Origin of the sequence: Archangium violaceum Cb vi76 (assembly GCF_000733295.1) — a bacterium.
Lineage (GTDB): Bacteria > Myxococcota > Myxococcia > Myxococcales > Myxococcaceae > Archangium > Archangium violaceum.
Window position 1 is genome coordinate 1 of the sequence record NZ_JPMI01000300.1, and the last position, 57,671, is coordinate 57,671.

The window sequence follows — 57,671 nt, forward strand, 5'->3', positions numbered from 1 at the left end:
TCCCGTCCTTGCTGGCCGTGGCGATGCGCCTGGCGTCGGGACTGAAGCTGGCGGACCACACCTCCGCGGTGTGGCCCGAGAGCACGAGGAGGCGTCTGCCCGTGGCCGCATCCCAGAGGCGCGCCGTGCCATCATTGCCGGTGGTGACGATGCGTGTTCCATCGGGACTGAAGGTCGCGCCCAGCGTGGAGCCGGCATGCCCCGGCAGGGACAGGAGGAGCCTGCCCGTGTCCGTATCCCAGACGCGCGCCATTCCATCATCACCGGTGGTGACGGCGAGCGTCCCCGCGGAAGTGAAGTCCGCCGCGGTGCCGGGCAGGGTGATGGAGACCTTTCCGGAGGCATCCCAGAGGCGCGCCGTGCCGTCGAGGCTGGTGGTCACCACGGTCCCGCCATCGGGGCTGAAGCTGGCGCCCAGCACCGCGTTGGTGTGCCCCGAGAGGGTGGTGAGCAGCCATCCGGAAGCCACATCCCAGATGCGCGCGGTGCCATCCTCGCTGGCGGTGACGACGCGCGCGCCATCCGGGCGGAAACCCGCGTCCACCACGGGCCCGGTGTGCCCCACGAGGGTGGCGAGCAGCCTGCCGGAGTCCGCGCTCCACAGGCGCGCCGTCCCATCCAGGCTGGCGGTGACGAGGCGCGTGCCATCGGGGCTGAAGCTGGTGCCCTGCACCTGCGCGCCGTGCCCCGAGAGGACGGCGAGCTGCTCGCCGGAGTTCGCGTCCCACAAGCACGCCGTCCCATCCTCGCTGGCGGTGACGAGGCGCGTGCCATCGGGCGAGTACCGCGCCTCCCAGACCGCTCCCTGGTGTCCCGAGAAGGTGACGAGCAACCCGCCGGTTTCCACGTCGCGGATGCGCACCGTGCCCTCCTTGCTGGCGGTGACGGCCCGCGTGCTGTCGGGGCTGAACATGGCGAAAACCACCTCCTCGGGACGCTTCGCGAGGAGCCGGAGCGGCCTGCCCGAGGCCGCATTCCAGGTGCGTACCGTGCCATCACGGCTCACGGTGATGACGCGCTTGCCGTCCGGGCTGAACCGGGCATCCCAGACCGCGTCCGTGTGCCCCGAGAGGACGGCGAGGAGCCCGCCAGAGGCCACGTCCCAGATGCGCGCCGTCCCATCCAGGCTGGCGGTGACGGCGCGGGAGCCCTCGGTGTCGAAACGGGCGCTTCCCACCGGGCCGGTGTGTCCCTTCAGGGTGACGAGGAGCCGTCCGGAGGACACCTCCCAGAGGTGCACCGCGCCCTCGCTGTTGGACGCGATGACGCGTGAGCCATCCGGGTGGAACGTGGCCCGGCTGACGAGGTTGGTGGTGCCCCGGAGGACCATCAGGGCCGGCTCGAGCTGCCACGCGGACAGGGCCCTCGCCACGTGCTCCGTAGGGGAGATGAGGTAGGCCTGCTGGATGAGGAGGAGGCTGCGCTGCGGGTCCTCCTTGAGCCCCAGCAAGGCATTGGCCGTCAGCTCACGCGAGAGGGCCACGTCCCGCTCCTGCCGCGCCTCCCTCCAGAAGGAGACGATGCCCACCGAGCCCATGGTGAGCACCAGGGCCAGCACGCGCAGCCGCTGGGTCGCCCTCCGGGCCACCCGGGCCCGTGCCGCCTCGGCACGCCTGCCCGCCTCCGCCACCCGGGCGAGCTGCTGCGTGCGTTCCATCTCCTCCCGCCGGCGGCGCTCCTCCGCGCGCTTCTCCTCGTCGCGGCGCTCCATGCTCGCATCCAGGAAGTCGCGCTCGCGCTCGTTCAGCGGTCCAGGCTTCCCCGAGAAGCACTCCTCGGCCTCCAGGAGACGGGAGCCGGTGTACAGGTAGCTGGCGTCCCGCTGGTGCTCCGCCCACTCGTGGGCCGCATCCGTCAGCCGCCGGTGGACGCTCAGCACCCGGCGGTTCTCGTCCAGCCACCCACGCAAGGTGGACCACGTCTGGATGAGGATCTCGTGCGCCACCTCCACGCTGCTCTCGTTCACGATGACGAGCCGGGCCTCGGGCCCCGACAACACCTGGAGGACATGCTCGACCTGGGCGGAGGGCGTCTCGGGGAAGCTCAGCTCGGCGCGCGGGATGCGCCGCCGGGTGTCCGGAGTGCCCTCGCCCAGCGCCGTCAACCGCAGGAAGAGCCTCTTGGCGATCTCCCGCTGCGGCGGGCTCAGTGCCTCGTAGCAGGCCTGCGCGCGCCGCTGGAGGGCTCCGGCCACGCCTCCGCTCGTCTCGTAGGCGGACAGGGTCAGCCAGGCACCGTTGCGCGCCCGCCACAGCTCGTAGAGGGCATGCTCGAGCAGGGGCAGCGAGCCGGGCGCCTGGGACACGTCCTTCAGGATGGCACTCACCAGCCCCTTCTCCAGGAAGGCGCCCACGACCTGCGCGGGCCGGATGATGGCATCCCGGAGCGCCTCCGGCCCCATGCTCCCCAGCAGGACCTCGTGATCCTGCAGCAGGGTCCGCAGCGCGGGCACGCGCAGGCAGCGCTCGAAGAAGTCCGCGCGCAGGGTGATGATGACCCGGATGGTGCCGCCTCCGTGCTCGACGGCATCCCGCAGGTTGTCGATGAGGGCCATCGCGGACTTCGAGAGGTTTCCGTCCGGGGAATAGGTGAAGAGCTCCTCGAACTGATTCACCACGAGCAGGAAGCTCCCCGGTTGGTCGGCCGTCAGGGTCGCCACCACGGTCCGCAAGGCATTGCCCTCCGAGGCCAGCCGCTCGTGGATCGCATCCGCGGTGTCCAGGCGGCTCTCGGCGGGCCCCAGCGTCGCGAGCTGGTCCGCGAGTCCCCGGAGGGGACGGCCTCCCGGAGTCATCGTCCGGCAGCGCGGCGGGGCGTCGTCTCCCTGGCCGAGCCGCTCGAGGCGCGGGAGGACTCCGCCGAGCACCAGGGAGGACTTGCCCACTCCCGAGGCCCCCACCACCGCCAGGAAGGCGGAGCGCTCGAGCCGGGCGAGCACCAACTCGATCTCCGGCTCGCGGCCGAAGAAGAACCGGGCGTGCCGCTTGCCGAAGGGCAGCAGGCCCCGGTAGGGCGCCGGCTCGTCCGGGAGCAGGAAGGTGTCCTGCTCGGGTGCCTGGCCCTTGATGCCCGCCACCAGGCGGGTGAAGGCGGCGGCATCCTCCAGCCCGGCCCGGAAGTCCACCCAGGTGCGCTGGGCCAGGAAGCCCGTGACATCCTTCGTCCTCGCACCGGGAAGGAGCACGGGGATGACGCGGTACTCGTCCCGGGTGCGCACCGCGTTGGCGAGCGCGACACGCACCTCCTCGTCGTGCCAGGGCGCCACACCCGAGGGCCCGAAGAAGACGGCCACCGCCTGGCTCTCCGCCAGTGCCTCTTCCAGACCGGGTTGCCAGCTCGTGCCCGGCACCAGGTGCCATTTGTCCAGGAAGGGCTGGAGCCCGGCCTCGGACCGCAGACGCTCGGCCAGGGCCTCGACAGAGGCCTTGTCCTGGCTGTTATGGGAAAGGAATACATCGAACATCCCCCGCCCTCATGGCCTTCGTTGTCCATCCTCCAAGGTAGACACACCTTCATCGGGAAGAAGGACAGCGCCCGGCCCCTTTGTGACGACCCCTGGCGAGTGTCCTTGTTGTCTCTCTCCTCAAACATTCCTGGCCAATCATGGAAGCGAGGAAGGCGGATTCCTCATCCCAGCCCCTGCGCGCGAGACCTCTGTCGCGGCCTGGGCGGCGTGGTCATGGCATACATGCTGCTCCTGCTGGTGGCCTGTTGGACCACCAAGAGGAGAGGTGCATGAGGGAATCCATCATCCGTTGTGGACTGGTCGTGGCCTGCATTCTCGCGGGCTGCGGGGGCGGCGTGGAGGAGACGGTGGCGGAGGAGCGGCGGCCGGACGAGCCGGATGAGCCGGTGACAGCGCTGCATGTCCCCACCACCCAGACGGAGCCCCTCCTCATCAAGGCCATCTACCGGGACACCACGGTCCGGACGCTGCTTCAGTTGAGCCTCGTCGAGTCAAACATTGGCAGGCCGCCGGTCTACATTCCCACCTCCAGGCCGCGCCGGGAGCCCAACTCGCTGGACATCCCGTTCATGAACCCGCTCAACGCGCTGAAGTTGAATGGCCCGCTTCCGGGCAAACAGTTTTCGGGCCTGGGAAGAGACTTCAGATCCTTCGACACCGAGTACGCCGATCCCGCTCCCTCCGGGGACGTGGGTCTCGAGCATTATGTCCAGACCGTCAATGACTCTCTCGCGGTGTTCGACAAGAAGGGGACCGGGCTGGTCGCGCCCATGTCCGCCCGTAATCTGTGGCTCGGTACCGTCTGCGAGGCGGCGGCGCTCGCGGACGGCATGGTCCGCTACGATCAACTGGCCGGGAGCGAGCCCGGCCGGGGGCGCTGGATCATCACGCATCGGGGTTTCCTCGCTGCTCCCGTGCGCGAGGAGGACGAGCCGCGGGTCGCGCTCGGGGCCCTGGAGCCGGTCTCGACGGCGGCCATGTCCTCGGGCCCCAGCGCACTCTGGACGAGTGCCGACAAGCACTACCAATGCGTGGCGGTCTCGGAGACGAACGATCCCACCGGCCGTTATCACCGGTACATCTTCGAGTTCGAGGCCTTCAATGACGCTCCGAAGCTGGGGGTGTGGTCCAACGCCTATTTCCTGACGGTCTCCATGTCCCGCCGGGAGGGCGAGGTGCTCCTGCCTCGCAGGGCGAGGATTTGCGCCATGGAACGGGAGAAGATGGTGAAGGGCCAGGCGGCGAGGATGTTGTGTTTCGATGTGGCGAGTCACGCCAAACACTACGCGGACCTGCTGCCCGCCGATCTGGATGGCGAGGAGCCGCCGCCCGCGGGCTCACCCCACTACGTGTTCTCCCTGCGCCAGACGAAGGCCAGGTCCCATGAGTTGTACAATCGGATCGCCGTCTGGACGTTCGAGGTGGACTGGGGCCAGCCGAAGCACAGCTCGCTCACGGGTCCCTTCGAGTTCCGCGTGGAGCCCTTCGAGCAGGGCTTCCTGGTGAGGCAGAGGAACGAGTCGACGAGGCTGAATCCCCTGGGGTACAAGCTGACGGGCCGGGCGCCCTACCGCAACTTCAAGAGCCACCAGTCCATCCTCCTCACCCACTCCATCCCGACGCGTATCGAGGACGGGGAGGCTCGGGGCAGTGGCCTGCGCTGGTACGAGCTTCGCCTGGAGCCGGCTTCGTCCGGCCAGCTGCCCCGTGTCCACCAGTCTGGCACCTATGCGCCGGGTGGGGGCTTCCGATGGATGGGCAGCATCGCCTTCGACAAGGCCGGCAACATCGCCCTGGGCTACTCGCTCTCCATCCCCACCGCGACCCAGGCCAACCCCACCACGCTCCTTCCCTCCCTCGGCTACACGGGCCGGACGAGGGACTGTCCAGCGGGGACGATGGCTCGCGGGGAGATGACGCTCAGGAGGGGGGAGGCCAACCAACGGACGCTGGCCTGGGCAACCAACAGTTCCCTCACCGTCGACCCGGTGGATGGCTGCACCTTCTGGTTCACGGCGCAATACATGCCCCGCAGCCCGTCCTCGGTGAGGGATTGGAGCACCCATATCGGGGCCTTCCAGTTGCCGGGCTGTCTGAACCCGGCCCCCACCTGCCAGTGAAGCGGTGCTCCAGTACCGGAACCTCCCCGGTGCTGGAGCACCCGGTCTTCCGCTCCTCACGGAGGGGCGGAGGCGCCGCTCCGTTCTCCGAGGCTCACGGGTGTCGAGCGGAGCCGCACGTCCAGCGTCGCATCGTCGATGAGGAAGCTGGTGGCACGCGAGGCGTTCTCCTCGCTCTCGAACACGAGGCGGAGGGTCTTCCCGCGGAAGCGAAGCAGATCCACCCGGGCCAGGACATAGTCCGGGCCCGCGTCGAGGTTGCTGTAGCGGGCCAGGGTGGCCACCCCATGGCCGCTGGAGTCGAGCAGCCGCACCCTCAAGGTGTCGCTCGGACTGGAGGCCGCCGTCTCGCTGGTGTTGATGCGCACCCAGAATGCCAGCTCGGCGGCGCAGGCCTCCTCGGGGATGGTGAGCTCCTGGACCAACATGTCGCGGTGTTTCTCGCCGTAACCACCCAGCCAGGCCCGCCAGGCGCCCGTGCGGGCCGGGAGGGCGGGGCTGGTGAGCGAGCTGATGACTCCTCCCGTGGCGCTCCAGCCCGTGAGGCCCTCCTCGAAGCCCGGGTTGGCCAGCCGCTGCCCGGCCGGGCCACAGTCGTGGTTGGCGACGATGACAGACGTGGAGAGCTGGCCCACGTTGCCAGCCGCGTCGTGGGCCTTGATGAGCAACTCGTGGCGGCCATCGGGCACCTCCGTGCTGTCCCACTCGAGGCGGTACGGGGCATGCTCGTCGGTGTCCACCCGCCGCCCGTCCACGTACAGCTCCACCCGTGTGACGCCCACGTCGTCCTCCGCCTCGACGAGGACGTCCACCTCGTCCCGCACGATGGCGCCGCTGCTCGGAGAGAGCAGGGTGAGGGTGGGCGCCATCACATCACAGTCAGCCAGCCGGAACGAGCCGAGGCGGGTGCTCCACCGCGCGTTGACGGGGACCACTTCATCATCATCGCCGCCGCCTTCCCAGGCCACTTCCAAGGGCAGCGGTGTGTTGATGTACATGGACGTGTACCAGAAGGTGCAGCCATCCACCGGATCGACGTTCATGGAGCTGTAGTCCCCCCACCGGGTCCGCTCGTAGGCGGCACGTCCCTTCACCAGGGTGTTCTCGCGGGCCATCTTCCCCAGGAGATCCGAGGCCCGCCGGCCGGTGTAGTGGATGGAGGGGAATCGCTCGCGGCTGGAGAGGGAGTAACCCAGGGCGATGTTGCCCTTCGCGTCGGCGGCGATGCTGCCCATCCAGCGGTAGTGGGAGTCCGGCGCGTAGGTTCCCTGCTGGTACACGGTGGGGGACTCCAGGTGACGGAGCTCGTACCAGCGCATCCCGCCGCGATCCTCGTCCGCCTGGACGGAGTGGGTGAGGAGGACGGACTGATGGCTCTTGAAGTTGCGGTAGGGCGCGCGGTTCATCAGCCTGTCCCCCAGGGAAGCCAACGCGCTGGTGAAGCCTGGCTGGGGAACGCAGGTGCCTCCACCGCACAGCCTGGAGAAGGGCGCCACCGGAATGGAGAGGGGGCCGGTGAGGCTGCTGCTGGCCGGCTCGTCCCAGTCCACGTGGAACCTCCACATCTCCAGCGTGGAGGTCTCGCCCAGCCCGAAGACGGGGTTGGGTTCACCCGGAGGCGGTAGGACCGGGCCGTCCAGGTCGGCGGGGAGCAGCGACACGGAGAGCGTGTCGAAACACTGCATGGCGGCGGGTTCTCCCTTCAACATGCGGGCCCGCTCCAGGGCGCAGACCCGGGCATTGATGTCGCCCGTTCTCGTCTCCATGTTGAACGTCATGTAATAGGCATCCGGCCAGAGTCCGAGCTTCGGGTAGTCGTTGAAGGCCTCGAACTCGAAGGCATACCGGTAGTAGCGGCCGGTGGGATCACCCGTCTCCGACACCGCCACGCATTCGAGAAAGGGTCCGAGGCGGCGCCCTGTCGAGAACTGGGTGACGACCCAGCGGTCGGCCAGATGATCGTAACGAATCACGCCATCACCCTCATTGGTGTTGGCACAGGGACTCGCGAATCCCTCCCACAGCGTACGGGTGGGCACGGGCCCGAACAGGACGCGCCCACGCTTGTCGAACACGGAGATGCCAGCGTTGACGATCTGCATGTAATGATGGGGCCCGACGTCCCCAGCGGGATCCGCCGGCACGAGCATGTCCTGGAAGGGACCACTCGGCCCGAAGAAGTCCTGCCCCATGCCCTCCACGTTGATGATCGGGTCGGAGACCTTCCAGGGGAGCGGCTGGCGTTGGATGAGGGGATCTCCGGACGGTGGGAGCCAGGACGGCGAGGGTGGACGTTGCAGGCGTGGTCTCTCCACGGGCGGTTGCGCGGGAGGCACCGGGAGCTCCCTCAGCGGCTTCGACAAATCCCAGGCGGTGGGTGGGATGACCTGGGCCCCGTAGCGGATGGACTCCTGGGGGGCCTCCCCCGCGGGCGCGACCAGCTCCCCTGCTTCCACCCGCTCTTGCGTGGTACCGCCACAGCCCGCGAGCACGCATGCCGCGAGCAGTCCCTGAATGACTTGCTGCCTCATCGCTTCCTCCCTTGGTTGGAATGGACGAGGCTTCGTCAGCAGCACACGTGCCATGGCACGCGGAGGGGTGGTGTTGATACTTCCCATGCACCCGGGGGTGGATTCAGGGGAAATGGCTTTCCCATGAGCTCCAGACGAGTTCTATGGAAGGGTAGCGGGTGGACGCCGCGCTGGGACACAGCTCAGCAGGCTGGGGTCGCAGGTGACGGCGAAGTCGGGGGGAATGCTCTCGGATTGTTGGCAGAGGCTGTCGTCTGGCTCGCCGGGCGAGTCCTCCGCCTCGCAGGGGACATCCCCGGGCCACATGGCCCAGACCTCGTAGCGGCTGGTGCACCCATCCGCCGTGTACTCCAGGTCCGCGCTCAATTGAGTCCCCGGTACCTCCGGCAACGCCACGAGCCGGACGTTGCTCCAACGATAGACGGCATCCGCGGGGAGCACCCGCAGTGGATCCTCCGGGACGTGCTTCTCCGCGACCGAGAGGGAGGCAATGGTGCAGAAGCCGTCCGCATCCGCCTCCGCCGGCAGCACGCCGAGCGAGTAGGGGAGATGCTCGGGATCCAGCTCATCCGTCGCATCCATGTCGTTGAGTGTCCGTGGCTTGAGTGCGAGGAGTTGTTCTCCCGTGGGCTGGGTGTATTTCTGGAGGCCGAGCAGCTCCCCCGGAAGTCCAGGGCAGGTGTTCGTGCCCACGGGTTTGTAGGTGGCCACCCAGTCGACCCCTTGGAGCGGGCAGCCGAGCGCGGGTGGCCGCGTGGCACAAGAAACGGTGAGGGCCACGGTCATCGCCAACCCCACGAGGTGTCGTGTCATCTGTGGACTCCTGGCGGTTGCTGGCTCGCGCTAGAACGACAGCCGGGCGCTCAACCGGATGGATCGTGGCAACTGGTAGGCGATGGGCTGGCCGAAGTTCGCGTTGAGCGCTCGTGGATCGAGCGGCTCGCCGTCCGGGCCCCGCAGCTCCGTCAACTGCTCCCGCGTCCCGTTCGGGATGGGGCGTACGACCGAGAACGTATAGTTCTCGTCGTAGGCGATGGCCGCCTGGAAGTTGAAGAGGTTGAACACCTCCACGCCTGCCGAGGCGAGCAGGGTCTTCGATAGCCTGTAGGTGACCGCCAGGCGGGTGTCGATCCGGTGGAACCAGGGCAGCCGTCCGGCGGAGCCGCGGGGGAGGATATAGATTTGACCCGGGCCAAACACCTCGTCAGCCCCGAGATGGTTGTAGGGTGCCCCCGAGCTGCCGAAATACGAGAGGCCGAGCTGGAGGCCCAGGTCCGGACCGAAGATGAACTCCCGGGCGGCGAATACTCGAAGCTGGTGCGTGCGGTCCGCTGGCAGCGGGCCCTCGCGGTTGATGGACAGCGCGGGTGAATCGAAGTCGGTGTTGTTGTTCGGATTCAGCTCATTGCTCTCGGTACGGAACAGGCCCTCGTAGTTCCCTCGCAGGGAGGAGAGCGTATAGCTCGCCTGGAGCAGCCACTGCTCCGCGAAGGTCCTCTGGAGGAAGAGGGTTCCCGCGTCGTACGTCCGCGTGGCCTTCTCGAAGTCCTGTCCCAGGCCATATCCCGGATTGCCGATGAAGTACGTCCTCGCTCCATCCCGGCTCATGCTCTCCACGATCCTGTTGAGGGAGCGCCGCGTATAGGAGATGCCGACCCGGAGGTGGGGGATGAGCTCGTACTCCCCACCGGCGATCCACTCGTCCGTGGACTGGGCCTGGATGTCCGGATCCACGAGGGGGCTGCTCCCTCCCTCCGCCCGCCACAGCCGGCTGGGGTCCAGGGGGGATGTCTCCACCTGGTAGGGCAGCCGTGCGCGATCCGCGGAGCACGCCTCCCGCGCCCCGGGTGCCAGGGGATCACAGACCTCCGCGCTCTTGCGCGAGAGCACCCTGGGCTCGATCGGGAAGGTGTTGTCGATGAGGTTCAGGGGGATGTTCTCGAAGTAGCGCGCGTAGCTGGCGAAGAGCCGGGAGCGGCCGGCGCGGGTCGGGTCCACGATGAGACCCAGCCGGGGTGACCACTGGTTGGCGAGCACCAGTTCGCGTTGATCCTGTCCCTGGAACCACTGGACGTCGTAGCGCAGGCCCAGGTTGAAGGTGACGAGGTCCAGCACGTTCCAGCTGTCCTGCACGAAGCCACCGAGTGTCCTGGATCTGGAGAGCGCCCGGTAGGAGTCGAGGAGGTTCACCTGGTCCGGGCCGAGCAGGCGTCCGTACTGGATGGCGTCCTCGAAGTAGTCTCCCTCCGCCGACTCGAACAGCTGGCTGCCGCCGCTCATCGCCCGGAGGTGATCGTAGCGCGTCCACTCCGCATCCAGGCCCGCCTTGAGCACATGCTGACCCGCGGCCTTCACCAGCAGGGTGCCGGTGAGTCTTCCCTGGTACCGGTCCAGTGTCCGCTCGTCCAGGAAGCCCGGGCCGCCGCTGATGTAGCCGAAGGCCGGGCAGAGCAGCGCCGCCTCCTCCGGCGTGGTGCCACAGACGGAGGGCTCCGGCAGCGACTCGAAATCCAGGATCGAGTGCTCGTAGGGGAGGAATCGTTGCCAGCTGACCTGGGAGATGTCCGACAGGCCCTCCCTGCTGCCCGCTCGCGTGCCATCCGAGGCGCGGATGGCGCTCTCCTGGTGGTGCCAGCCCAGCGTGACGTCCAGGAGCAGGTGCTTGTTGAAGAACGAGGAGGCGGACTTGAGCCCCACGTCCAGGCTGTTCCTGAAGCGTTGGGTACTCAGGGCCTCGGGCATCCCCTGGATGACCGACACTTCCGGTGCGCCGTTGTCCGAGAGGAAGGAGAAGCGCCCCGGGCCGCCCGAGGAACCTGGAGTGCCCAGCACCGAGAACGTCACGGTGTGGTTCTGGCCCGCCAGGTACGTCAACTTCCCGATGTACTGCAGGCCCCGCTGGTCCGCGAAGAAGGACTGCTGCGTCCCCTCGATGCGTCTCGTCCTCGTGGTGCCGTCCTCGTTCAGGATGGGCAGCCCGTTCTCGTCGAGCTCCCGCACGTTGAGGTTGCGCTCGAGCTGGTAGCGGGTGAACGAGGGCGCGATGCCCACGTAGAACCAGAGCTTGTCCCGGAGGAGGGGGCCACCCAGCTCGACGCCGAAGTCCCCCAGGTTCCACAGGGACTCCTGGCCGGAGATCGCCCCCACCTCCTGGCGGATCTCCCTGCCTCCGGTGGCGAGCGCCCCCGGTGTGTAGTTGCCGAACACGGAGCCGTGGAATTCGTTGGAGCCGGACTTCGTCACCACGTCGACCACGCCTCCGGTGGCACGGCCGTACTCGGGCAGGTAGCCGCCGGTGAGGACGTTCACCTCCTGGATGAACTCGATGCTCAGCGGTGTGCCATTGACCCCCGTGCTGGGATCGTTCACCGAGATGCCATCGATGAGGTACTGGTTCTCGGGGGACGTGGCGCCGCTGATGGAAGTCCCGTAGGGATCCGTGGTCGCACCGGGCGCCAGCTCCGCCAGGGACTCGAAGGAGCGCGCCGCCCCGTTCTTTCCGCCCGGCGCGATGACGACGATGTCTCGCAGGAACTCCCCGCTGACGTTCACCCCGGTGCTGGTGGAGCCCACGTCGATGGTGGGGGCATGACCCACCACGAGGATCTCCTCGCTCAAGGCCGAGTCGGGGAGCAGCTCCACGTTCACGCGCACCGAGTAGCCCAGCCGCAGGGTGACATCGTCGCGCGAGAAGGGCCGGTAGGCCTCCTTGTCGAAGCGCAACGTGTACTGGCCGGAGGGGAGCTGGGAGATGCGGTACAGGCCGGCTTCGTCGGTGACAGCCACCTGCTCACCCTGGAGACGTGGGGAGCGGGCGGTCACCACCACGTCCGGGACGGGTTGTTTCGTCGTGGAGTCGATGACGGTGCCAAACAGCACCGAGCTCCCCTGGGCCGGGGCCATGCTTCCCAGAAGACAGGTGACCAGCGCCAGGCTCCAGGAGACCACGCTCCGGACAGCCTGATGGGAAACGCGCATGGGCTCCTCCCCCCCCCTCGCGGAGCGGTTGATGGTAGTGGGTCTCCGTACCGTCATCCGGCCCCGGACATCCATCACCCTCACGGCAGACCCGGCGGTTGACTCTCCGACGCCCCCGGCCCGGTGGACGCCACGGGCCGATGGGGGCTCGGACGGACGGGTGGGGAGCCCAGGGGCGGGCGAGGCGCGAGGATGTCCCCAGCGGCACGTTCTAACTTGATGGATGCGCGGGGAGGTGATGGGCCTCGCTCAGCCCGCGCCTCCACGGAGGAGCCTCATGGTGAGCTGGCGCGCTGTCCATCACCGGGGCCGTTCCGGGCGGGCCGAGCCACGGCGGCCAGGCCCCGAGGCTCCCCTGCCGCCCATCCAGACGGGTGCGCTTCACTTCGCGAATGGGCACCCGGCCCGGCGGGTGACGGTGCCTCCCGACGCGGACGCCGCGGGTGTGTTGCGGGCGCTCGGCATCCAGCGCCCCCATGCACTGCTGCTGCTCCTCGGCGGCGCGGACGAGCTGGACGCGGCCCTCGGCGCGCGCGTGGAGCGACTCTTCAACCGGGGGCTCGTCCCCGTCTCCACCGAGGGGGGGGCCCTCCTCCTCGATAGGGGAACGCGTCAGGGGCTCATGGGCTTCATCGGGCGGGGGCTCGCCGAGCGCGGCCATTCCTGTCCTCTCGTGGGGGTGGCTCCCGAGGGATGCGTGCTCCTTCCGGGTGGCTCCACCGGCGGACAAGCGCCCCCTCGCGCTGAGCTCGAGCCCCACCACTCCCACTTCGTGCTGGTTCACGGCGATGCCTGGGGCGCTGAAACGGACATGCTGTTCCGCCTCGCCTCGACGCTCGCGGGCGAGGTGCCCGTGCTCGTCGTCCTCGTGAACGGCGGAAGCACCGCGAAGGAGGAGGTGCTCCGGTCCGTGCGGCGCCACTGGCCCATCGTCGTCATCCAGGGGAGCGGGCGGCTGGCGGACGAGATCGCCACGGCCCTCCAGGCGCCTCGGCTCTCCACGGAGGACCCCCTGCTGGCGGAGATTGTCGGCGAGGGCCGCCTCACGCTGTTTCCCCTGGAAGGGGCCGCTGACGCCTTCGGCCACCTGCTGCGGCGCCACCTCGGGGAGCAGACGGTGCTCTCGTTGGGGTGGCAGCGTTTCGCGAGCCATGACACCAATGCCGCGCGTGCGCAGCGCACCTTCCGCAGGCTCCAGCTCTGGGTGCTGGTGCTGGGGGTCTCGAGCACCGCGGCCGTCCTGTTGAAGACGCAGCTCGTGACGTCCGGTACAGGGACGCCGTTCCTCGCGCGGTTGCTCCAGTCCGCCATCCTCGTGATGGCCGCGAGCATGACCATCCTCGTTACCGCGACGAGCCGATTCAGGGCGGGGAGCAAGTGGATCCACCTGCGCGCCAATGCCGAGGCCATCAAGCGCGAGCTCTACTTCTACCGCTGCCAGACATGTCCTCACGTCGCGCGGCCTCCAGGCCCTCATGCGCGGGAGCTCGTGCACAAGCTGGAGGTTCTCAGCCACCCGTCCACGAGCGAGGAGCCCTTCTTCACTCCGCTCCGCTCCTACAAGGGGCCGCTGCCTCCTCCGGGGGGCGTGGCGCCAGGGGACGATGGTTTCAGCCCGTTGACGCCGGCACGCTATCTCCAACTGCGGCTGGATGATCAACTCGCCTACTACCACCACCGCATCGATGCGCTCGACCGGCAGTGGGTGGCGCTGCAGTGGGCCGTCACCATCCTGGGCGGTATCGGGACGGTGCTGGCCGCCCTCGAGCTGGCGCTGTGGGTGGCCCTGACGACGTCCTTCGTGATGGCGCTCACCACCTACGTGGGCTCCCAGCAGACCGAAGCCAGGCTCACCCGATATCAGCGGGCCGCCACCACTCTGGAGAACATCAAGGCCTGGTGGAGTGCGCTCTCCCCGTCGGCTCAGTGCGGCTACCGCGAATTCGACACCCTCGTCGAGGAGACGGAGCGAGTCATCCAGGGCGAGGTGCATGGCTGGGTGCAGGACATGAAGGAGGTCCTCCTGCGGCTCGATGCCAGGCACGAGCGTGACCCCGAGAAGGCACCCACTCCGTCCGCTCCCATGCATTGACGGGGGGCGGGACGGCCCCGCTGACTCAGCCGCGCTGTCTTCCCAGTCCCTCCCGCTTCAGCAGGGCCCCGAGCAGGGTCGCTCCGAGTGCGATGAGTGCTCCCGCGGTGAAGGGGGCGCTGGCACCGAGGGACTTGTACAGCGCGCCGCTGGCCACCGGGCCCAACGTGCGAGCGAGACCTCCCGAGGATTGTGCCAGCCCGAGGGTCAGGCCCAGCAGCGAGGGATTGGCGGCCTGGGAGGCCAGACTTCCCAGGAGGGGCTGGATGAGGCCGAGCCCCGTGCCGAGCAGGAAGACGGAGGCGATCAAGGCGAGGGGCTGGGCCGCGACGCTCACGCCCAGCATGCCGGCGCAGAGCACCAGGGTGCCGAGCATGAGCAGGCGTACCTCGCCCACGGCCTTGGACAGCGGGCCGATGAGGCCCCCCTGGATGACGAGCCCCAGCCCCCCCACCAGGGCGAAGACGTACCCCACCTCCTTCGCGCCCCAGCCGAGCCGCTCCTGGGCGAGCAGGGCGAAGGCCACCTGGAGTGTCGTCATGGAGAGGAAGACGAAGAAGTAGAGCAGCAGCATGATCCTCAGCGCGCGCTGCCGGGGCGAGCTGTGGAACACGCTCAGCCGCGAGGGGGGCTTCGCCGCGGTGGCGCGGTTCGGATGGGTCTCGGGCATGGCCAGGAGCACGCCGATCGCGCCGAGCAGGGCGAGCGCTCCCGCCGCCAGCGGGGGGAACCACGCTCCCCACTGGGAGAGCTGTCCGCCGATCATGGGGCCCAGGACGAGCCCCAGGCCGATGCCGGCCCCGAGCCGGCCCATCGCCTGGGCACGGTTCTCGGACGGGGTGACGTCCGCGAGCACGGCCTGGCACGCCGAGATGTTGCCCGAGGTGGCACCCGCGAGGATGCGCGAGACGAAGAGGAGCGGCAGCAGGTGGTGGTAGCTGGCCAGCGAGAAGAGGCCCATGGCCACCGCGTTGGCCGCGAGGCTCACCAGGATGATGGGCCGGCGGCCGTAGCGATCCGAGAACCGCCCGAGGAGCGGGGTGGCGAGCAGCTGCGTGAAGGAGAAGCTGCCGAGCAGCACGCCGACGGTGAGCTCCGAGCCTCCCATCGACTGGACGTAGAAGGGCAGGAGCGGGATGACGATGCCGAAGCCCACCAGATCGAGGAATACCGTCATGAAGACGAGCACTTCGATCCGGCGGTGCGGCCAGGGGGCTGGGGCCATGCCCGCACTCTATTTCATGGCACCGTTGAGGGCATGATGGAGGACATGATGAAGGGCATGATGAAGGGCATGATTCGCACGATGTCGTTGCTGTGGGTGTCCCTCGCGCTCGCCGCCTGCGCCCGCTCCACCGCGTCCCAGCGCGTGGACGGGGATAGCCTGGCCCTGGCCTTCAAGCCCTCCGTGACGGTGCTGCTCGAGCACCGCGACGAGCTGGCCCTCACCGCCGAGCAGGTGGACCGCTTCGAGAAGTTGGAGTTCACCCTCCACGAGAAGAACATCGGGCTCCAGCACCAGCTGGAGACGCTGCGGGCCCAGAGCAAGAAGGACAACCGGCCCTGGCACGGGGGCTACATGGGCGGCGGGACGCATGACGCCCACGGAGGAAAGGGCAGCAGCTCGGGGCCGCCGGACGCCGAGCAGGCGCGTCTCGCCCGGCGCGATCGGCTGGAGCGCATCGGCTCCATGCTGCGCGAGATGCAGGACAACGACACGCTGTCCTACATGGAGGCGGAGAAGGGGCTGAGCGATGCGCAGAAGCCCCGCGCGCGCGAGCTCTTCACCCAGGAGCGCGAGAAGCTGCTCAAGGAGCTCGAGGCCCTCCACTTCCAGCTGCGCAAGGGCGACTACTGACGCCGCCCGTGCCTCAGGGCGTGACGTGGTGGATCCAGATGTTCCGCGTCGCGAGGTGGGACTGCGTGAGCATGTCCGCGATGCGCTGCCCCGGGGGCACGGGCCGGTGGAACGGGTCGCCCGGTTCCCGCTCCTCGTTCCAGGGCGTGAGCATCACCATGAAGCGGAAGAGCATGCCCTCGCGCCGGCCGCGCGGCAGCAGCAGGTTCGCGGGCCAGCCGCGCTCGTGCACCACGGACGCGAGGCTCGCCGGCCGGAAGATGACCGCCTGCTCCGAGGGCCGCAGCGTGTGGTCGAACCGGTCCATCTCCATCCACATGCGGCGATCCTCGGCGAACGCATCCGCCGCCAGGTAGATGCGCACCGTCACCTTCTGCTCGTGCGGCAGCAGGTTCTCCACCCGGAAGAAGGAGTGGAAGGGCTCGTGGGACAGGTGCTGCTTCACCACCTCCCGCCCGTCCGGCAGGCGCACCACCTGTTGCGCCATGAAGGTGTTCAGCGCGTGCGTGCTCGCGCGGAAGGAGGGGGGAGGGCTGGTCCAGTACTCTCCCCCGAAGGTGGCCTCGCCCCACCGCTGGCCGTCGAAGTCCGGGGACGTCCCGCCGGGGATGTCCTTGACGAAGCACAGGAGGATGTCCGGGCTCTGGTGGGCCGGGTAGATGCCCTCGCCGAGCCACTTGCGCACCAGCACCTGGGGGCCGTGGGAGACGTCGTACGGCGGCAGGTGCGTGCTCCGCCAGGCGTCGAGGATGTCGTCCACGTGGCGGTGCCAGCGGTAGAAGAGCGGATCCCTCGCCGCGGTGGCCGGGGAGGTGAGCACTCCGGGCAGGCCCGTCTTGTTCTGGGGCGACGTCAGGCAGCCGAGCAGCACGTGGCCCAGGTGGTGGTGCGCGCCGTAGGGGCCGAGCGGGTCCGCCCAGGCCTCGCCATCCACCGAGCCCGGGTTGGACTCGGCCGTGTCGGCCAGTTGCTCCAGGTGCTCGATGACCACGGGCGACTCGTCCCGCCACAACAGCCCCGAGGAGGCCGCGGTGAAGAGGCGGTCGCGGCGCATGGCGTGGTCGGTGACACCGTAGCCGGGCAGGTCTCTCGGGCTCAGGCCGGGAGGCCGGGGCGCGAAGCCGGGCAGCCCCGCGTCATAGCCCTCGTTGATGGGGGAGGCGTAGTCCCCCAGGGGCACGGTGCGCGGCATGCCGAACCCCAGCCGCTCCGTGTCGTAGCGGGCCAGCAACTGCTGGCGCAGGCACGCCAGCAGCTCCGCCCGTCCCTCCGGGCGCAGGCGGCGCTCGGGGTTCGCGGGGTCCGGGTGGCCCGCCGCCGGGTACAGCACGGGCCACGCGTCCACGTGCTCGTTGAGCCCACTGTCCTCGCGGAAGTAGTCCAGCCACATCTCCGCGCCGGGCGTGCCGGGGTTGCCCTTCCGGGGAATCTCGGGGCGCCCCGAGGGCAGCACCTGGTGGGGGGCGCGCTCCCTCAGGGGCGGCACGGACAGCCGGCGGCCCTCGGGGTGGTGGGCGATGAAGACGCGCAGCGCGTACTTCGCCCACTCGGGGTCCCCAGCCAGGGCCTGCCGCTCGGCCTCGTCCAGCACCGCACCCAGTCCCTCGTCGCCCGGCCGCGTGTTGGCCAGCTCCATGAAACGGGCCGCCAGGGACAGCGCGAGCTGGAGGTGGGACGGCAGGAAGGGGAGGAACCGATTCTGGAAGGAGGGAGGCCCGAACGGCGAGGGCTCCCGCCGGGCCGTCATCGGCAGCGGGGTGGGGGAGGACTCCCGGCTCAGCAGTGCCCGGGCCCGCTCCTGTGGCTCCACCGGCGCGGGGCTCACTTGAGGCCGACGTAGATGTTCTGGACGTCGTCGTCCTCGTCCATGGCTTCCAGGAAGGCCTCCACCTCGGTGCGCGCCTCGCCCTCGAGCGACACCGGATTCTTGGCCACCCACGCCAGGTTCTGCGCGCTCACCGTCCAGCCCATGCCCGTCAGGGCGCGGCTCACGGTGTCCAGGTCCGTGGGCGCGGTGAGGAAGCGCGTGGCGCCCTCCTCGCCGGGCTCCAGCTCCTGCGCGCCCGCTTCGATGGCGGCCGTCTCGGCATCCGCACCCGCTTCAGGCGGCGTGGCCTCGATGACGCCCAGGCGGTTGAAGTCCCAGGACACCGCGCCGCTGGTGGCGATCTGCCCCTTGCGGAACAGCAGCCGGACGTTGGCGGCGGTGCGGGTCTTGTTGTCGGTGAGGCACTCGACGATCACCGGCACCTGGTGCGGGGCGAAACCCTCGTACGTCACCAGCTCGTAGTTCACCGGCTCGTCCAGCAGGCCCGCGCCCTTCTTGATGGCGCGCTCCAACGTGTCGCGCGGCATCGAGGCCTTCTTCGCCGCGTCCATCGCCATGCGCAGGCGGGGGTTGCTGCCCGGATCCGCACCCCCGGCCTTGGCGGCGATGATGAGTTCCTTGACCAGCTTGGTGAAGAGCCTGCCCTTCGCGGCCGCGTGCTCCGTGCGGCCCTTGTGCTTCCATTGAGCGCCCATGGAGTGCGCTCCTACCTCATTCCGGGGCCGCGTTCATCAACTCCGCGGCCCGGACCGCCGGGCGGCGCTCAGAAGTGGTCGCCGTACGCGGACTCCGACATGCGCTGCCACATGCCGTCCATGAGCCGGAACTTGATCTCCTTGAAGCTGATCAGCCCGTTGTTGTTCAGGTCGCCCTTGGCCGTGACGACCAGATCTCCGTCGCCATTGAGCTGGACCTCGTAGCGGTAATAGAGGTAGCCGTCGGGCGCCCAGCCCAGGTCCTTCCAGTGGCCCAGCTCCATCTTGAAGGGCTGCTTCTTGCCGTTCGGCTCCTCCGACGGATTGAACGGCAGGTCCGGCGCATCCCCTCCCGGGAACTTCCCGCCGTGCGAGCTGGTGTACTCGTTCAGCACGCGCATGATGGAGTTCATCATCAGCTCCCGCTCGGCCTGCTTCGAGCGCAGCATGATGTTCTGGAACTCCGGCAGGGCCACCGTGGACAGCAGGCCGACGATGCAGACGACGATCATCAGCTCGATCAGGGTGAAGCCGCGCCGGGGGTGGACGGGGTGAAGCTTTCGGTTCGCCATGACATGCCTCCTTCGAGGCGACAGGAAAGAGAGGACCGCGAGTTTCACGGTTGGGTATTGCCCGCGGTGGCCGGAGCCTTCGCGGTGGGGACGAGGAGCCAGGTGCCCGGCCCCTGGGAGTTGAGCTCCATGCCACTGGCCTCCTGCTGCTTGAACCACGCCTCCTGCTGCGGCGTGGCGGGCCCCGTGCGCAGCGAGCGCACCAGGAGCGAGCCGTTGGACGCGTTGGGGATGACAACGGTATCCGGAGGTGCGCCCGGCTGGGTATAGGCGGAGGGGGGCGTCACGGTGTTCGGGCCCTGGGTGCCGTGATAGGCGGCCACCAGGGCCACCGCCAGGCCCAGCCCCACGAACAGCACCTTGTTCGACTTCTTGGGCGCGTTCCGCGGATCCGGCTCCTGCGGCTGGAAGGTCACCTTGCCGGTGGCCGCGGGCTTCTTCGGCGCCGGATGCGGGTGGGCGGGTGCGGCCGTCTGGGCCGCGGCCGCCTTCACGTTGGTGGAGAAGTCCACCGCCTCCTGGGTCAGCGTCTCCCAGGTGCGATCAATGGCGAGCCCCAGGTCCGGGGTGGCGGGCGTCGCGGCGCGCAGCGTCTCCAGGGACCGGTCCACCTCGGCGAGCAGCGCCTCGAGCGCCGTCCGATCCACCCGGCCTCCGGCGGTCAGCAGCAGATCCTGCGCCGCCGCCAGGCGCCAGCGCACCGCGACGGCCTCCCGCAGGGAATCGGCGAGGCCCTCGTCCATGAGCGCCTCGCGCTCGGGCAGGGTCAGCTTCTCCTGCAGCCTGCGGGCGTTGGGCAGGGAGATCGCCAGCATCCGCTTGCCGCACAGCACCTCCAACGCCTGGGTCTGGGAGGGCACGTTGCCGGGCCAGATCGCGGGCTGCTCCAGCTTCTTGTGAGCATGCGCCACCGCATCGGCCAGGCTCTCATCCGTAGTCGGGGGAACGGGGGTCTGCTGATCGTTTGACATGGGCCCACGCGGGAAGACGGGGCCTCCATCATCCGCTCTCCGGGGGGCCCAACACAATCGTTCGTCCGCCCGCCGCCGCCCAGCCCCTCCGTCCGTCTTCCCGCGAGCCACTCCATTGGATGCTTGCAGGTGCAACAGAAATGGAGAGGCCGGGAAGCGAGGAAGGTCAGGACAGGGGCCGTCCCGTGGAGGCCTGCGCCATGCGCACCGCGCGATCCATCAGCTCGCCCTGGGACCAGCGCTTCTCGCCCTCCAGTGCGCGGCGTTTCCACGTCCCGTCCGCGTCGAGCACCCAGGCGTGGGTGTTGTCCGAGAGGCTCCGGTCGAGCAGATCCCTCACCTGGGCGAGCAATTGCGGCTCCTCCACCGGGGTGAGGGCCTCCACCCGGTGGTCCAGGTTGCGGGGCATCAGGTCCGCCGAGCCGATGTAGCAGCGAATCCCACCACTGCGCTCGAAGAGGTAGATGCGGGAGTGCTCGAGGAAGCGGCCGAGCGTGGAGACGACGCGGATGTTCTCCGAGACGCCGGGGACGTTGGGGCGCAGGCAGCAGATGCCGCGCACGTTGAGGTCCACCTTCACCCCGGCGCGCGAGGCGTCATAGAGGGCGCGGATCATCGCCGGGTCCACCAGCGCGTTCATCTTCATCTGGATGCGGGCGGGGCGCTCGGCGGAGTGCTCGGAGAGGGTGCGGCGGATCTGCTCCATCAGGCCCTCGCGCATGTTGATGGGGGCCACCAACAGCTTGCGGAAGGACTTGGGGCGGGCGAAGCCGGTGAGGAAGTTGAAGAGGTCCGCCACGTCCGCGCCGATCTCCGGATCCGTGGTGAAGAGCCCCAGGTCCGTGTAGAGGCGGGCCGTCTTCGAGTTGTAGTTGCCGGTGCCCACGTGGACGTAGTGGCGCACGCGCTCGCCCTCGCGGCGGACGATGAGGATGGCCTTGGCGTGCGTCTTGAGGCCGGGGATGCCGTAGACGACGTGCACCCCCGCCTCCTCCAGCGCCAGGGCCCACTGGATGTTGGTGCGCTCGTCGAAGCGCGCCTTGAGCTCCACCATGCACACCGCCTGCTTGCCCCGCTCGGTGGCGCGGATGAGCGCGGGCACCAGCGGCGACTTGTCCGAGGTGCGGTACACCGTCTGTTTGATGGCGAGCACGTCCGGATCCTCCACCGCCTCCGTGACGAAGCGCTCCACCGAGGTGGCGAAGGACTCGTAGGGGTGATGGACGAGCAGATCCCCCCGCCGCATGGCCGACATCACCGTGCTCACCTCGCCGCTGTCACTCTCCGCCTTCAGGCGGGGCTGGGTGACGGGCGTCCAGGGAGGATCCCTCAGCTCGGCGAAGCCCGGCGTGGACACCACGGACATCAGGTCCGTGTAGTCCAGCAGCCCCTGCTCCTCGTAGACCTGGCGGGGCTCCAGCGCGAGCGCCTCGATCAACGGCTCGAGCATCTTGGGGCTCATCCCCGCCTGCACCTCCAGGCGGATGACGTCGCCGAAGCGGCGCTGGCGCAGCTCCGTCTGCACGGCCACCAGCAGATCTTCCGCGTCCTCGGACACGGTGAAGTCCGCGTCGCGCGTGACGCGGAACAGCCCCCGGTCCAGCACCTCCATGCCGGGGAACAGCGCCTCCAGGTGGTGGGCGATGATGTCCTCGAGCGGCACGAAGGTGGTGCCCCCCTTGAGCGGGACGAAGCGCGGCAGCAGCTCCTTGGGCACCTTCACCCGGGCCACGTTCTCCGTCTCCGTCACCGGATCCCTCAGCAGCACCGCGAGGCTCAGGGAGAGGTTGGAGATGTAGGGGAAGTGCCGGCCCAGGCCGATGGCCAGCGGGGTGAGCACGGGGAAGATCTGCTCGCGGAAGCGCTGCTCCAGCAGGGCACGCGCCTCGGCGTCGAGCTCCTTCATGGAGAGGATGCGCAGGCCCTTCTCGGCGAGGGCGGGGCGCAGCTGGCGCTCGAAGCAGTCGCTGTGGCGGCGGCCCTGCTCGAGGATGCGGTCGTGCAGCTTGTCGAGCGTCTCGCCCGGGGTGGCCCCGTCCGGCACCAGGCGCGCCACGCGGTTGCGCACCTGCTCGTGCAGGCGCGCCACGCGAATCATGAAGAACTCATCCAGGTTGCGCGCGTAGATGGCGCAGAACTTCACGCGCTCCATCAGCGGCACCGAGGCGTCCTCGGCCAGTTGGAGCACCCGGTTGTTGAAGGCGAGCCAGGACAGCTCGCGGTTGAAGAAGAGGCCGCTGTCCGGCACGTCCGTTCCGGGCGGGATGATGTCCCGCTCGACGGGCTTGGTGGTGTTGTTCCGGCTGGAGGGTGTGCGCTTGGGCATGTCCGCTCTCGGGTTGACGAGGGGAGCGGTGTATCAGGCGGTGCCGCGTGAACCTACAGGGAGGCGGCGTGCTCGTCGTGGCTCGGCGGGACCCAGCCGCGCGAGGGGGTCCGCTGGGGCGCCGGCTTCAGCCCCCGGCTCTCCATGGCATAGGACTGCTCGGGGGCGCGCGTCTCCAGCAGCCGTGCCAGGCACTCCGCGTGATCCGCCACGGACAGCACGCAGATGTCGAACCGGTTGCCGGCCTCGTCCTGGCGGACCACGGCCCAGCCATCCAGCGGCAGCGGCTCCAGCATGTCCGCCCGCCACAGCACGTGCTCGGTGGACAGCCCCAGGTGCTCCAGCGCGTGCTCGACCTCCAGGTGCTTCATCCACAGCACGGCCTCCCGCGCGCCGTCGCGGGGGAGATCGATGAGCACCTCGAGGCCACACTCCCCCTGGTACTCCCACCGGTAGCGGGGGCCCAGGCCATCCCCCTCGTCGTCGATGGCGAGCGGGGGTCCCAGGCGCTGCTCGAGCTCTGCCCTCGAGATGCTCAGGGTGCAGGCCCGGTGCTGCTTCCTGGAGAGGACGAGACGGTTCGTGGCGAGCGGCTTCATGGGGGTTCTCCTGTCGTGGAAGAGAAATCTGGTGCCGCTACCCGGGAGCGCCAAGCGGGCAGGCTTGAGATCGTTCAGTTCAGCAAACGCGCCGGACCTGATCTGTTCACCCGTCGAGGGCCCACCGGAAATGGGATGACATGTCCCACTTCTGGGAAGCGCACGCGGCGGGGATGGCTCCCACCCGGGTGGAATTCCTCGGTGGCGCCTCGGGGGAGGGGCGCCGTGGACTGGCATCCTCCTTGCGTCGCCAGCTTCCTGCCCGCGCACCGCGCCACCCGGATCGATCCGGTCATCGCGCTCAGGAACGATCAGGTTAGAAACGCCCCCCATGAAAAGAACCCTGCCGCGCCGGTTGCTGCTGTCCCTGGCCGGGGTGTTGGCCTTCATCGTGGGTGGCGTGGGCGTCGGCGGCTGCATCTTCTCCGCTCCGACGTGGAAGGGGCCGAAGACGGACCATTTCGATGGGGAGCGCTTCATCAACCTGGAGCCCCGGGAGCAGAAGGGGAGCTTCCTGGACTGGCAACTGAACCGGAAGCCGGCCCCGTGGAAGGAGTGGAACGATGTGCCTCCTGGCCCGCCTCCACCCGAGCGCGTGGCCCGCGGTGGCCTGCGGGTGACGTTCATCAACCACGCCACGGTGCTGCTGCAACTGGACGGGCTCAACATCCTCACGGACCCCATCTACAGCGAGCGCTGCAGTCCGGTGTCCTTCGCGGGGCCCAAGCGCGTGCGGCCGCCGGGCATCCGCTTCGAGGACCTGCCGCCCATCGACGTGGTGGTGCTCAGCCACAACCACTATGACCACATGGACGTGGCCACGCTGCGGCGGCTCCAGGAGAAGTTCCCCGCGATGCGTATCTTCGCGGGCCTGGGCAACCGTGCCTTCCTCGAGGGCAAGGATCTGCGGCAGGTGACGGAGGTGGACTGGTGGCAGGAGTTCCCGCTGGGTCCGGAGGTGACGCTGGTGAGCGCGCGCACCCAGCACTTCTCCAACCGGGGCTTGTTCGATCGCGGCGGGACGCTGTGGACGGGCTACGTCTTCCGGGGCCCGCATGGGGCCACGTACTTCGCGGGAGACACCGGCTGGGGCCGGCAGTTCGCCGAGGCCCATGAGCGCTTCGGGTCCATGCGCCTGGCGGTGCTGCCCATCGGTGCCTACAAGCCCGAGTGGTTCATGTCCCCGGTCCACGTGTCGCCGAGCGAGGCCGTCCAGGCCAGCGTGGACCTGGGGGCGCGCTACAGCGTCCCCATGCACTACGGCACCTTCCGGCTCGCGGACGACGGCGAGGACGAGCCGGTGGAGGACCTGAAGCGCGCGCTGGTGGAGCGGGGAGGGCAGGCCCCCGAGTGGTGGGTGCTGGGCTTCGGCGAGGGGCGGGACGTTCCTCCGGTGCAGGAGGCCCCCGCTCCAGTGGTGCCCGCGCCCACGCCGTGAGCGCGGCGCTCCGGGCCCTCACGCCCAGGAGCGCTCCTTCACGAGGCGGCGGAATCCGGCCGCCACTCCGGCCGCAGCAGCCCGTACAGCACCGCGTCCTGGATCTCTCCGTTGAGGAAGTAGCGCTGACGCTGGAAGCCCTCGCGCTGGAAGCCCAGGCCCTCGAGCACCCGGATGGAGCCCGTGTTGCGCGGGTCCACGTCCGCCTCCAGCCGGTGCAGCTCGAGCGTGGTGAAGCCGAACTCCACCACCCGGGCCACCGCCTCGCGCCCGTAGCCGTGGCCCCAGTGCGCGTGGTTCAACGCGTACCCGAGACTCGCGCGCCGGTGCTGCCCGCTCAGCTCCGCCAGGGTGCAGGTGCCGATGATCCGATCGTCCTCGCGCCGGGCATAGCCCCACTGGAAGAGCGAGCGCTCGGCGAAGTGCTGGTGGATGTTCTCCAACAGCTTCTCCGCCTGGGCCCGCTCGGTGTACGCGGACCAGCTCCAATAGCGCGTCACCTCGGGGTGGGAGAAGAGCTCGAAGAGCGCGGGGATGTCCGCCTCCGTCATCCAACGCAGGCGCAGGCGGGGCGTCTCCAGGGTGGGCAGGGTCGAGGCACCGGTGAGCATGGTTCCTCCAGCTTAGAGTGCGTGCGCCTTCAGGTGCACCCACACCCCATTCTTCGCGCGGATGCTGGTGCCAATATGCACCTGGGCTTCCCGTCCCGGAACGGCGGACACGTCGTAGCGCTGGGCGATGCGGGCGAGGATGTGCTGCCCCTCCATCAGCGAGAACTCCTTGCCGATGCACATGCGTTGGCCGGCGCCGAAGGGCATCCACGCCTGCTTGTGCCGCCCCTCGGAGCGCTCCGGTGTGAAACGGTCTGGCTCGAAGCGCCGCGGCTCCTCCCAGACGTCCGGGTGGCGGTGGATGAGGTGCGTGAAGACCACCACCATCTTCCCCGCCGGAACCTGGTAGCCGTCGATCTCGTCCTCCTCCGACGACGTGCGGGGAATCCAATACGAGGGCGAGTACAGCCGGAGTGCCTCCTGCAACACGTTGCGGGCGTAGCCGAGCTGACGCAGATCGGCGAAGCCGGGCACCCGCTCGCCCAGCACCTCCCGCACCTCCGTCCGCAACCGCTGGAAGGACTCGGGGTGGCGGGTCATGAGATGGAAGGCCCAGGCCAGGCCCACCGCGGTGGTCTCGTACCCGGCGACGAAGAGCGACACCGCCTCGTCGCGAAGCTGCGCGTTGGTCATCCGCTCGCCCGACTCCCCATCCACCGCGTGCAGCAGCAGCGAGAGCAGGTTGTCCTCCTCGGCGCTCCGCCGTCCCCGCTCGATGACCCGCATGACGACCTCGTCGATGTACCGGAGCTCCTCCCGGTAGCGGGCGCGGCCCGGGACTGGCAGCCATTCGGGCAGGGACTTCGTCACCATCCCCTGCATCATGTAGTCGATGATGTAGGCCATCGCCTGGCCCACCCGCTTCGCTTCGTCCGCCTCCAGCCCGCTGCCAAACATCGCCCGGACCATCACGTTCATGGTCATCCGCGAGAAGGCCTCGGCGATGTCGAAGGGCTCGCCCGTCCGGGCCGCCTGCTCCCAGCCCGCCAGGCTCTCGTCGATGGCCGCCACCATCTTCTCCGTCAGGGAGATCAGCCGCTGCTGGTGGAAGGCGGGCTGGATCATGCGCCGCTGCCGCTTCCAGAAGTCCCCCTCGCTCACGGGCAGCCCGTTGCCCAGGAAGGTCCGTATCGACTCCCAGATGGCCCCGCCCTTGAAATACTTGCGCGCGTGATCCACCAGGACGTGCTGTGTATGCCGTGGGTGGCTCAGGATGATGGCGTCGGTGAAGCCGAGATCCAGGGTGAAGATGTCGCCATGCCGCTGGTGGGCCGCCTCCAGGAAGTCGAGTCGCCCCTTCAGCAGCGCGGGCAGTGCGCCGAGGATGGGAATGCCCGGCACCTTGGGTGGAAAGGGAAGTGCCGGCTGCTTCAAGACCGCGGATCCGTCATGGCTCATGGAATGTCCCCCCGATACTTCGTGAGTGCACCAGCGTGGCGTGCCGTCATCCAAGCATAGCCCCAGGTCCACGCGCACAGGGGCCCGGGGGGATGGCCTATGGGGACGCGGGCCCGTGGTAGACGGCCTCGATGTTGTGACCGTCGGGGTCGATGACGAAGGCGCCGTAGTAGTCCGGGTGGTAGTGCGGGCGCAGGCCCGGCGCGCCATCATCCCTGGCGCCCATCTGCAGGGCCTTGGCGTGGAAGGCATCCACTGCGGCGCGGTCCTTGGCCATGAAGGCGATATGGGTGCGCGGGTGGGGGTCCTGCGAGGGGCCGATCCAGAAATAGGGCTTCTGGTCGTCGCCGTAGCCGCCGGCCTCGGGGAACTCGAGGAGCATCCGATAGCCGAGCGTCCCGAGCACCGCGTCATAGAAGCGCTTGGACGCGGCGTAGTCCCTCACTCGCAGCATGATGTGGTCGAGCATGCCGCCGCTTTAGCACACCGGTGTTCACACGGTGCTCGCCGAGCGCGGCCCTGGGCCTGTCTTCTCGTGGGTGACGGCGTGCGCTAGGCTGCTGGTGGTCGTCCTGATGTCCTTCTCAGCTCAGGATGCTCATGGGAGCGGTACACGCCCGGGGGAGAGCTCGTCATGTCGCAGGAGAACGTCATCAACATCGTGGTGTTGGTGAGCGGTACCGTCGATCCGGTCAACATGGATCCGGTGCTTCGCTCCGTCAGCTACCCCACGCCCAGTCTCGTGCCCCTGGAGTCCTCCGGAGCGAAACAGAAGGCTGCCCAGAAGTCCGCGTCCGCGTCGAAGACGGCGAAGGACAAGAACTGGTACTGGGAGGAGAACTGGGAGTTCAACAACGCTCTCTTGATACTGCGCCAGCAGTACACCAACCTGCACATCTTCGAGGCGCACGGCTGGACGGGCGACAACTCGGTGCAGGCCCGGACGATCTCCGGGGCCTACCTCGCCAACCGGCTCTGTGGCGCCGAGGGCGAGCCCGCCTTCTACCAAGGCCACCTCAAGAAGAAGGTCCACTTCCACTTCATCGGTCACTCGCACGGCGGCAATGTCATCAACGAACTGACCCGCCAGGCGGCCAAGGTCTGGCCCAAGCAGTGGAAGATTCGCACCATCACCTATCTGTCCACGCCCTTCTTCACCCGGTTGCACCAGGTGGACACCACCGCCTTCGACGACGACTGCAAGATCATCAACGCCTTCTGCAAGTACGACATCACCCAGCGGGTCATCGCCGACTTCTCGATGCACCCGATGACGGATCTGATGAAGGCCGCGGGTTCCGAGGAGATTGGCTGCATCGCCAGGTGTCTGGCCAGGGACGTGAAGGCCACGCCCAAGCTCTTCAAGGAGCTCCTGACCTCGGTGAACGTGTCGTTCCTGAAGGAAGGAACGAGCTCGAAGGCCTGGAAGACGTTGCGGGACAACCTGAAGGACGGCGTCGACTGGGATGACCTGCGGGGCGTGGGCGGTGCGCTCGTGGATGACATGAAGAAGGTGGACATCCGGGTGGCGCATTACGGCCTGGCGGAGGCCAGACGGTTCTACTCCCATGTCCTTGGCCTGCTGTCGCGGCTCCATGACATCTTCACGAAGCTGCGCGAGGCCGTCACCATGCTCCGGGATGGCTTCACCTACGAGGTGCACAAGTCGGTGCACCCGAGCAAGAAGATGACCCGAAAGGTGTTGAGCCCCGCCACGGCCGCGAAGTTCATCCAGGAGCTGGATCGGCTGGAGGGGGGGCTCAACAAGACGAAGGCGGCCTTCACGAAGCGCTTGAGCAAGGACAGGTTCCCCGCCCTGGGCCTCGTCCAGGACATCCACGTCGTCGAATTCCTCAAGCCGTTGATCACCTTCCTCTCCGTGGATTCCAAGACCCTGCGTGGGCCGCTCTGGGACTTGCTGGCCTCGGTGCTCGGCGAGCAGGTCGATGTGTTCGACAACACGAGCGCTACCCCGGTCAAACAGCTCGCGGGAAAGGTGAACTCCAAGGGGCGGGCCTTCACTGTCGTGCCCGTGGAGGTCACCCGCGCGGATCACTACACCCAGGTGAGGGATGCGGCGCGGTACGACGTGGTGTTCAACAAGTTCGTCAAACGCCTGGAGACCATCGAGGAGCAGCTCGCGGGGAAGGATTTGCGCACCGCCCGGCAGCCTCTGATGGAGCTCCTCTTCACGCTGGTGGCGCACCTGGAGCCCGTGCGCGACCTCTTCGACTTCCCCATTGATGCCGAGTATGTGGGCTGGTTCAGCACCGCGATGAAGGCCACCATCGCTTGGAAGAAGTTCTGGCGGCAGACGAGCGAGTTCGAGCTGGAGCTGCTGCGGCTGTTGACCGTGGCGCTGGAGTACGCCGTCATCATCAAGGCGCGGAACGTCGGGAAGCTGGAGGTGGACGAAGCGCAGATTCCGACCGCTATCAAGCCCCTGTACGTGGCCAGGCCCGCGGTGAAGGATGCGGCGCAGTCCGTGAAAAAGGCCGTAGCGGAGGGAAGCTCGGCGCAGGTGGCGTGTGACTGCGGCAAGCACGCGCCGAAGGCACTGCAGCCAGAGGCGGGAGGAGAGAAGCCGCTGAAGCCCCTGCCTGGCAGCATTCCGTACTTCGCCATGGTGGCGCACTCCACCAGCCGGCAGACCCTCCACGACGGCGTGAAGACGGCGCTGAAGCAGCAACTCACTACCTTGAGCAAGTCAGGGCGCTGAAGGCCGGGCCCAGGCGGTTCTCACCGGGGCGCGGGGTGGCAACTGCCCTTGGCGCGAGAGGTGCACTTGTGCCCATCTTCCCAGGTGGCGTCGTACAACCGGGCCCCCTGGAGTTCCACGTCCTTCAGGTTGGAGTGTGTCAGGGTGGCGTCGCGCAGGTCGGCGTCCCGGAAGATGGCTCCCTCGAGGTTGCTCCGTGCCAGAACGGTGAAGCGGAGCTTCGCCCCGGTGAAGTCCGCACGCACGAGCCACGCGCCTCCGGCTGGCACGGAGTAGGCGTGCCAGCGCTCGCTGGGACGGTAGGAGCCGCCCATACCCGTGAGGCTCGCTCCCTCCAGATTGACGCCGCGGAGGTTGGCCCCCTCGAAGTTGGCCGAGGGCAGCTCCGTCACCTTGCGCAGGTCGAGTCCTTCCAGGATGGCGCCCTGGAACTGCGCGGCCCCGAAGGAAGCGCCGTCGACCCGCGCGCCCCGCAGGTCGGCCCCGCGTGCATCGGCACCTCCCAGGATGGCGCCACTCAGGTCGGCGTTGCGAAGGCGGGCCCGGGCCAGCTTCGCGCTCTCCAGTGTCGCGCCCGCCAGCCGTGCCCCTTCCAGGTCCGCCCCCTCGAGCTGGGCGCCCGTGAGATCGCAGCCAGCGCACTCCCGCGTCTCCAATAGCCGCTGGACGGACTTCAGCAGCGCCTTCTGTTGGCGCTCCTGCTCGGACTCACCGCGACACGCCGACAGGGCGGACCCGGACAGCAGCAGCAGGAGAAGCAGGTGTCGCCGGTGGTGACGAGGAGCCATGGCCTCGGAGTCTACCTGTTCTCGGACGTGAGCGAACATGATGCACCCACTCGCACCCGGAAGGGCTCACATCATCTCGATGAACGGGTGAGCTCGAGGATGGCCTCGACGGCGCGGCGGTAGCCTCCGGAAGCGCGGACCTCCTGCTGCATCGTCCGCACCTTCTCCCGGAACGCCGGCTCGCTGGAGAGCCGTTCCACCGACTGACGGAGCTGCTCCACCGTGACGGTCTCCTTCTCCAGGGCCAGCCCCAGTTCCAGCTCGGCGACCCGTTGGGCATTCAGGGGCTGCTCCGCCATCTGTGGAATCACCACCACCGGCACGCCGTAATGGAACGCCTCCATCAGGCTGTTGGCACCGCCGTGGGTGACGAAGACCGACGTGCGCTCCAGGACCTCCAGCTGTGGGACGGAGGGGCGCACGAGGAAGTTGTCCGGGATGGGTCCCAACTGCGCCGCGTTCACCGCATGCCCCGTTGCGAGCACCACGCGCCAGGGCGTCCCGCCGAAGGCCGCGAAACACATCCGGTAGAAGTCCGGCCAGTTGTTGAAGACCGTTCCCAGCGAGATGTAGAGCACCGGGCCTCCCTCGAGATGCGAGAAGGGGAAGTCCCCGGTGTCTCCGCGCGGCTGGATGGAGGGGCCCACGAAGACGAAGCGCTCGTCGAAGGTGTCGCCCTGGGGCTGGAAGGCGCGCGGCACGCAGACCAGGTTCAGCGGCTCCGCGTGGTTCAGCATGCGCGGAATGTCGAGGGGCGGCAGGCCGTACTCCTGCATCAGCGCCATCAGTTCCTTGCTCGCCTGCTCGAACACTCCCGGGAACAGCGCCGCCCGGTTACGCATGAAGGCCGCGAAGGGGCCGGTCGGGCTGCCGTTGTTGGCCACGGTGGGACGGAACGAGATGGCGGGAATCCCCAGGAGCTGGGCGGCCATCCGTCCCCAGAGGCACATGGGATCATAGACCGCGTAGTCGGGACGCTCGGCGCGCACGGCCTCCAGCACCTGGGGGAGCACGTGGCGGCTCTCTCCCGCCATGCGGGCCGGGAGGAGTCCCACCCCTCCTGGTCTCTCCAGCGTGCTGTCGTAGCCGTGGAACCGTCCGCCCGCCCGCTCGACCTGGGGTCGGAACGCCTCGGTGAGGTAGTACGAGATCTCCTCGCCTCGATTCACCAGCTCCCGCACCACGGGCAGCGTTGCGTTGACATGCCCGTGCAACGGGACGTTGAAGAAGACTCCTCTGGCCATGCGCGACCTCCGTGCCTGAGAGCGGCCTGCCTCCTATACACCCTCCCGGACACGTCCCGGGGTGGTTTGGGGAGGTATACGAGAAGTTCGTGGAGGCCGTTCATGAGGCACTCAATGAGCAGTGGAAGAAAGCCATTGAGGTCGAGATACGGACCGTCGCCGACCTGGTGAGTCTCTACAACACCACGGGAAACAAGGTGCAACTCCAGGAGGCGGAGACGCTCTCCGTGAAACTGGTGAACGACATGGAGGTCTACGGCGCCTCGCTCGTGGCCAACTATCTGACGGGCGCCGGACTCCAGTTGCTCGTATTTCAACAGCAAGCACTCATTGCCCCCGAGCCGGGCGGGTACGAGAAAGCGATCAAGGAGCGCGCGAAAAGATTCTCGGAATGGGCGCTGAAGAGTCGAGAGACGGTGATCGCCGATCGGCTGTCGAAGATCACGAAGGTGGGGTCGGAGAAGGTGGGGACCACCCAGGGCTGGGGCTTCGAGGAGCGCGCCACCGGCCAGAAGTGGTGGTACCCCGATATTCCTGGGGCGGGCAAGAGCGGCAAACCGAACGCTGATCGGGCGCACGCCAACCACGTTGCGAACGTCAATGCCGCGATTGTCGCAACGACGCAACCCGTGCTCAGTGTGACCGCGGAATGGCGAAAGCTGATTGACCAGCCATTGCCCCCTCATGACGCCTGAGGCCGCACACCCGGGAGCCCGCTAACGCGGATTGTTGGCGAGGACGAAGGGGCGGAGGCGATGCCCGCCCGGGTCCTCGACCACGAAGGTGAAGCCGAAATCCATCTCGGTGGGCTCCTGCACCACCTCGAGGCCGAGCCGGGTCCACGCGGCATACGTCGCGAGGACGGCGTCCTTGCTCTCCTCGCTGAACGAGATCTCGATGCCGCCGGCGGGTTTTGGTGCCGGCTTCACCTCGTCAGCGAGCCAGAGACCGATTTTGAGGCCGGTCGGCAGCACGTAGAGAACGAAGGTCCTGGACTTCTCGACCGGCTCGCGGCCGAGGAGCTTCGAATAGAGCTCGGCGCTCTTGAGCGGATCACGGACGGCCAGCAGCAGGTAGTTGAGGGTACGCATGGGCATCTCCATCGGGTGGATGGGGATGGTGTGCACCCGGGGACTGTCAGTTTCCGGCAGCAGCGGGAATGTTCTGCCGGACCCGCCATTCCTTGACCAGCTCGGCACGGCGGCGCGGATAGCGCTCGTCCTTCGGCTGGACCGACTGGACCCTGGATATCGGCGCCCTCTGCCTGGAGCGTCGCGATGTCGCGATAGAGGGTGCGGATGGAAACGCCGAGCTTCTCGGCCAGCGCCGGGCCGGTGATGGGCGCGCGGTGGCGGCGCAGCAACTCCATGAGCGCGAGCAGGCGGGAGGCGCGGGACATGAGGGGAGGGTAGCGCAAACGGCCCACCATCGCGGGAGGGGGCATAAAAAGGATCGCGCGCGACCCGGTCGCTTCTTATCTAGTGCGCCGCGCTTTTCATCCGGCACCTGGAGACCCCCATGACGATTCGCACCCGTTTCTTGAACACCCTTGCCGTCGCGGCCCTTACGGCCACCACCGGCGGAGGGCTCATGCTTCCCGCCGCACAGGCCGCCGCGCCACAGGTCAAAACCCAGGCCCCGGGCTTCTACCGCATGATGCTGGGCGACTTCGAAATCACGGCACTGTCCGATGGAACCATCCCCCTTCCAGTGGACAAGCTCATGACCAACACCCGGCCCGGTCAGGTCGAGAAGCTGCTGGCCGCCGCGTACGTCGGCCAGCCCGTCGAGACCTCGATCAATGCCTTTCTGATCAACACCGGCGCCCGGCTGGTGCTGGTGGATACGGGCGTCGGTTCCCTGTTCGGCCCGACTGTTGGCAATCAATTGCTCACCAACCTGCGGGCAGCGGGCTACCAGCCGGAACAGGTCGACCTGGTACTCATCACCCACATCCACGGCGACCACGCGGGTGGGCTGATGGCGGGTGACAAGCGGGCCTTCCCCAATGCCGTCGTGCGTGTGGACAAACACGATGCCGACTACTGGCTCAGCACCGCCAACCTGGAGAAGGCTCCGGACGACAAGAAGGGGGCTTTCCAGGGGGCGATGGCGTCACTCAACCCGTATGTCGAAGCGGGCAAGCTCCAGACCTTCGATGGAGATACCGAGCTGGAGGCCGGAATCCGAGCCATCGCGGCCCGGGGCCATACTCCCGGCCACAGCTTCTACGCCGTGGAGAGCAAGGGGCAGAAGCTGGTGCTGTGGGGTGACATGATGCATGTCGCCGCGGTGCAGTTCCCCGAGCCGTCGGTGACCATCCAGTTCGACACCGACTCCAAGGCGGCGGCGGCCCAACGCAAGAAGGCCTACGCAGAGGCCGCGAAGCAGGGTTACTGGGTGGGAGTCGCCCACGTTCCGTTCCCGGGAATCGGCCATGTGCGCGCCGATGGAAAGGGCTACGACTGGCTCCCCGTCAACTACAGCCTGGGCCGGTGAGTCAGGCCTGCCAGTAGCGCAGGGCGTACTCGAAGATGACCCTGGCGAGCGCCTCCTCCAGGGAATGGGTGTCGGCTCGCAGCAACTCCCCCGCCAGCCGAGCCCCCGACACGAGGACCGTGTAGGGCCCGCTGTCTCCCGGCGCGGTCCGCTCGCCATCCCACTTCACCAGCACGACGGCACCTTCCTGACGCATGCGTTCGAGCAGCGGCAGGACGGGGTCGACGCCTGACCAGTCCTCTGGGATGGGCTCCAGGCCGAGCTTCGGGAAGAGGGTGGTGATGACTCGCCGGTAGGCCTGGGCCCTGGCGTCCCGTGTGTTCCCCTCGGTCTGTTGGATGAAGTCCGCGTACATCTCCAGGTCGTCATGGAGCCGCCGGTTCGCCTTCGCCATCGGGGCCCACACGGGGTGCCCGGCGGTCACGTGCTTGGCTTCGCCCAGGGGCAGGCCGAAGACCTCGTGGATCGCCTTGATGCTGTGGACGATGGGCAGTCCCGCGTCATGCAGGAAGACGATCGACTCGTCCAGAGAGAGACCGGCCCGTGCCCGCTCGCGCAGAGTCGCCACTGTAGTCTCGTAATGCATGCTCCGAGCATAGCAGCCCAGGTTTAGACGTGTGGCCCGCCATATCCGAGCGCTTCAACCAGTGCGGAGCAGGCTCGAAGTCGCTCGACGGATTCGAAGAACGACCGTTCGGCAAGCCACACCTCTTCAGCCGGGAATGTCTTGGCGAGAGCTTCGTTATGAAGATCACCCACGCATGTCAGGGCCTCATGCTTGGGTCGCGAGACGTCATCGAGGAGCTTCCTGTCTACGGCCCACGACTGAATGCGCAGCACGTGCGCCTCGGAATCGTGGCGTTCCTGGCAGTGCACGAGAACTTCGTTCGTTGACTGATAGAGCCAGGACTCGATGCTGTAGCAGGGGGACAGAACGAGAAGACGCTTCAGCGCAAGCTCAATTTGTTCGGCCGTCAGCGTGGGTCGTGGGCGCTGAGGACCGAACCGCGGAGCCGGGACTTCACCGCGCAGGATGTGACGCACTCGCTCTCGGATGAGCGTCTCGAACTTCTGGCGGTTCTCGCTGTTGTGGCGCTCGGCCCACACGCGGTCGGTATCGAAGTGGAAGACAACGAATCCCGCCGGTTCCACCAATCGGGTTGCGATCAAGTCGAGGAGGCGAATCGTCTCGATGGTCGGCGGCTGCTCCTTCCATTGATTGGCACGAACAGCGAGGAGCGCGCGCTCGTTCTCGGGCAGTGGTTCGAGCCGGATACGATTCGGATTCAGGTCGACGCTCCCATCGACAAGTTTGAGCGCCTCCTTCAAGAGTTTCTGGATCGTTGGCTGGGCCTGACCACCAGAGTCCTCGGTCAGGACGAGGATACGGGCACGGACTTCCATGATGTGTCACCAGAGCCCCTTGGTGAGCAGTATGTCCGAGACGCGCTGGATTCCCGTCTGATACGCCGAGAAGAAGGATTCGGCTTCCTCCTCGGTGGGATTGCGCCAGATGAGTTGTGGGCCGGGTTTACCACTGGCTCGCTCGCAGAGGATGAATGTGCGACGAACCTCCTCGGCGCTGTCGAAGCGCAAGAAGTCGAGCAACAGTGGGTTCTGGCTCGTCAGAAAAGCTTGCCGATCACCAATTTCGTTCAGGCATGCGGAAATCCACTCGTGATGAAGGCCGTTCACGAGTTCGTCTGCGACGATCATGTCCTGCGATGCGTCTGCGTGAGCAAAGAAGGAGAGCAATCGCTTTTGACCATAGCTGAGCAGGTCATGAGATACTTCCTCGCCAGGTCGTTTGAAGAAGAACCGGAGGTTGCTCAAGCGTACAATTTGTTGGCTTGGTTCTGGGCTGAGGCGTTCGACATCGAATCGAGCGCTCGCGGATTCGTAGCCAAGCACGCGCGCGGCACGCTCTAGAAACTCCAGTGAGAACGTCGCTGATGTGCCCTCTGGCATTGAGTCCGAAAGCATTTCGTACATCGAGCGCGGCACGTTCTCGATATTCCACGTTGAGCTCTTGCTAGAGCCTTCTCTCGTCACTTCTAGATCAATCAGCGCGTCAAGTCGATCAAGACTTTCGTCCATGCGGCCTGCGCTTCCGATCCGAGATGAATTGATCTCTTCCATCAACTCATGTGTCGCGGAGTCCTGCTTGGTACTCAGTAGAGCGAGGAAGAACGATGCGAAAGGTGATCGGAGCATGAACCGCAGCTCTACACTGCTTTGCTGACCTGCTCTTTCGAACGTGACTTTGTTTGGGAGCACCTTGGCTTTTGCGACTACCAAGCCATCCTTCTCAAAAACGAACGAGTCGGTTTGTTGGAGGTTGGAGAACTCTGCTCGCATCGGCCGACCCGGCTCGGTGGGGAGTACCAGCTCATCCACTCGGGTTCTCGTGATCGTGTGCTCGAAGTCGAGCGACGTGCCCGAAACACGATAGCTTACATCGAGCAGGTCATCCCGGAGAGCCTTGTCTGGAGTCCCAACCACTGTTGACAGCAAGCGAAGCAGGGTCGTCTTCCCAGCCGCGTTCTTGCCGAGGAGCACATTGAGACCAGGACGGAACTCGAGTGTGGTCGGAGCAACGTTCCGAAACTTCTTGATCGAGAGCTTCGTCAGCTTGTTCATCGTCCAGTCCTGCACCAGAGCGCCACGAGGAATGGCGCGGCTTCAGGACCGGAACACACGCATCCAGGCGGGTCAAGGATGCTGACGTCTCAAGGTCACGAGCCGCATAGGGGTTGAGCCCGCGGCCATGTTGTGGCGGAAACAGCATCTGAGCGCGCTGGCACGCTCTCACCCGGAGTCTGGGGCGGCGGGCTCAATGCCCACCGCCCTGGTCCGTGGACGTGACTACGCCGTGGCGGCGCGCACCACCCGGAACAGCTCGCCCGAGTCGATGAGCTCGCAGACGGCCTCGATGTCGCGGTGGAGCTCCCGATCCTTCTCCATCGTGGGCACGCGGCTGCGCACCAGCTCGTGCGCGGCGCGCGGGCCCCGGCCCGCCTTCACCGGCAGCCGGAAGTCCAGCGCCTGGCTCGCCACCAGGATCTCAATCGCCAGACACGTGCGCGTGAAGTCCGCCACCTGCCGGCCCTTGAGCGCCGCCGTCATGCCCATGGACACGTGGTCCTCGCGGCCCGCCGAGGACGGAATCGAGTCCACCGAGGCCGGGTGGCACAGCACGCGCGACTCGGCCACCAGCGCCGCGCTCGTCACCTGGGCGATCATGAAGCCCGAGTTCAACCCCGAGTTCTTCGCCAGGAACGCCGGCAGGTTGGACAGCGCCGGGTTCACCAGCTGCTCCACGCGCCGCTCGCTGATGGACGACAGCTGCGTCAGCGCCATCGCCGTCACGTCCATGGCCAGCGAGATGGGCTGCCCGTGGAAGTTGCCGCCCGAGACGATCCGGTTGCCCTCCACGAAGACGAGCGGGTTGTCCGTCGCGCTGTTCACCTCGACCTCGAGGATGCGCCGCGCGAAGGCGAGTCCCTCGCGGGCCGCGCCGTGCACCTGCGGCATGCAGCGCAGCGAGTACGGGTCCTGCACCTTGCTGCAGTTGATGTGCGTCTCCACCAGATCACTGCCCACCAGCAGCGTCCGCAGGTGCGCCGCGCACGCCTTCTGACCCTCGTGCGGACGCACGTCCTGGATCTCCGGGATGAAGGGCTTGTGGCTGCCCAGCAGGCCCTCCAGCGTCATGGAGCCGGCGATGTCCGCCAACGTGGCGAGCGACTCGGCGCGCAGCTGGAGCAGGGTGCCCACGGCGCACATGGCCTGCGTGCCGTTGACGAGCGCCAGGCCCTCCTTGGCCTCCAGCACCACCGGCTTCAGCCCGGCGCGCTCCAGCGCCTGACGGGCCGGCATCCGCTGGCCCTGGTAGAAGGCCTCGCCCTCGCCGATGAAGACGAGCGCCAGGTGCGCCAGCGGCGCCAGGTCTCCCGAGGCGCCCACGCTGCCGCGCTCGGGCACCACCGGCACCACGTCCTTGTTCAGCATGTCCAGCGCCAGCTGCAGCGTCTCCAGGCGGATGCCCGAGAAGCCCTTGGCCAGCACGTTGCACCGCAGCAGCAGCAGGGCGCGCGCCTCGGGCAGCGGCATGGGGGTGCCCACGCCCGCCGCGTGCGAGAGGATCAGGTTGCGCTGCAGCTCGCGCAGATCCTTCTTGTCGATGCGCACCTCGGCCAGGGTGCCAAAGCCGGTGTTGATGCCGTAGGAGGGGGTGTCCCCGGCGGCCACCCGGTCCACCAGATCGCGCGAGGCCTTGACGCAGGCCTCGGACTCGGGCGTCAGCTGGACGATCGCCTCGTTGCGGGCAACCTGCAGGATGTCCTCCAGCCGGAGGGTGTCACCATCGATGAGAAGGCGGGGGCGGTACATGTCGGGAGCTCCAAGCAACGGGTGCGGCGGTACGGCCAAGAGCGCACCCCTATACCCCAACAGGTGGCGGTGTGCAGCCCGTCCGCTCAGGGAGCTTTTGACAGCCGGGGGGCCACCTCACTAGCTTGACGCGCCGTTCCAGGAGGAACCAGCCAACGTGGCCTTGATCGTCCAGAAGTACGGCGGAACCTCGGTCGGCGATACCGATCGGATGAAGAACGTGGCGCGCCGCTGCATCGCGGCCCAGAAAGCGGGCAACGACGTGGTGGTCGTCGTCTCCGCGATGTCCGGAGAGACCAACCGTCTGTTGAAACTCGTCTCGCAGATCACCGACCGGCCGAGCGAGCGTGAGCAGGATGTGGTGGTGGCCACCGGCGAGCAGGTGTCCATCGGCCTCGTGGCCCTGGCCATCCAGGCGCAGGGCGGCCTGGCCACCAGCTTCCTCGGCTACCAGGTGCAGATCGTCACCGACAGCATCTTCTCCAAGGCGCGCATCAAACGCATCGACGCCGAGAAGATCGTCGAGGCGCTCAAACAGAAGCACATCGTGGTGGTGGCCGGCTTCCAGGGCCAGGACGAGCAGGGCAACGTCACCACCCTGGGACGCGGCGGCTCGGACACCACGGCGGTGGCGCTCGCCGCGGCGCTCAAGGCCGACGCCTGTGAGATCTACACGGACGTGGACGGCGTCTACACGACCGATCCCAACGTGTGCCCCGCGGCGCGCAAGCTGGATCGCATCTCCTACGAGGAGATGCTCGACCTGGCGAGCGTGGGCGCCAAGGTGCTGCAGATCCGCTCGGTCGAGTTCGCGATGAAGTACAAGGTGCCGCTCTGGGTGAAGTCCTCCTTCACGGACGACCCGGGAACTTTGGTGTGTGAGGAGGACAAGTCGATGGAGAACGTGGTTGTCAGCGGCATCGCCTACGACAAGAACGAGGCGAAGCTCGCCATCAGCGGCGTGCCGGACGTGCCGGGCGTGGCCGCGAGGATCTTCGGGGCGCTCGACGCGCAGAACATCGTGGTGGACCTGATCGTCCAGACGGCCTCCCGGGAGGGCAAGACGGACCTGTCCTTCACGGTGGGCAAGACGGACCTGGTCAAGGCGAAGGAAGTCGTCGAGCGGGTGGCCCGCGAGGTCAACGCCGGCAGCGTGGAGACGGACGGCGACGTGGCCAAGGTCTCCATCGTGGGCGTGGGCATGCGCAACCACTCGGGCGTGGCGGCCAGGATGTTCCAGATCCTCGCCGCCGAGGGCATCAACATCCAGCTCATCTCCACCTCGGAGATCAAGGTGTCCTGCCTCATCCAATCGAAGTACACGGAGCTGGCCGTCCGGGCGCTGCACACGGCGTTCGGGCTGGACAAGGCTCCCGCGGCGAGCTGAGCGGTGAACCGGACGGGGGCACTCGCGGTGGCGGCGCTCGGGCTGTTGGGCCTGGGCGTGCTGGCACGCGGCCGCTGGCCGGACTCCACGCCCGCGCTGGACTGTGAGCCCGGCGCGGTGCGTGTGGTGGAGGGTGTCGCGGTGTGCGGAGAGGGCACCGTGCCCTCCGCCGCGCAGCGCCTGCTGCTGGGGCAGCGGTTGGATTTGAACGCGGCCTCCGAGGCCGAGCTCGCGAAGGTGCCCGGAGTGGGGCCCTCGCTCGCCCGGCGCCTCGTGCGGGCCCGTGAGGCCGGGGGCCGCTTCGCGTCCTGGGAACAGGTGGCGGAGGTGCCGGGCGTGGGCGCGGCCCGGTTGGAAGCCCTCCAGGCGACAACGGAGTTACGGTAGGCGCCAGCGCCCCAGGGCGTGTGGTAGATACCGTGTGTGGAGATCGCCTGCCCCCAGTGCTCGATGCAGTACGCGCTCGACCCCCGGTTGCTTCCGCCCGGGGGTGTACCGGTGCAGTGCACCCGTTGCAGCCACGTCTTCATCGCCACTCCGCCGGCCTCGGCGGCTGCCCCGGCTCCCCAGGCCACTCAGGCGTTTGGCGCGGTGCCGCAGCCGCGCCCGGCGACCCAGCCGAACCTGAACGCCACGTTGATCTACGGCGATAAAAAGGGCGGCACGCCGCCCACCTCGGGGACGCAGGTGTTTGGCGCGGTGCCCCAGGTGCCGCCCATGGCGCCCGTGGCGAAGCCCGCGCCCTCCGCCGGGACGCCGCCGTCCGCCATGACGACGCAGGTGTTTGGCGCGGTGCCCCAGGTGCCGCCCATGGCGCCGGCCCCGAAGCCCGCCCCGCGGCAGCGAAGCCCGCGCCCGCCGCGAAGCCTCCACCCGCCGCGAAGCCTCCACCCGCCGCGAAGCCCGCGGCAGCGAAGCCCGCGCCCGCTGCCAAGCCGCCACCCGCCGCGAAGCCCGCGCCGGCCGCGAAGACTCCGGCGGGTGCGGCTCCTCCCATCGCCACGGGGACCCAGGTGTTCGGCGCGGTGCCGCAGCCGCAGCCTCAGCAGCCGGCTCCCTCCACGGCGCGGTTCCTGGAGCTCGACATCGAAATGCCCGAGCCCCAGGCCGCTCCGCGTCCCCAGCCGGCCCGGCCTCCCTCCGCCTCGACGACGCCGCCTTTCGGCTCCCAACCGCAGATGGCTCCCGTGGCCAGGCCCGCGGCGGGCCCGGCCCCCACCGGGGCGACGCAGGTGTTTGGCGCGGTGATGGAGCCGCCGCCCGTGGCCGCGCATCCTCCGGGCCTCCAGCTCCGGGCTCCGTCCCGGGAGACCCCCGCGGTCCCGGCTCCTCCCGCGCCCGTGCCCGCGGCCGAGCCCGTGGTGGCGGTCGCCGCGCACACGCCCATCGAGCTTCCCGAGGAGATCCTCGAGCAGCTGAACCGACCGATCGATGATCTGAGAGCGGAGGCGGCTCAGGCTCAAGAGAACAGGGCCTCCGTGGCGGGAGCGCCGCCGGGGCCGTCCAAGCCCCTGGAGCTGCCGCTGGAGGCGCTCGAGCACGCGGTCGAGACCGTCAACAACCCCGGGGGCCGCGGCAAGAAGGCTCCCGCGCCGGGCCGCAAGGGCCGGGGCCTGCTCATCGCGGGGGGCGTGCTCGTGCTCCTGCTGACGGCGTTCCTGACCTCGCCAGCCTGGCGCTCGAATGCCCACGCCATTCCGCTCGAGGCGCGGGTGGCCCGGGACGAAGCGCTGGTGGTGCTGCGCCGGGACGATGCGGCGTCGAAGGAGGACGCCCTGATCCGGTTGAAGGCCCTGTCCGCCGCGAACCCCCAGAGCGTCGAGCTCCTGGGGGAGGTGGGCATCGCGCTCGCCACCCATCTGGACGACACCCAGGTCCGGGTGGCCACGCTCCGGCAGAAGGTGGAGGGGCTGAAGACCGAGATCGCCCGCCTCCGCCTGAACCAGACGCCCGCCAACTGGCAGGGCCTCGTCAACACGAGGGGGGATGAGCTGTCCAAGCTGGAGCAGACCCTGACGCCGCTCGAGGAGCGCGCCGCGGTGCTCTCCAAGGAAGCCGTGCAGGTGTTGAAGCAGCTGGCGGCGGCTCCCGAGAAGGAGGAGCCAGCGCCCGCCCTGGCGCGGCTCAAGGCCCAGGCCCTCATGACGGGCGTCATGGGTGGGGGCGATGCTCCCGGCATGGCCGTGAAGCTGGCCCAGGCCGGGCTTCAGGACTGGAGTTCGCTGACGCTGGCCGAGTACGTGCTCAACTCCGCCAACCCCGTGATGAGGAACGTCGAGCAGTCCTTCAAGGCGGTGGTGGCCATGCGCGAGGCGGACAACTCCAACCTGCGGGCCTCCATGCTGGAGGCGCGTATCGCCCTGCTGCGCAAGGATGCGGCCACGGCGAAGACGGCGCTGGACACCGTCATCACCCTCAACCCCAAGCACGAGCTGGCCCAGCAACTCCATGCGCACGCCGAGGAGATGGAGAAGCAGGCGGCCGAGCCCGTGACGCCGCCCGCGCCCCAACCCCAGGACACGCCCGAGGTCGTCCCGGCTCCCGAGGGGGACACCCCGCCGGCACCCACTCCCGAGGGCAGCCCCGCGACCGAGGCCAGCCCCGCAACCGAGGCAAGTCCCGCGCTTTGAGCCCGGCCAGGCACCGGCTGTTCCCAGGGAGGGAAAAGAAGTTCCCACGCCTCGGGATGATCCGGGTGCTTGCGCTATCACCCTGGAGGACAGGGTCCGCTCCGGACCGCGGTACGAGCCTTGCTTTGGCCTGACCCGAGTCAACATGCGTGGATGGTCGGGGAGGCAGGGGTGATGGCGGAGCTGGTGTTCTGGTGTGCCGCGGTTCTGTTGGTGCACACATACTTTCTCTACCCGGTGGTGCTGTTCGCCCTGGATGGGGTGGCGCAGGTGCTGCACAACGTGCGCTACATGCGCTCGGGGGCGGACCGGCGCCGCGAGGAGCAGCAGGCGAGCGAGCTGCCCCGGGTGAGCCTGGTGGTGGCGGCCTACAACGAGGCGAGCTGCATCGACGAGAAGCTGCGCAACAGTCTGGCGCTGGACTATCCGGCGGGGCGCTTCGAGGTGCTGATCGGCTCGGACGGCTCGACGGACGGGACGGATGAGCGGGTGTTGCGGTGCACGGACGAGCGGGTGCGGCTGTCGGCGGCGCCGCGCGGGGGCAAGACGTCGGTGCTCAACCGGTGCATCCCGATGGCCAAGGGCGACATCGTGCTGCTCTCGGATGCGAACACGATGATCGAGCCGGAAGCGGTGAAGCGGCTGGTGCGGCACTTCGAGAACCCCGAGGTGGGGGTGGTGTGCGGGCAGCTGCGGCTCTACAACCCGACGAAGGCCGAGTACGAGGAGAGCACGTACTGGACGTACGAGTCGCTCATCAAGTTCTACGAGGGCAAGCGGGGCGCGGTGGTGGGGGCGAACGGAGGCCTGTACGCCATCCGGCGCTCGCTGTTCAACGCGCTGCCCCCGGCGACGATCGTGGACGACTTCGTGATTCCGCTGCGCATCCTCGAGAAGGGCTACAAGGTGGTCTACGAGCCCGAGGCGGTGGCGCACGAGGAGACGACGGAGGATTACGGCAAGGAGTTCGGGCGGCGGGCGCGCATCGCGGCGGGCAACTTCCAGAGCCTGAGGATGGTGCCGGGGCTGCTCTCTCCGCTGTCGGGCTTCCCGGCGTTCGCGTTCTGGTCGCACAAGCTGCTGCGCTGGTGCGCCCCGGCGCTGATGGCGCTGGCGCTGGTGGCCAACCTCTTCCTGGTGAGCAGCCCGTTCTACAAGCTGACGCTGGCGGGGCAGGTGCTGTTCTACGGGTTGGCGTACCTGGGGAAGAAGGGGCTGCTGAAGGGGCCCGCGCGCCGGGTGGCGTCGGTGGCGTACTACTTCGTGACCATGAACCTGGCGATCGTCGTGGGCTTCTGGCGGTTCCTGAGGAACACGCAGCGGGCGGCGTGGGATCGCACGGCCCGGGTGCCCTCGTCGTCGTAGTGGCTTGACGCTCTCCACCCCAGGTGGGACGGTGCCTGGGGTGGAGCCGTCCGGATTCGTCCTCGAGCACAATCAACGCCTGTCGCGCTCGCTGCTGTGGAGCTGCCAGCGGGCCTTCTACGAGCGGCAGGGAGTCGAGGCCTGGCGCCGGGGACTCCTGCCGGGTTTCATCACCAGCAACCCCGTCATCGGCCGGGCCTATGCGCAGGTGGTGCTCGGATGGATGCGGGACTGGTGCGCGGCTTCCCCGAGGGAATCGGGCCAGCCCTTCCATCTCATCGAGCTCGGAGCCGGGTCGGGGCGCTTCGCCTTCCACTTCCTGGAGGCCTTCCGCCGGTTGCACGCGCGCTCGCGGCTGCGGGACGTGCCCTTCCGGTACGTGATGACGGACCTGCCCGAGCGCAACCTCGAGTTCTGGCTGTCCCATCCCCGGCTCCAGCCCTTCCTGGACGAGGGCCTGCTGGACGTGGCCCGCTTCGACGCCGAGCACGATGAGCAACTGGTGCTCCGCCGCGGTGGCACCGTGCTGGCGCCGGGCACGGTGGCGAATCCGCTGGCGGTGGTGGCCAACTACTTCTTCGACAGCATTCCGCAGGACGCCTTCTCCGTGCATGACGGCGTGCTCCACGAGTGTCTCGTCTCGGTGTCCTCACCGGGTCCCGGGCCCGAGGTGGAGGCGGAGGACTTCCTGGAGCAGGCGGCGGTGTCCTTCGAGGACCATGAGGTGCGGGGTGCCCGCTACGGAGACGCGGAACTGGACGGCATCCTGGAGGACTACCGGGAGCGGCTGGGCGACGCGACGTTCCTGTTCCCCTCCACCGCGCTGCGGTGCCTGCGCCGGCTGCAACGGCTCTCGGGAGGCCGCCTGCTGTTGCTCTCCGGGGACAAGGGCCACGCCAGCCAGGACGAGCTGAGCGATCGCTCGTCCGGGGTGAGCCTGGTGCGGCACGGGGGGGCTTTCTCGCTGATGGTGAACTACGACGCCATTGGCCGGTACTTCCGCCTCCGGGACGGGCAGGTGCTGCGGCCCATCCACCGTCACGTGAGCCTGCACGTGGGGGCCTTCCTCCTGGGCCAGCCGCCGGACGGATATGGCGAGACGGAGCTGGCGTACGAGGAGGCCATCGAGCGCTCGGGGCCAGACGACTACGCCACGCTGCTCGGGCGGATGGAGCAGTACCACGAGGAGATGACGCTGGAGGAACTCCTGGCGCTCCTGCGCTGGAGTGGCTGGGACTCTGGCCTGCTGATGGCGATCTTCCCCTCGTTGCTGCCGCGGGCCGAGGCCGCGGACGAGCCACTCCGGCAGGAGGTGTGCTGGGCGATCCAACAGGTGTGGGAGGCGGACTATCCGATCGGCGGGGAGCAGGACGATCTGGCCTACCACCTGGGGATGCTGCTGTACGTGATGGAGCGCCCGGCGGAGGCCCTGACGTTCTTCGAGCACTCGCTGCGGCAGTACGGCGAGGCGCCCGGCACGTACTACAACCAGGGCATGTGCCACGTGCGCCTGCAACAGGATGCGCGGGCGCGGGAGTGTTTCGAGCGGGCGTTGACCCTGGACGAGGACTTCAGCCAGGCCCGGGAGATGCTCTCGGAGCTCCAGCATGCTCCCTCTCCCTCTGGGAGAGGGCAGGGGTGAGGGTCGTCACCCGCGGCTGCTCTTGCGAATCGCGGCCGGGAGCGCGAGCCCCGTGACGAGGGTGGCCACCGTGCCTCCAATACCAGCCACCATCAACGTCACCGGAGCGGAGGTGGCATCGAGCAACAACCCGCCGCCGACATAGGACAGCGCGGCGGCGACGCCAATGGCGCCGTAGAGATTGCCAAAAACGCGGCCGAGCAGCTCGGGAGGGACGAGGCGCTGGAGCAGGGTGTTGGTGGCGACGTCCATGGCCGCGATGCCGGCTCCGCGCACGGCCTGCATGGAGAACGCGGCGGAGACGGCCCAGGCCAGCCCGGTGAGGAGGTTGCCGATGCTGCTCACGGCGAATCCGAGCAGCAACATCACCACCATCGACGCCCGCGAGCCGTATCGCGCCAGCAGCGCATAACCGGCCAGCAGCCCCAGACCGACAGCGCCCAGGAGGAGCCCGACGGCCGAGTCACCGGCGCGGAGCGTCTCCTTGGCCAGGACCACGAGGGCGACATCATCGACGCCGTTGAACAAGACGATGGCGAAGAAACCCAGGGCGATGACCCGGACGGCGGGGGCCGACAGGATGTAACCGAGGCCGAGCCTGGCATCGTGGAGGAGTGAAGGCCGTTCCCGCTCCCCGGAGGACGCGGGAGGGAGGGACGGAAGCGAAGCGAGCAGTGCCGCCGACACGAGGAACGACGCGGCATCGACGAGGAGTACTCCGCGGATGCCCACGAGGGGAAACAGCGCCGCCGCGAGGAGCGGCCCGAGGGCCTCGGAGGCATTGGTTCCGAACCCGAGGGTGGAGTTCGCGGCTTCCAGCGAGTCACCGGGCACCAGGGCGGGCACCGCCGCGCGGGAGGCGGGCAGGAAGACATGTCCGGCGATCGCACGGGCCGCCACCAACACCAGCAACAGGGGCAGGGGAGGCATCGCGAGCGCGATGAGGAGGAGCAGCAGCCCCTGGAGCAACTCGCAGGAGATCATCACCCGTTTGAGGTCGAACCGGTCGCTGATGGCACCGGTGAGCGGGCTGAACAAGGCGGGAGCGAGGTCACCGGCGAGCAGCAGCAGGGAGACGGCGAGGGCCTGTCCCGTGGTGCTGGCGACATGGAGCATGAGCGCGACCAGACTGAGCGAATCCCCGGCGAAGGAGATGACTCGCGCGGACCAGAGGGAGCGGAACGGCCGGTTCTGGCGCAGGAGTTGGAGGGCGCCCATGGGCCTGTCATAGCCCAGAAGACCTTCAGCGCTTGTTCTGGACTGGCGCGGAGGACTTCTTGGTCTCGGGAGCGGAGGACTTGGCGGAGACGGTGTTGCTCGTCGTCTTCTTGGGCTTGGGGGCGGGCTCCGGGGGCTTCCGGGTGGAGGGGGGCTCCGCCTGCCTGGGCGCTGGCGCGGACACGTGGCTCACCGCCAGGACCGGCTTCAGCGACTCCTGAAGCTCTCCGCGCACCACCGCTCGGACGTCCTCCCGCACCGCCGCCCGCACCTCCCTCCGGATGAGGTCCTCGAGCGCCTCCTCCCGCAGGGCCGCTTTCAGCTCGCTCCGCACCAGGGCCTTCAGGTCCCCCTGGAGCTCGCCGCGCAGACCGGTCTTGAAGTCCGTCAGGTCCGTCTTGAGCGCCGCATCCAGCCCCTTCACGTCCTTCTGGAGCGGATCCACCGCCTTGCTGATGCCCTCGAGCGTGGCGCCGGTGACGGCCATGATGAGCTGCTGGGTGCTCTCGCTCTGGCTCTTCAGCTCCGTCTTGAACGAGCCCAGCGCGTCCCGCATCGCGCCCAGCGAGGCGATCTCCTGCTTGAGGTCCTCCAGCTCCCGGGAGCGGGCATCCAGCTCGTCCTTCTTCTGCGCGAGCATCGCCTGGGTGTCGCGCAGCAGCATGGTCTGCTGGGAGCAGCGCGCGTCGATGGAGAGCAGGTTGGCGTAGGTGCTGCCGGTGATCTGGCACATCGTCAGCGTCTCCTGCTCGTCGAGCAGCATGAGCGAGACGCTCAGGGCGAACATGACGATGGCGAGCATGGACAGCGCGGCGCCACGGGCAACGCGCAGGGTGAGACCCTGGCGGCCCAGGAAGCCCCGCCGCTGCAGGCCGAGGACTCCGGCCAGCGAGATGACCACCAGCGACAGGAGGGACAGCAGCTTGCCCGGGGAGATCTCCAGCACGAGCTTGGAGAGCAGCTGGATGGATTCCCACGTCGAGCTGTTCTCGAGGTCGAGCTCGGGGCGGGCGGTGCCGTTGTCCGCGATGCCCCAGGCGGGCTGTTTCACCTGGCAGCGCGTGCGCATGTCGCTGGCCCAGGAGGGCATGTCGTTCACGAGCGGGGTGCTCGGGCACAGGCCGAGGATGTACTTCGTGGTGCCGGTGGTGAACGCATTGTGGACCCGGTGGCGCTCGGTCGCCTTCGCGAGGGCCCAGTTCCACGAGTAGCCGAGGGCGGCGATCGCCAGGGCGAACGCGAGCCACGGCAGGGCCTTCTTGGCAACGGTACTCAGCGACATCGGTGGCGGCTCCTTGGGAGGCACGCGAGGGAGGGAACGGCGCCCTGGGAGGATCCCCCAGCCGTCCACGGGGAACAACGAGCCCTCCTTGCGACTGTCATGCACTCCGAGTTGTGGTTCCGCTGATTGCCGTCATCACCACTTCTAAATGCCCACGGGGAGTGGCGGGGTTAATCAGCCGCTTCTGAACGCATCACCCCCCCGGAGTGCCCCCCCAGATGGCCGCAGACGCCCTGTTCCGCCCCTTCACCCATCAGTCGCTGACGCTGAAGAACCGCATCGTCATGGCGCCCATGACGCGCTCGTTCTCGCCGGGCGGCGTCCCCACGCCCGATGTCGCCGCGTACTACCGCCGCCGGGCCGAGAACGACGTGGGCCTCATCCTCTCGGAGGGGACGGTGGTGAAGCGGCCCTCGGCCAAGAACGACCCCAACGTGCCCGACTTCCACGGCGAGCAGGCGCTGGCGGGTTGGAAGCGTGTCATCGACGAGGTGCACGCCGCGGGCGGGAAGATGGGCCCCCAGCTCTGGCACGTGGGCTCGGCGCGCAACCCCATGAGTACCTGGGTCGCGCCGCCTCCGGTGGACGCGCCCTCCGGCCTGTCCTCCCCGGGAAAGAAGTTCACCGAGCCCATGACGGACGAGGCCATCGCCGACACCATCTCCGCCTTCGGCCAGGCGGCGGCGGACGCGAAGCGGCTGGGCTTCGACGTGGTCGAGATCCACGGTGCGCACGGCTATTTGATCGACCAGTTCTTCTGGGCCGGCACGAACGTGCGGACCGACGCCTTCGGGGGCGCCACCCTCGCCGAGCGCTCGCGCTTCGCGGCCGAGGTGGTGAAGTCCATCCGCGCCGCGGTGGGCAAGGACATGGCCATCATCCTGCGCCTGTCCCAGTGGAAGCAGCAGGACTTCACCGTCAAGCTCGCCCAGACGCCCAAGGAGATGGAGTCCTGGCTCACGCCGCTCGTCGAGGCGGGCACGGACATCCTGCACTGCTCGCAGCGCCGGTTCTGGGAGCCCGAGTTCGAGGGCTCGGAGCTCAACTTCGCGGGCTGGGCCAAGAAGCTCACCGGCAAGCCGACGATCACGGTGGGCTCGGTGGGGCTGAGCGGTGAGTTCACGGCGGCGTTCCGGGGCGAGAGCTCCAAGCCCGCGTCGCTCGACAACCTGCTGCGCCGTCTGGAGCGGGACGAGTTCGATCTCGTGGCGGTGGGCCGCGCGCTCCTGGCGGATCCGCAGTGGGCCCGGAAGGTGCGCGAGGATCGCCACGACGAGCTGCAGGACTTCCACAAGGAGGCGCTCGCCCGTCTGGCGTGAGGCGCGAGGGCAGGGGGTCCGGCTCGTCGCGCGTCAACGCATCCAGGCGAACGCGCGCTCGAGCTGGGCTGCCGCATCATCGAGGTAGAGGCGGCCATGGGCGAAGAGCGCCCGGCGAGGCCGCCATGCCATCATCTGCTGGTAGCAGGCGCGCGCCCGCGGTCTGCGGCCCCAGGACGTCACCCGCACCTCGCTCGGCGTGTGTCCCGGCCACAGGGTGCCGCCGAGCGCGAGCAGCCAACGCAGGTGTGGCCGGACACGCTCTCGTTCGAGGGCCATGACCAGATCCGCCAGGATCAGGGTCGAGGACGCCTTGTGGAAGAACACGACCTCTTCCATGAAGCGGCTGCCCCTGAAGACGAGCTGGTCGATGTCGTCCGCCCATGACGAGGGCGCGTTGTCGTCGAGATCGGCATCGAACGGGACATCGATGTTCTGCGAGCGAGCGCGCTCACGAACTCCTGGAGACGCCCAGGCTGTCGCACGCGGATAGCGCTTCTTCCAGGCCGGGATGGCCGCGTAATGGAACCTGTTCGGCGAGACGAGGTGCTCGACGTGCCCGAGCGCATCGATCTCCGCGAACAGTTCTGGTGTCGGAGCCGTGGGAGACCAGATCCACAAGCCGCCCGAGCGCAGACGGATGATCGCCATGCGCGTGGGAAACGGCAGGGAGACCGGGCCATAGCTCATCTTGATGACGGGCCCATCCACCCACCAGATGCCGTCGGAGAGCGGCTTGAGCGTCGAGAGCGGAGCGTAGGGAAGAATCCCGTCACTCCATTCGAGGGGCGTCATGGCCTTGCCTTCTACCGCCGGGCCACGGCCGCGGCCTTCGTGGGCTTCGCGGGCTTGGGGTCGGGCAGCACGGAGCCGTAGGACGCGAACAACTGGCCGGTGAGCACGGGCATCTTCGTGGCCCCGGGCACCCGCAGCATGTCGTTGAGCACCTCGCCCGTGCGCGGATCCCTCCGCAGGCTCGGCTTCGCGAGGTTCATCCGGTAGCGCACCACGCCTCGCTTCACCCGGTGGATGACGACGACAGTGCCATCGCTGGCGACCTCGTCCACCAGCCCCACGTGGGTCAGCCCGTCGTTGCGGCGCCCGTCGCGGTTCTGGTCATAGGTCTCCCGGAAGAACACCAGGTCTCCCGGCTTCGGCTTGCCCCGGGTGAACACGCGGCCATGGTCCCGGGCGTAGCGGTAGATCGCGGTGACGCCATTGTCCCCGGCCACCCCGGAGCCGCGGAAGGAGACGCCGGCCCGCGCATACACGCCCTCGACGAAGCCGGTGCAGTCATCCGGCCAGGTGCGCCCGGCCACCTTCACCTTGCGGTTGCCCACGAGCTCCCTCGCGGTGGCGAGCACGTTCTCGCGGCTGGCGGCGGGCGGGGGAGGACGCACCTGCTTGCGGGGGGCAGGCGAGGCGGCGGGCGGAGCGGCGGTCACGCTCAGCGGCGCCTTGGGCGCGGCGGCGGGGGTCAGCGGGCTGTAGCGGTAGCTCGCGGCGATGACGCTCCCACCCATGGGCCTTCCGGTGGCGGCACATCCGGTCATCACCAGCAGTCCGGCGAGCAGCACGCAGAGCCTCATGTCGCGACCTCCCTGTAGCGAGTCCACGCCCGGATGGTGGGGCGGACAGGGGGTGTCGTCAAAAAACCTACCCAGCCAGGCGAGCGAGAAACGCCGGTTTTTTCACCCGGAGACGTGGTGGTAATCCTGGGGTGATGCGCAAGCTCCGAGCCCTCTCCCTGGTGTTGTTGCTGGCCGGCTGTGGCGCGCCCCGTGCGTACCAGCGGGCGCGAGACGCAGACACGTTGGAGGCCTGGCGCGCGTTCCTGCGCGAGTACCCGGAGGGCGACGACGCCGAGGCCGCCGAGGTGCGTGTCATCGAGCTGGAGTTCGAGGAGGCCTCGAAGCTCCACACGGTGCTGGCCTACAAGCGTTTCCTGGAGGCGAACCCGGATGTGCCGCAGGCGCGGGCGGCCCGGGCGTTGCTGGAGGGCCTGCGTTTCAACGCGGCGAAGGAGGCGGGCACGGCGGCGGCGCTGCGGCAGTTCCTGCGGGACCATCCGGATGGGGCGCAGCGCGAGGAGGCGCAGCGGCTCCTGAGGGAAGCGGAGCTGAAGGAGCTGTCCACGACGAAGGACACGCAGCAGCTGCGCGAGTACCTGCGCGAGTCGCCGGATGATCCGCGCCGGCTCCAGGTGGAATCCCGGCTGGATGACGAGAGCTTCGCCCGGGCGGAGACGGCGGGGGCGGGGCTGCTCTTCGCGTATCTGCGGGACTTCCCGGCGGGGCGCTACCGCGAGCAGGCGAAGGTGAAGCTGCTGGAGCTGGAGGTGGAGGGGCTGCTCGTCTCGGGGCTGTTGGAGGAGGCGGAGGCGCGAGTCGCGGGGCACCCGCTGGGGGTGAAGCTGAAGGACTTCCCGGCGCGTCTGGCCCGGGCCCGTGCCGAGCGCGTGGCGCTGCTCAGCCCCGAGCCCCTGGCCCAGTCCGCGCAGGTCGGACACTACCTGCGGAGCCTCGAGGATCTGCGGGCCGCGCTGGTGTCGCCGGACCCGATGGATCGGTGGCAGGCGGCGGAGGAGCTGGGCCAGCACGTGTCGGTGAAGGCGGTGGATCCTCTGCTGGAGACCTTCCGCGCGGGGCGCAATCCGCTCGTGCGGCAGCGGGCGCTGGACGGCCTGCGGACGGTGCTGAGCGCGCTGCCGAAGCCGGTGGCGGACTACGAGGTGGCGGTGCGGCTGGAGTCGCTGCGCGAGAAGGCGGGCAGCCCGGAGCTGTACCTGTCCATGGCGGCGTTGTTGGATCTCTCGGGCCGGCTGGGCGAGGCGGCCACCGAGTACCAGCGGGCCTTCATGCCGGAGGATCCGGATCCGGTGGTGCTGCGGCGCTGGGTGCAGCTGCGTGAGGAGCGGCGCCAGTCCTTCTCGGCGGCGGTGGCGGCGCGGCAGCTCGCGCTGTGGGCGCTGCGGGTGGCGCGCGAGGAGTCCATCTCCTCCGAGGGCAACGTCCCCCTGGCGGCGGCGCGGCAGTTGTGCTCGGCGGTGCACAACGCGCGCATCGCGTCCGAGGCGATCGCCCGGGCCCGGAAGACGAACACCGAGTTCCCCGAGGATCTGGACGGCTTCGCGCTGACGGCCACGGAGGCGGTGAAGCTGTCGGAGGCGCGGCTGGCGGACGCGGAGCTGCTGTTGCGCGAGCGTTCGCCCGGGGCGCGCACCTGTGGTGACGACGCGGTGCGTGAGCGCCTGGAGAGCGCCGTGTCCGAGCGCCGCGAGGCCCTGCGCGCGGTGGGCGCGAAGCTGCCGAAGCTGGCGCCGCTGCTGCTCGAGGTGGCCCGGCAGAGGGATCCCTCCCCGGAGATCCGCGCCGAGGCCGCGTCCCGGCTCACGGCGCTCCAGACCCACTGAACAGGTATTCTCCTGAGGGGGAGACCCACCCGATCCGCCAGGTCAGACCGACCAGTAGAGTGAGCCGTACATGGCCACCCGCACGTACATGCTGAAGGCCGCGACGGCGACTCCCGCGCCGCGGATCGACTATGAGCGGCTGCTCAACGAGGAGCAGTTGCTGGCGGTGGAGGCGGGGGAGGGGCCGGCGCTGGTCATCGCCGGGGCGGGCTCGGGCAAGACGCGCACGCTGACGTTCCGGGTGGCGCGGCTGCTGGAGCGGGGCATTCCTCCCGAGGGCGTGCTGCTGCTCACCTTCACCAACAGGGCCGCGCGGGAGATGACGCGGCGGGTGGAGGAGCTGACCGGGGCCTTCGCGGACGTGCGCAAGCTGCTGAGCGGCACCTTCCACCACGCGGCGCACGTGCTGCTGCGCCAGCACGCGGGGGCCATCGGCTTCTCCCGCGACTTCACGGTGCTGGATCGCGAGGACGCGCGCGACCTGATGTCCTCGTGCATCGCCGAGCGCAAGCTGCCCCGCGAGCGCCGCTTCCCCAAGGCCGAGGTGGTGTTGGACATGATCTCCATGGCCGCCAACCTGCAGTTGTCGGTGGCCGAGGTGCTGGTGGAGCGCCGGCCGCAGTTCCTCCCCGTGGCCGAGGACGTGCTCGCGGTGGCCCGCCGCTTCGCCGAGCGCAAGGGGCGCATGCACCTGATGGACTTCGATGATCTGCTGGTGATGCTCAAGCGGCTGCTCGTGGACAACCCCATCATCCGCGAGCAGCTCGTGCAGCGCTTCCACTGCGTGCTGGTGGACGAGTACCAGGACACCAACCGGCTGCAGGGCGAGCTCGTGGATCTGCTCGCCGGCGAGCGCCGCAACCTCACCGTGGTGGGTGACGACTGCCAGTCCATCTACAGCTTCCGGGGCGCGGACTTCACCAACATCATCGACTTCCCCAAGCGCTACCCGGGCTGCGGCATCTACCCGCTCACCCGCAACTACCGCTCGACGCCGGAGATCCTCCGGCTGGCCAACGCCTCCATCTCGCTCAACCAGCGTCAGTTCTCCAAGCAGCTCATCTCCTCGCGGCCCCCGGGGCCGGTGCCGGTGCTCGCGTGCACCCTGGACCTGGATCAGCAAGCCGCCTTCGTGGCCCAGCGGGTGCTCGAGCTGCGCGACGGGGGCATGCCCCTGGAGCAGATGGCCGTGCTCTACCGCGCTCACAGCCACTCCATCGAGCTGCAACTGGAGCTGGTCCGCCGGGGCATCCCCTTCCGGGTGCGCTCGGGGGTGCGCTTCTTCGAGCAGATCCACGTGAAGGACGTGCTCGCCCACCTGCGGCTGGTGGGCAACCCGCGGGACGAGCTGGCCCTCAAGCGCGTCTTCAAGCTGGTGCCCGGTATCGGTCCGGCCACGGCGGAGCTCCTCTGGGAGGTGCTGCTCGCCCTGCCGCCGGAGCTGTCCCTCGTGGAGGGGCTGGCCCGTCCCGAGGTCCAGGCCGAGCTCCCCCGGAAGGCCGCCGCCAGCTTCGCCCGGCTGATCCAACTCCTGGAGCGGCTGGGTACCCCTGGGTCCAATTTGACACCGGGGCAGATGATCCAAGACGTGCTGGCGGGAGGCTACGGCGAGTACCTGCGGACGGAGTTCCCGGAAGAGGAGCGGCGCGAGGACGACATCCGGCAGCTGGCGGAGTTCGCCGGGCGCTTCGAGGAGCTGCCGCGCTTCCTGTCGGAGATCGCGCTGGTGGCCGAATTCTCGGCCCGTGAGGCAACGGGAGAGCCTCCGGCCGAGAGCCTCACACTGTCCACGGTGCACCAGTCCAAGGGGTTGGAATGGCAGGCGGTTTTCGTCATCTCGCTGGCCGAGGGCCGCTTCCCGCTGCCCGGGGCCGCTCGGACGCCAGACGAGGAGGAAGAGGAGCGCCGGCTCTTCTACGTGGCGGCCACGAGGGCCAAGGATGAGCTGGCGTTGTGCTACCCGATCTCCGCCGTCCTGCGAGGGGGCGAGCGGGCGGTCCTCCGGCTCTCCCGCTTCGTCGAGGAGTTGCCGGTAGGTGAGGAGGCGCCCTACGACCGGCTGATCGTGGAGACGAGAACTGCGCAACCCGGCTCCTGACGTGATACAGGTAGTGCTCCACCATGGCGGACAGACCTCGCATCATCGGGATTGATCTGGGAACGACCAACACACTGGTCGCGTCCGTGAAGAACCGCATCCCGAAGATCGTCCCCACGGATCGCGGCAATCTGATCCTCCCCTCGGTGGTGGCGCTCTCCGGCAAGGGCGAGCTGTTGGTCGGTGGTGTGGCCAAGGATCAGATGGTCACCAACCCGAAGAACACGCTCTACGGGACCAAGCGCCTCATCGGGCGCAAGTACCAGTCGCGCGTCGTCGACGACCTCAAGGGCTACTTCAAGTACGACATCGTCGAGGCCCCGGACGGGGAAGCCGCGGTGACGCTGGGCGGGCGCATGTACACGCTGCCCGAGGTCTCCAGCTTCATCCTCAAGCAGCTCAAGACGATCGCCGAGCAGTTCCTGGGCGGCCCCATCGACGAGGCCGTCATCTCCGTGCCGGCGTACTACACGGACAGCCAGCGCCAGGCGGTGAAGGAGGCCGGCAAGCTCGCGGGCTTCAACGTCAAGCGCATCGTCAACGAGCCCACCGCCGCGGCGCTCGCCTACGGCTTCAACCGCGGGTTGGATCAGAAGATCCTCGTGTACGACCTGGGCGGTGGCACCTTCGACGTCTCGGTGCTGCACCTGACGGGCAACGTCTTCGAGGTGCTGGCCACCGGTGGCGACACCTTCCTGGGCGGCGTCGACTTCGACAACCGGGTGATGGACTACGTGCTCGAGAAGTTCTGGGAGGAGACCAAGGTCGACCTCTCGCAGAGCCCCATCGCCATGCAGCGCATCAAGAACGCCGCCGAGGCGGCGAAGATCGATCTGACGCTCATCCCCAACGTGGTCATCGATCTGCCCTACATCGAGGAGCGCAAGGGCAAGCCGTTGGACCTGCGGACCCCCCTGACGCGCGAGAACCTCAACGCGCTCACCATGGATCTGGTGGACCGCACGTTCGAGATCTGCGACCGGGTGCTGGCGGAGAAGGGCATCAACCGCTCGGAGATCGACGAGATCATCCTGGTGGGCGGGCAGAGCCGCATGCCGCTGGTGCAGCAGCGGATTCAAGAGCACTTCGGCAAGCCGCCGCGCAAGGGCGTGCACCCGGACGAGTGCGTGGCCCTGGGCGCCGCGCTGCTGGCGGACTCGCTGGGCACCATCGACTCGGTGACGCTGCTGGACGCGGTGTCCATGCCCATCGGTTACGCGCTGCCCAACGGGCGCGTGCGCCGGGTCATCGAGAAGAACTCCATCATCCCGCTGGTGAAGAGCTTCCGGCTGCCTCCTCCGAAGGATCCGGGCGCGCCCTTCATCGAGATGGACATCTTCCAGGGCGACAGCGACCTGATGGTGGACAACGAGTACCTGGGGACGCTCCGGGTGCCGGCGGAGTCCGCGGGACGGAAGATCGATTTTCGGCTCAACGAGGAGTGCCTGCTTCAGGTCATGGTCGAGGAGCCGGGCGGCCCCCGGCGGATCGAGCTGGCCACGCGGGACACGCCCGAGCTGCTCAAGAAGGAGCTGGCGCGGGTGGCCGAGGAGCGAGCCCTGAAGGCCGAGCAGGCGGCGTCCTCGCCGTCGTCCCACCAGGAGGGCAGCGGGTTGTTCTCCAAGGTCAAGAGCATCTTCCGTAGGGGGTAGGCGGCGGCATGGCCACGTTCCCGTCGAAGGAGTGGTGTGAGGAGGCTGTACGGCTGGTGAACGCGGATCCGGAGAGCTCGTTCGCCGCCCAGGGGTGGCAGGGAGAGATCGGGATCATCGTCGACGCGGAGCCGGGCAAGCTGGCTCGGACCTTCGTGGCGCACCTGGTGCCGCGCGGCGGCCGCATCGAGAAGCTGCGCGTGCTGGATGATCCAGACGACCTGGACGAGCTGGATCCGGCCTACCTGGCGCGGGCGCCCTACACGGTGTGGAAGCAGCTGCTGCAGGGGCAGTTGGATCCCGTGGAGGCGGTGCTGCGGCGGCGCATCGCGGTGAAGGGGGACCTGCAGCAACTCATCGAGCGCCTGCGGTTCAAGGGCATCGCGGATCGCGTCTTCTCCGCGCTCAAGACGGAGTACGTGGACGGGCCGTGAGTGCCCGTGGGGGGCAAGGCAGTCATGAGCATTCGCCGCAACCTGAAGAAGCAGGCGCTGGGCGTGTCGCAGATGGCCATGGAGAAGCTGCTGGCCGACGAGAAGCGGGCCATGGCGGTCGCCCAGGCGCTCGGCTCCGTGCAGCGGGGCAAGCAGGCGCTGGACCGGGGCCAGGAGGAGCTGATGCGGGCGCTGAGCTTCGCGACCCGGAGCGACTTCAAGGCCGTGGGCAAGAAGCTCTCCGGCCTCAAGCGCCGGCTGCGCGAGCTGGACGAGCGGCTGGAAGAAATCGCGCGAGAATAGCCGTTGACAGGGAACACGGCGGGTGGCATCTACCCACCCGTCGCTTCGTCGGGGGCGCATAGCTCAGCGGTAGAGCACTGCCTTCACACGGCAGGGGTCCCAGGTTCGAATCCTGGTGCGCCCACACCGACGACTCCCGACTTCACCGCGATCGGGGCGCATAGCTCAGCGGTAGAGCACTGCCTTCACACGGCAGGGGTCCCAGGTTCGAATCCTGGTGCGCCCACAAACACAGAGGCCGTGAGTCCCGAGGGGCTCACGGCCTTTGTGTTTTCCGGGCCGGCCCCGGAGTTCACTCCGCCGCGGGAGCCGGCTGCTCCCGCGAGGCCAGGGCCTTGTGCGCCTCGGCCCGTTCCTGCGCCCGCGCCTTCAGCAGCGAGGCCACGATGGAGCCTCCCAGCAGCAGCGTGATGACCACCAGCGAGACCGCGGGCGGCACCTTCATCACGTCGATCAGCGCCATCTTCGCGCCCACGAATACCAGCACCGCGGACAGGCCCACCTTCAGGTAGGAGAACTTCTCCACCGCCCCCGCCAGCACGAAGAAGAGCGAGCGCAGGCCCAGGATGGCGAAGATGTTCGAGGTGAAGACCAGGAACGGATCCGTCGTCACCGCGAAGATCGCCGGGATGGAGTCCAGCGCGAAGAGCACGTCCGTCAGCTCCACCAGCACCAGCGCCATGAACAGCGGCGTGGCCAGCTTCTTGCCATTCTCCACCGTGAAGAAGTGATCCTTGTCGAAGCGCGGCGTGGAGGGGATGACGCGCCTCGCCAGCTTCATGACGGCGCCGTCCTCCGGGTGCT

General features: G+C 68.4%; 45 protein-coding genes, 2 tRNA genes and 2 pseudogenes (1 of these 49 running past the window's edge). 21 read left to right on the forward strand and 28 right to left on the reverse strand.

Translation table 11 applies throughout. The annotated features are described in order from the left end of the window. Positions 1–3,463, reverse strand: a 3,463-nt coding sequence (locus Q664_RS41325) for an nSTAND1 domain-containing NTPase (protein ID WP_043409422.1), incomplete at its 3' end; no start/stop codon positions are given. Positions 3,464–3,735: 272 nt separating this feature from the next. Between Q664_RS41325 and Q664_RS41330 the strand changes: the two genes are divergently transcribed. Next, the gene (locus tag Q664_RS41330) at positions 3,736–5,586 is read left to right on the forward strand and encodes a hypothetical protein (protein ID WP_043409425.1); all 1,851 of its coding nucleotides are present in this window, start codon (positions 3,736–3,738) and stop codon (positions 5,584–5,586) included. A gap of 56 nt (positions 5,587–5,642) precedes the next feature. On the opposite strand, the gene Q664_RS53380 is transcribed toward Q664_RS41330, so the two are convergent. From Q664_RS53380 to Q664_RS41345, 3 genes are all read right to left on the reverse strand, one after another. Beyond that, complete coding sequence (locus Q664_RS53380) at positions 5,643–8,117, reverse strand: Ig-like domain-containing protein (protein WP_052519322.1); 2,475 nt, start codon at positions 8,115–8,117, stop codon at positions 5,643–5,645. Between the two features lie 141 nt (positions 8,118–8,258). Continuing rightward, positions 8,259–8,930, reverse strand: a complete 672-nt coding sequence (locus Q664_RS41340; protein ID WP_043409428.1) for a hypothetical protein — start codon at positions 8,928–8,930, stop codon at positions 8,259–8,261. Positions 8,931–8,960: 30 nt separating this feature from the next. Next, positions 8,961–12,095 carry a TonB-dependent receptor gene (locus Q664_RS41345; RefSeq protein WP_043409432.1) on the reverse strand — a complete coding sequence of 1,045 codons (3,135 nt, stop codon included), beginning with the start codon at positions 12,093–12,095 and terminating at the stop codon, positions 8,961–8,963. 277 nt (positions 12,096–12,372) lie between these two features. On the opposite strand from Q664_RS41345, the gene Q664_RS41350 reads away from it, so the two are divergent. Further along, a complete protein-coding gene (locus Q664_RS41350; RefSeq protein ID WP_043409435.1) occupies positions 12,373–14,187 on the forward strand; it encodes a DUF4231 domain-containing protein in 1,815 nt (604 codons plus the stop codon). Between the two features lie 25 nt (positions 14,188–14,212). Here the strand turns inward: Q664_RS41350 and Q664_RS41355 are convergent, their stop codons facing one another. Beyond that, positions 14,213–15,412: an MFS transporter gene (locus tag Q664_RS41355; RefSeq protein WP_043409438.1), complete on the reverse strand. Its 1,200-nt coding sequence runs from the start codon at positions 15,410–15,412 to the stop codon at positions 14,213–14,215. Positions 15,413–15,445: 33 nt separating this feature from the next. Between Q664_RS41355 and Q664_RS41360 the strand changes: the two genes are divergently transcribed. Next, positions 15,446–16,045, forward strand: a complete 600-nt coding sequence (locus Q664_RS41360; protein WP_043409440.1) for a hypothetical protein — start codon at positions 15,446–15,448, stop codon at positions 16,043–16,045. Positions 16,046–16,058: 13 nt separating this feature from the next. Here Q664_RS41360 and Q664_RS41365 read toward each other — a convergent pair whose 3' ends face one another. The 6 genes from Q664_RS41365 to Q664_RS41390 form a co-directional block, all read right to left on the reverse strand. Then, positions 16,059–17,870 carry a tyrosinase family protein gene (locus Q664_RS41365; RefSeq protein WP_043409442.1) on the reverse strand — a complete coding sequence of 604 codons (1,812 nt, stop codon included), beginning with the start codon at positions 17,868–17,870 and terminating at the stop codon, positions 16,059–16,061. Then, entirely contained in the window at positions 17,867–18,568 is a 702-nt protein-coding gene (locus tag Q664_RS41370) for a YebC/PmpR family DNA-binding transcriptional regulator (RefSeq protein WP_043409443.1), read from the reverse strand. The genes Q664_RS41365 and Q664_RS41370 overlap by 4 nt, the downstream gene beginning before the upstream one ends. A 68-nt stretch (positions 18,569–18,636) precedes the next feature. Continuing rightward, positions 18,637–19,140 carry a type IV pilin protein gene (locus Q664_RS53385; RefSeq protein ID WP_052519323.1) on the reverse strand — a complete coding sequence of 168 codons (504 nt, stop codon included), beginning with the start codon at positions 19,138–19,140 and terminating at the stop codon, positions 18,637–18,639. A gap of 44 nt (positions 19,141–19,184) precedes the next feature. After that, positions 19,185–20,111: a hypothetical protein gene (locus Q664_RS41380; RefSeq protein WP_043409445.1), complete on the reverse strand. Its 927-nt coding sequence runs from the start codon at positions 20,109–20,111 to the stop codon at positions 19,185–19,187. A gap of 166 nt (positions 20,112–20,277) precedes the next feature. Further along, complete coding sequence (gene ppk1 / locus Q664_RS41385) at positions 20,278–22,437, reverse strand: polyphosphate kinase 1 (protein WP_043409447.1); 2,160 nt, start codon at positions 22,435–22,437, stop codon at positions 20,278–20,280. Positions 22,438–22,490: 53 nt separating this feature from the next. After that, the gene (locus tag Q664_RS41390; RefSeq protein WP_052519324.1) at positions 22,491–23,036 is read right to left on the reverse strand and encodes a hypothetical protein; all 546 of its coding nucleotides are present in this window, start codon (positions 23,034–23,036) and stop codon (positions 22,491–22,493) included. A 331-nt stretch (positions 23,037–23,367) separates the two neighbouring features. On the opposite strand from Q664_RS41390, the gene Q664_RS41395 reads away from it, so the two are divergent. Further along, complete coding sequence (locus tag Q664_RS41395) at positions 23,368–24,474, forward strand: MBL fold metallo-hydrolase (RefSeq protein ID WP_052519325.1); 1,107 nt, start codon at positions 23,368–23,370, stop codon at positions 24,472–24,474. Positions 24,475–24,512: 38 nt separating this feature from the next. Here the strand turns inward: Q664_RS41395 and Q664_RS41400 are convergent, their stop codons facing one another. The 3 genes from Q664_RS41400 to Q664_RS41410 all read right to left on the reverse strand — a co-directional run bounded on the left by Q664_RS41400 (position 24,513) and on the right by Q664_RS41410 (position 26,952). Next, positions 24,513–25,085 (reverse strand): GNAT family N-acetyltransferase, encoded by a 573-nt coding sequence (locus Q664_RS41400; protein WP_043409450.1) that lies wholly within the window; start codon positions 25,083–25,085, stop codon positions 24,513–24,515. Positions 25,086–25,097: 12 nt separating this feature from the next. Continuing rightward, complete coding sequence (locus tag Q664_RS41405; protein ID WP_084610790.1) at positions 25,098–26,483, reverse strand: cytochrome P450; 1,386 nt, start codon at positions 26,481–26,483, stop codon at positions 25,098–25,100. A gap of 97 nt (positions 26,484–26,580) precedes the next feature. After that, positions 26,581–26,952, reverse strand: coding sequence for a VOC family protein (locus Q664_RS41410; protein ID WP_043409453.1), 372 nt, complete (start codon positions 26,950–26,952; stop codon positions 26,581–26,583). Positions 26,953–27,117: 165 nt separating this feature from the next. On the opposite strand from Q664_RS41410, the gene Q664_RS41415 reads away from it, so the two are divergent. Further along, the gene (locus Q664_RS41415) at positions 27,118–29,202 is read left to right on the forward strand and encodes a lipase family protein (protein WP_043409456.1); all 2,085 of its coding nucleotides are present in this window, start codon (positions 27,118–27,120) and stop codon (positions 29,200–29,202) included. A 20-nt stretch (positions 29,203–29,222) separates the two neighbouring features. Here Q664_RS41415 and Q664_RS41420 read toward each other — a convergent pair whose 3' ends face one another. Next, complete coding sequence (locus Q664_RS41420; RefSeq protein ID WP_084610792.1) at positions 29,223–30,029, reverse strand: pentapeptide repeat-containing protein; 807 nt, start codon at positions 30,027–30,029, stop codon at positions 29,223–29,225. A 32-nt stretch (positions 30,030–30,061) separates the two neighbouring features. Beyond that, positions 30,062–31,234 carry a macrolide family glycosyltransferase gene (locus Q664_RS41425; protein ID WP_043409459.1) on the reverse strand — a complete coding sequence of 391 codons (1,173 nt, stop codon included), beginning with the start codon at positions 31,232–31,234 and terminating at the stop codon, positions 30,062–30,064. Between the two features lie 89 nt (positions 31,235–31,323). On the opposite strand from Q664_RS41425, the gene Q664_RS41430 reads away from it, so the two are divergent. Further along, complete coding sequence (locus Q664_RS41430) at positions 31,324–31,929, forward strand: hypothetical protein (RefSeq protein ID WP_043409462.1); 606 nt, start codon at positions 31,324–31,326, stop codon at positions 31,927–31,929. Positions 31,930–31,950: 21 nt separating this feature from the next. Here the strand turns inward: Q664_RS41430 and Q664_RS41435 are convergent, their stop codons facing one another. After that, entirely contained in the window at positions 31,951–32,325 is a 375-nt protein-coding gene (locus Q664_RS41435) for a VOC family protein (protein ID WP_043409547.1), read from the reverse strand. A 161-nt stretch (positions 32,326–32,486) separates the two neighbouring features. Further along, a pseudogene (locus tag Q664_RS62415) lies at positions 32,487–32,678 on the reverse strand (HTH domain-containing protein); the annotation flags it as partial. Between the two features lie 74 nt (positions 32,679–32,752). Here Q664_RS62415 and Q664_RS41440 point away from each other — a divergent pair. Further along, positions 32,753–33,733 carry an MBL fold metallo-hydrolase gene (locus Q664_RS41440; RefSeq protein ID WP_043409465.1) on the forward strand — a complete coding sequence of 327 codons (981 nt, stop codon included), beginning with the start codon at positions 32,753–32,755 and terminating at the stop codon, positions 33,731–33,733. A gap of 1 nt (position 33,734) precedes the next feature. On the opposite strand, the gene Q664_RS56970 is transcribed toward Q664_RS41440, so the two are convergent. From Q664_RS56970 to hutH, 4 genes are all read right to left on the reverse strand, one after another. After that, a complete protein-coding gene (locus Q664_RS56970) occupies positions 33,735–34,301 on the reverse strand; it encodes a hypothetical protein (RefSeq protein ID WP_052519327.1) in 567 nt (188 codons plus the stop codon). Between the two features lie 41 nt (positions 34,302–34,342). Continuing rightward, positions 34,343–35,137, reverse strand: a complete 795-nt coding sequence (locus tag Q664_RS41450) for a hypothetical protein (RefSeq protein ID WP_043409467.1) — start codon at positions 35,135–35,137, stop codon at positions 34,343–34,345. Between the two features lie 6 nt (positions 35,138–35,143). Continuing rightward, complete coding sequence (locus tag Q664_RS41455; protein WP_152622640.1) at positions 35,144–36,373, reverse strand: AAA family ATPase; 1,230 nt, start codon at positions 36,371–36,373, stop codon at positions 35,144–35,146. Positions 36,374–36,598: 225 nt separating this feature from the next. Beyond that, positions 36,599–38,125: a histidine ammonia-lyase gene (hutH, locus tag Q664_RS41460; protein WP_043409472.1), complete on the reverse strand. Its 1,527-nt coding sequence runs from the start codon at positions 38,123–38,125 to the stop codon at positions 36,599–36,601. Between the two features lie 157 nt (positions 38,126–38,282). Between hutH and Q664_RS41465 the strand changes: the two genes are divergently transcribed. The 3 genes and pseudogenes from Q664_RS41465 to Q664_RS63075 all read left to right on the forward strand — a co-directional run. Next, complete coding sequence (locus Q664_RS41465) at positions 38,283–39,512, forward strand: aspartate kinase (RefSeq protein WP_043409475.1); 1,230 nt, start codon at positions 38,283–38,285, stop codon at positions 39,510–39,512. A gap of 3 nt (positions 39,513–39,515) precedes the next feature. Continuing rightward, positions 39,516–39,899: a ComEA family DNA-binding protein gene (locus Q664_RS41470; protein ID WP_043409478.1), complete on the forward strand. Its 384-nt coding sequence runs from the start codon at positions 39,516–39,518 to the stop codon at positions 39,897–39,899. Positions 39,900–39,935: 36 nt separating this feature from the next. Beyond that, a pseudogene (locus tag Q664_RS63075) lies at positions 39,936–40,034 on the forward strand (zinc-ribbon domain-containing protein); the annotation flags it as partial. 119 nt (positions 40,035–40,153) lie between these two features. Here Q664_RS63075 and Q664_RS61725 read toward each other — a convergent pair. Next, positions 40,154–40,324, reverse strand: a complete 171-nt coding sequence (locus tag Q664_RS61725; RefSeq protein WP_235217081.1) for a hypothetical protein — start codon at positions 40,322–40,324, stop codon at positions 40,154–40,156. 213 nt (positions 40,325–40,537) lie between these two features. Between Q664_RS61725 and Q664_RS62420 the strand changes: the two genes are divergently transcribed. From Q664_RS62420 to Q664_RS41485, 3 genes are all read left to right on the forward strand, one after another. Beyond that, positions 40,538–42,142: a hypothetical protein gene (locus Q664_RS62420; protein WP_268811444.1), complete on the forward strand. Its 1,605-nt coding sequence runs from the start codon at positions 40,538–40,540 to the stop codon at positions 42,140–42,142. Positions 42,143–42,316: 174 nt separating this feature from the next. Then, positions 42,317–43,507 (forward strand): glycosyltransferase family 2 protein, encoded by a 1,191-nt coding sequence (locus Q664_RS41480; RefSeq protein ID WP_043409484.1) that lies wholly within the window; start codon positions 42,317–42,319, stop codon positions 43,505–43,507. Between the two features lie 4 nt (positions 43,508–43,511). Then, positions 43,512–45,149 (forward strand): tetratricopeptide repeat protein, encoded by a 1,638-nt coding sequence (locus tag Q664_RS41485; RefSeq protein WP_160174614.1) that lies wholly within the window; start codon positions 43,512–43,514, stop codon positions 45,147–45,149. 6 nt (positions 45,150–45,155) lie between these two features. Here the strand turns inward: Q664_RS41485 and Q664_RS41490 are convergent, their stop codons facing one another. Both Q664_RS41490 and Q664_RS41495 read right to left on the reverse strand, forming a co-directional pair. Next, entirely contained in the window at positions 45,156–46,367 is a 1,212-nt protein-coding gene (locus tag Q664_RS41490; RefSeq protein ID WP_075207662.1) for an MFS transporter, read from the reverse strand. Positions 46,368–46,392: 25 nt separating this feature from the next. Beyond that, positions 46,393–47,649: a TetR family transcriptional regulator C-terminal domain-containing protein gene (locus tag Q664_RS41495; protein WP_043409489.1), complete on the reverse strand. Its 1,257-nt coding sequence runs from the start codon at positions 47,647–47,649 to the stop codon at positions 46,393–46,395. A gap of 218 nt (positions 47,650–47,867) precedes the next feature. Here Q664_RS41495 and Q664_RS41500 point away from each other — a divergent pair, with 218 nt between their 5' ends. Beyond that, on the forward strand, positions 47,868–48,968 hold the full coding sequence (locus Q664_RS41500; RefSeq protein WP_043409492.1) for an NADH:flavin oxidoreductase: 1,101 nt from the start codon (positions 47,868–47,870) through the stop codon (positions 48,966–48,968). Between the two features lie 33 nt (positions 48,969–49,001). Here the strand turns inward: Q664_RS41500 and Q664_RS41505 are convergent, their stop codons facing one another. Both Q664_RS41505 and Q664_RS41510 read right to left on the reverse strand, forming a co-directional pair. Further along, positions 49,002–49,763, reverse strand: a complete 762-nt coding sequence (locus tag Q664_RS41505) for a DUF4336 domain-containing protein (protein WP_043409496.1) — start codon at positions 49,761–49,763, stop codon at positions 49,002–49,004. 11 nt (positions 49,764–49,774) lie between these two features. Beyond that, on the reverse strand, positions 49,775–50,557 hold the full coding sequence (locus tag Q664_RS41510; RefSeq protein WP_043409499.1) for a CHAP domain-containing protein: 783 nt from the start codon (positions 50,555–50,557) through the stop codon (positions 49,775–49,777). Positions 50,558–50,691: 134 nt separating this feature from the next. Here Q664_RS41510 and Q664_RS41515 point away from each other — a divergent pair, with 134 nt between their 5' ends. From Q664_RS41515 to Q664_RS41545, 7 genes are all read left to right on the forward strand, one after another. Next, positions 50,692–52,380 carry a HEAT repeat domain-containing protein gene (locus Q664_RS41515; protein WP_043409502.1) on the forward strand — a complete coding sequence of 563 codons (1,689 nt, stop codon included), beginning with the start codon at positions 50,692–50,694 and terminating at the stop codon, positions 52,378–52,380. A 70-nt stretch (positions 52,381–52,450) separates the two neighbouring features. Continuing rightward, a complete protein-coding gene (locus Q664_RS41520; RefSeq protein WP_052519328.1) occupies positions 52,451–54,478 on the forward strand; it encodes an ATP-dependent helicase in 2,028 nt (675 codons plus the stop codon). Between the two features lie 23 nt (positions 54,479–54,501). Further along, entirely contained in the window at positions 54,502–56,130 is a 1,629-nt protein-coding gene (locus Q664_RS41525) for an Hsp70 family protein (RefSeq protein ID WP_043409505.1), read from the forward strand. Positions 56,131–56,138: 8 nt separating this feature from the next. Next, positions 56,139–56,564, forward strand: a complete 426-nt coding sequence (locus tag Q664_RS41530; protein ID WP_043409508.1) for an SCP2 sterol-binding domain-containing protein — start codon at positions 56,139–56,141, stop codon at positions 56,562–56,564. A gap of 24 nt (positions 56,565–56,588) precedes the next feature. Continuing rightward, entirely contained in the window at positions 56,589–56,867 is a 279-nt protein-coding gene (locus Q664_RS41535) for a hypothetical protein (RefSeq protein ID WP_043409558.1), read from the forward strand. 52 nt (positions 56,868–56,919) lie between these two features. Next, positions 56,920–56,991 (forward strand) — tRNA-Val (locus Q664_RS41540). Positions 56,992–57,021: 30 nt separating this feature from the next. Further along, positions 57,022–57,093, forward strand: a tRNA-Val gene (locus Q664_RS41545). Between the two features lie 66 nt (positions 57,094–57,159). Here the strand turns inward: Q664_RS41545 and Q664_RS41550 are convergent. Further along, positions 57,160–57,671, reverse strand: partial view of a TerC family protein gene (locus Q664_RS41550; RefSeq protein ID WP_043409511.1) — the 3' portion only. 475 nt of this gene lie beyond the right edge of the window; only the last 512 of its 987 coding nucleotides appear in the window; its start codon lies beyond the right edge, outside the window — the gene reads right to left on this strand; it ends in the stop codon at positions 57,160–57,162.

Excerpts from the sequence above, each read along its gene's own strand:
- Q664_RS53385 (WP_052519323.1), bottom strand. The coding sequence starts at position 19,140 with ATGGCGAACCGAAAGCTTCACCCCGTCCACCCCCGGCGCGGCTTCACC.
- Q664_RS41400 (WP_043409450.1), bottom strand. The coding sequence starts at position 25,085 with ATGCTCACCGGTGCCTCGACCCTGCCCACCCTGGAGACGCCCCGCCTG.
- Q664_RS41415 (WP_043409456.1), top strand. The coding sequence starts at position 27,118 with ATGTCGCAGGAGAACGTCATCAACATCGTGGTGTTGGTGAGCGGTACC.
- Q664_RS41480 (WP_043409484.1), top strand. The coding sequence starts at position 42,317 with ATGGCGGAGCTGGTGTTCTGGTGTGCCGCGGTTCTGTTGGTGCACACA.
- Q664_RS41340 (WP_043409428.1), bottom strand. The coding sequence starts at position 8,930 with ATGACACGACACCTCGTGGGGTTGGCGATGACCGTGGCCCTCACCGTT.
- Q664_RS41395 (WP_052519325.1), top strand. The coding sequence starts at position 23,368 with ATGAAAAGAACCCTGCCGCGCCGGTTGCTGCTGTCCCTGGCCGGGGTG.
- Q664_RS41490 (WP_075207662.1), bottom strand. The coding sequence starts at position 46,367 with ATGGGCGCCCTCCAACTCCTGCGCCAGAACCGGCCGTTCCGCTCCCTC.
- Q664_RS41525 (WP_043409505.1), top strand. The coding sequence starts at position 54,502 with ATGGCGGACAGACCTCGCATCATCGGGATTGATCTGGGAACGACCAAC.
- Q664_RS41520 (WP_052519328.1), top strand. The coding sequence starts at position 52,451 with ATGGCCACCCGCACGTACATGCTGAAGGCCGCGACGGCGACTCCCGCG.
- Q664_RS41355 (WP_043409438.1), bottom strand. The coding sequence starts at position 15,412 with ATGGCCCCAGCCCCCTGGCCGCACCGCCGGATCGAAGTGCTCGTCTTC.
- Q664_RS41535 (WP_043409558.1), top strand. The coding sequence starts at position 56,589 with ATGAGCATTCGCCGCAACCTGAAGAAGCAGGCGCTGGGCGTGTCGCAG.
- Q664_RS41530 (WP_043409508.1), top strand. The coding sequence starts at position 56,139 with ATGGCCACGTTCCCGTCGAAGGAGTGGTGTGAGGAGGCTGTACGGCTG.
- Q664_RS53380 (WP_052519322.1), bottom strand. The coding sequence starts at position 8,117 with ATGAGGCAGCAAGTCATTCAGGGACTGCTCGCGGCATGCGTGCTCGCG.
- Q664_RS41420 (WP_084610792.1), bottom strand. The coding sequence starts at position 30,029 with ATGTTCGCTCACGTCCGAGAACAGGTAGACTCCGAGGCCATGGCTCCT.
- hutH (WP_043409472.1), bottom strand. The coding sequence starts at position 38,125 with ATGTACCGCCCCCGCCTTCTCATCGATGGTGACACCCTCCGGCTGGAG.
- Q664_RS41500 (WP_043409492.1), top strand. The coding sequence starts at position 47,868 with ATGGCCGCAGACGCCCTGTTCCGCCCCTTCACCCATCAGTCGCTGACG.
- Q664_RS41380 (WP_043409445.1), bottom strand. The coding sequence starts at position 20,111 with ATGTCAAACGATCAGCAGACCCCCGTTCCCCCGACTACGGATGAGAGC.
- Q664_RS41505 (WP_043409496.1), bottom strand. The coding sequence starts at position 49,763 with ATGACGCCCCTCGAATGGAGTGACGGGATTCTTCCCTACGCTCCGCTC.
- Q664_RS41350 (WP_043409435.1), top strand. The coding sequence starts at position 12,373 with ATGGTGAGCTGGCGCGCTGTCCATCACCGGGGCCGTTCCGGGCGGGCC.
- Q664_RS41425 (WP_043409459.1), bottom strand. The coding sequence starts at position 31,234 with ATGGCCAGAGGAGTCTTCTTCAACGTCCCGTTGCACGGGCATGTCAAC.
- Q664_RS41360 (WP_043409440.1), top strand. The coding sequence starts at position 15,446 with ATGATGGAGGACATGATGAAGGGCATGATGAAGGGCATGATTCGCACG.
- Q664_RS41345 (WP_043409432.1), bottom strand. The coding sequence starts at position 12,095 with ATGCGCGTTTCCCATCAGGCTGTCCGGAGCGTGGTCTCCTGGAGCCTG.
- Q664_RS41390 (WP_052519324.1), bottom strand. The coding sequence starts at position 23,036 with ATGAAGCCGCTCGCCACGAACCGTCTCGTCCTCTCCAGGAAGCAGCAC.
- Q664_RS41455 (WP_152622640.1), bottom strand. The coding sequence starts at position 36,373 with ATGAACAAGCTGACGAAGCTCTCGATCAAGAAGTTTCGGAACGTTGCT.
- Q664_RS41435 (WP_043409547.1), bottom strand. The coding sequence starts at position 32,325 with ATGCGTACCCTCAACTACCTGCTGCTGGCCGTCCGTGATCCGCTCAAG.
- Q664_RS41405 (WP_084610790.1), bottom strand. The coding sequence starts at position 26,483 with ATGAGCCATGACGGATCCGCGGTCTTGAAGCAGCCGGCACTTCCCTTT.
- Q664_RS61725 (WP_235217081.1), bottom strand. The coding sequence starts at position 40,324 with ATGGGCGGCACCTGGGGCACCGCGCCAAACACCTGCGTCGTCATGGCG.
- ppk1 (WP_043409447.1), bottom strand. The coding sequence starts at position 22,437 with ATGCCCAAGCGCACACCCTCCAGCCGGAACAACACCACCAAGCCCGTC.
- Q664_RS41440 (WP_043409465.1), top strand. The coding sequence starts at position 32,753 with ATGACGATTCGCACCCGTTTCTTGAACACCCTTGCCGTCGCGGCCCTT.
- Q664_RS41330 (WP_043409425.1), top strand. The coding sequence starts at position 3,736 with ATGAGGGAATCCATCATCCGTTGTGGACTGGTCGTGGCCTGCATTCTC.
- Q664_RS41450 (WP_043409467.1), bottom strand. The coding sequence starts at position 35,137 with ATGGAAGTCCGTGCCCGTATCCTCGTCCTGACCGAGGACTCTGGTGGT.
- Q664_RS41410 (WP_043409453.1), bottom strand. The coding sequence starts at position 26,952 with ATGCTCGACCACATCATGCTGCGAGTGAGGGACTACGCCGCGTCCAAG.
- Q664_RS41510 (WP_043409499.1), bottom strand. The coding sequence starts at position 50,557 with ATGAGGCTCTGCGTGCTGCTCGCCGGACTGCTGGTGATGACCGGATGT.
- Q664_RS41515 (WP_043409502.1), top strand. The coding sequence starts at position 50,692 with ATGCGCAAGCTCCGAGCCCTCTCCCTGGTGTTGTTGCTGGCCGGCTGT.
- Q664_RS41495 (WP_043409489.1), bottom strand. The coding sequence starts at position 47,649 with ATGTCGCTGAGTACCGTTGCCAAGAAGGCCCTGCCGTGGCTCGCGTTC.
- Q664_RS41370 (WP_043409443.1), bottom strand. The coding sequence starts at position 18,568 with ATGGGCGCTCAATGGAAGCACAAGGGCCGCACGGAGCACGCGGCCGCG.